Source organism: Streptomyces sp. NPDC002564, from assembly GCF_042889645.1.
Classification (GTDB): domain Bacteria; phylum Actinomycetota; class Actinomycetes; order Streptomycetales; family Streptomycetaceae; genus Streptomyces.
In genome coordinates, this window is the sequence record NZ_JBIARE010000007.1 from 113994 (window position 1) to 163926 (window position 49933).

Sequence of the window (49933 nt, forward strand, 5' to 3'; positions counted from 1 at the left end):
TGGGCGGTGCGGGAGGCGCCCGCGGCCAGGGCGGCGACGGCCCGCCCGCGCAGGCCGGGGTCGACCAGGTCGCGGTGGGCGCGGTGGGTGGCGCCCTCCAGGTGCGCGAGGGTCCGCCCGGGCGGCACCGCGTGCAGCGCGGGCCGGGCGAGGGCGGCGCGCACGTCCCCGTACCGGCTCACCAGCCATGCCCCGAGCAGGTCGTCGCGCACCAGCGGATGTCTCTCCCGGAGCGCCCGGAAGGCGGGGTAGGGGTCCCGGGCGGCGCCGGGCGAGAAGAGGCTGGGGGGTGCGGGGCGGGGCGGCGCCCACCGGGCCGGGCCCGGCGGGGGCGCGACCCGCGCGGGGGGCTCGGGCGCGGGACCCGTCGGCGCCGCCGCCGCGGCGCGCACGGCCTCGGCGGGGGCGCCCGGGGTGGCGGAGCGGCGCTCCGCAGCGCGTTCCGGGACGGCTGTGCCAGCTGTGCCAGTCAGGGGGTACGTCGTCGTGACGGATATCGGACCGTCGGGCGGGACGGGGACGCAGCGCACCGCGGGGCTCCCACCTGTGCGTCGGGCGCGGCGAGCGGCCGCGCGGGTGTGTCCAAGCCGACCACCGCGCGGGCCGCACCGCAGGCCGCGTACGGCCGTTCGAGTGAGGGCGGCCCGGCGTTCGCGTCCTTGACACCTCTCCCCACGCGTGGCGTACTGCGATTGCCTCGGTGGCGGACCGGACGGGGGGCCAACTGGCGGTGCAGCACTATCCCAGTGTTCCTGAATTGGTCTTCTCCGCACGTCAACTGGCCGCCCACCGGCCCGATCTCGGCACTCTTCGCGAGGTGGGCTCCTCGCGCGCGGGGCGGCCGTTGCACCTGCTGTCGGTGGGGCGCTCCCCGCACGCGGTCCTGGTCGTCGCCGGCGCGCACGCCAACGAGCCGGCCGGCGGCTCGACGCTGCTGCACCTCGCCGAGCTGACCCTGCGCGACGCGCGCCTGCGCAGCGACGCCTCCTGGCACTTCCTGCTGTGCGCGGACCCGGACGGCGCGAGCCTGCACCGCACGCCCGCGCCCCGCACGCTCCTGGACTACCACCGCAACTTCTTCCGCCCGGCGGGCCCCGAGCAGCCCGAGTGGTCGCCCTCCGTGCTGCCGCCCGACCGGCTGCCGCCGGAGACGCGCGCGCTGACCGGCGTCATCGACGAGCTGCGGCCCTACCTCCAGGTGTCCCTGCACGGCACGGACCTGGGCGGCAGCTGGGTCCAGCTGACGAAGGACATCCCCGGGCTCGCGGAGCCCTTCGCCAAGTCGGCGGCCGAGCTGCACATCCCGGTGGAGACGGGCGCGTCGGACGCCGCGGGCTGGCCGGTCTCCGGCCCCGGCGTGCACGTGCTGCCGGGCCCCGGCGTCGAGGCGGCCTACCCGAGCCTGCCCGAGGACGCCCGGCTCACCACCTGGCACCACGCCCACCGCTACGGCGGGCGCACCGCGATCGTCGAGGTGCCGATGTGGGCGAGCGACCTGGTCGACGATCCGGCGACGCATCCGGCGCCGGTGCGGGCCATGCGGGCGCTCGCGGGGCGGCTGCGGCACGACGCGCGGCTCGTGGAGGAGATCCTGGGCGAGGCGCTGCCGCGCCTCTCCGGTCCGGAGGGGCCGCTGTTGCGGGCGGCGCGCTGGGCGCTCGCGCTGGTGCCCGGCCTCGCCGACGACTGGCGCAGGCTGCCGCCCGCGGGCACGTCGATGGCGTACATCGGCAGCGTCGACGCGTTCGGCAGGCGGCTGCCGCTGCGGGCCGCCGCGATGCTGCTGCGGGTCCTGGACGAGGCGGGCGACCGGGCGGCGCCGCGCCTGGACCGGCTGGTGACGCAGTGGAGCGAGGCGTTCGCCGAGCGGTTCAGGGCGCGCTGGGTGCCGTTGGAGGACCAGGTGGAGCACCAGTCGCGCACGACGGTCGCGGCCGCGGTGCACGCGCGCGTGCAGGCCGATCTGGACCGCGGCCGCGGCCTCGGGTGAGCGGACCCGGCGCGGCGGTCCGCCGCCTCGGAGGGTCAGTGCACGGCGAGGCGGAACGCCATCCGGCCGAAGCTCACCAGGTCGCCGTCCCGGACGAGTGCGGCGCCGATGACGCGGCGGCCGTTCACGGACGTGCCGTTGGTCGAGCCGAGGTCGCGCAGCACCCACAGGCCGCCCTGGCGCCGCAGCTCGGCGTGCACCCGCGAGACGGTGTCGTGGCTGAGGCGCAGGCCGCTCGCGGGGTCGCGGCCGATCCGCAGCGGGTAGGGGCTGTCCGGCGAGGGCAGCAACAGCTTGGGGAGCCGCTCGGCCTGCCAGGCCCTGCGCAGCTTCATGGTGAATCCGGAGACCGCGCCGACACCGTCGAGCACCCGGCGCGACCAACGGCCCTCGGTCCGCAGGTCGGCGGTGAGAGCGGCCAGTTCGTCGGGTTCCCTGGCGGCGAGCACGAGTTCCATGCGCACCAGGAACGTGTCGTGCGAGAGCCTGCCGACGGCCGCGCCCTCCCTGAGTGCGTCCAGCGCCCGGTCGCGCTCGGCGTCCGTCACCCGCGCGGGGTGGGTGGAGAACTCGAAAGAGGATGTCACCAGGCGATTGTCGGGCACCCTCGCCCCGGGTGTCCAGATCGGGCGGTTCGGCGGCCGATCGTCGGCTTCCCCCTACGCGGCAACGGCTTCTGACGCACCATGGGACGCAGGGATGACGGGCGGTCGGGCGGACGGCGGACGAGGGGGAAGCGTCGGTGAGGTTCGAAGTGTGGGCGCCGGAGGCCGAGCGGGTCGAGCTGGAGTGCGCGGGCTCCGCGCACGCGTTGCGGCGCGACAGGGACCGCGCGGGGTGGTGGACGGCCGAGGCCCCGGCCGAGGACGGGACGCGGTACGGCTTCTCGGTGGACGGCGGCCCGGTCCTGCCCGACCCGCGCTCGCGACGCCAGCCCGAAGGGCCCGACGGGCGCAGCGCCGTCGTCGACCACGAGCGGTACGCGTGGCGCACGCCCTGGGCGGGGCGCGGCGTGCGGGACGCCGTCCTGTACGAGCTGCACGTGGGGACGTACACCCGCGAGGGCACCCTGGACGCGGCGGCCGACCGGCTCGGGCACCTCGCGGAGCTGGGCGTCACCCACGTCGAGCTGATGCCGCTCTGCCCCTTTCCCGGGCAGTGGGGCTGGGGTTACGAGGGGGTGTCGCTGTGGGCGGTGCACGAGCCGTACGGCGGGCCCGAGGCGCTGAAGCGCTTCGTCGACGCGGCGCACGCGCACGGGCTCGGGGTCCTTCTGGACGTCGTGCACAACCATCTCGGCCCGTCCGGCAACCATCTGCCCGCGTTCGGCCCGTACTTCACGGACACCCACCAGACGCCCTGGGGGTCCGCGGTCAACCTGGACGCGCCCGGCTCGGACGAGGTGCGCGCGTACCTGATCGGCAGCGCGCTCGCCTGGCTGCGCGACTACCGCATCGACGGCCTGCGGCTCGACGCGGTGCACGCGCTGCGGGACACGCGCGCGTGCCACTTCCTGGAGGAACTCTCCACGGCCGTCGACGCGCTGGCCGCCGAGCTCGGCAGGCCGCTGTCCCTGATCGCCGAGTCGGACCTCGGCGATCCGCGGCTGGTCACCCCCCGCGCGCACGGCGGCCTGGGGCTGCAGGCGCAGTGGAACGACGACTTCCACCATGCGCTGCACACCGCGCTCACCGGCGAGTCCCAGGGCTATTACGCGGACTTCGCGCGGGCCCCGCTGGCCGCTCTCGCCAAGACGCTGACGCGCGGGTTCTTCCACGACGGGACGTACTCGTCGTTCCGCGGGCGCGCCCACGGCCGGCCGGTGGACCGGGCGCGGACGTCCGCGTACCGCTTCCTGGGGTACGCGCAGACGCACGACCAGATCGGCAACCGCGCGCAGGGCGACCGGCTCGCGGCGTCCCTCTCCCCCGGGCTGCTCGCCTGCGCCGCCGTGCTGACGCTGACCGGCCCGTTCACGCCGATGCTGTTCATGGGCGAGGAGTGGGGCGCCCGCACGCCCTGGCAGTTCTTCACCGACCACACCGACGCCGGGCTCGCGGACGCCGTGCGCCGGGGCAGGCGGCGGGAGTTCGCGGCGCACGGGTGGGCCGAGGAGGACATCCCCGATCCGCAGGACCACGGCACCCGCGAACGGTCCTGCCTGGACTGGTCCGAGCCCGGCGGCGGCCACCACGCGCGGCTGCTCGCCTGGCACCGCGAGCTGATCGCCCTGCGGCGCTCCCGCGGCGACCTCACCGACCCCGACCTGGCGGCGGTGCGGGTCGCCTTCGACGAGGGGGCCCGCTGGTTCGCGTTCCGGCGCGGGGACCTGCGGATCGCCGTGAACTTCGGCAAGGAGGCCGTCTCCGTGGCGCTGGACGGCCGCCACGCGCGCGTGCTCGCCGCGTGGGAGCCGGTCACCGCGCCCGGCGCGGACGGGGTGGTGCGGCTGCCCGCGGAGTCGTGCGTGATCCTGGCGACCGCCTAGGGGATCGCGGAGACAATCCTGGCCACCGCCTAGGAGGGGCATCGCAAGGAGACCCCTGGGCGGTGTCGGCCTGGAGGGGTCGGCGTCATCCCGTCATGGGCCTGCGCGCCGGGGGGGGGAACGCCTTGGTCTCAGCCGACGATCGCCATCTCGCGGGCGGTGGCGTTGAGCCGCCGCCCGCCCTCGTCGGTGACCGTCACGATGTCCTCGATGCGCACGCCGAAGCGTCCCGGCAGATAGATGCCGGGCTCCACGGAGAAGCACATGCCCGGCACGAGCGGCTGCTCCTCGCCCTCGATCATGTAGGGCGGTTCGTGGGTGGTGACGCCGATGCCGTGGCCGGTGCGGTGGATGAACCGCTCGCCGTAGCCGAACTCGGTGATCACCTCGCGGGCCGCGCGGTCGATGTCCTGGCAGGCCGCGCCGGGCCGCACCGCGGCGCAGCCCGCCGCCTGGGCCTCGCGCACCACGTCGTGCACGCGCTGCTCCTCGGCGGTCGGCTCGCCGACGTGGACCGTGCGGGAGGTGTCCGAGCCGTAGCCGTGCAGCAGGCCGCCGAAGTCGAGGACGACCATGTCGCCGTGCTCGATGACGCGCTCGCCCGCCTCGTGGTGGGGGTTGGCGCCGTTGGGACCCGAGCCGACGACGGTGAAGTCCACCTGCTCGTGCCCGAACCGCCGCAGCAGGTCCGCCAGATCACCGGCGACGTCCGTCTCCTTGCGGCCCGCGAAGGGCACCTGCTGGATCTCCTCGTACGCCGCGTCGGCCGCCGCGCCCGCCGCCGCGAGGCGCTCCAGCTCGGCGTGGTCCTTGACGGCGCGGAGCATCGGCAGCGCCCGGGTCAGCGAGACGTAGGAGGTGTCGGGCAGTGCCTGCTGGAAGCCGAGCAGGTGCATCGCCCAGGCGTTGTCGCTCACGCCGAAGCGGCCCGTGGCGTCCAGCAGCGGGGCGGTGACCGCGTAGGGGTCCTTGCCGTCGGTCCAGTCGCGCAGGGTCAGCGCGGGCGCGCCCGCGGCCCGCGCGGCGTCCGGGGCCTCCAGGGTGGGCACGACCAGGACGGGCTCGCGGCCCGCGGCCAGCACGAGGACGGTCAGGCGCTCGGTGATCGCGGTCGGCCGGTAGCCGGTGAGCCACACGAGGTCGGGGCCCGGGGCGACGAGGACGCCCGCCAGGCCCGCGTCCGCGGCCGTGGCGGCGGCGCGCTCCATGCGGGCCTTGTAGTCGTCGGCGGTGAAGGGCGCGGGCGCGCTGCTCATGAGGACCTCCTGGTGTCTACGCCAGCATCCTGCCCGCACCGGTGCCCGCCCGCGAACCCGGCCCCGCCGGGGCGTGCGGCGCGGGTCAGGTCACCACACCGGGCCGGACCGTCAGGAGCTGCCGGCCGCCGCCCTCGTGGCGCACCGTCAGGGTGACCTCCTTGCCGGGGCGTGCGGCGCCGACCGCCGAGGCGAGGCCGGTCGCCGAGGCGACTCGTGTCCCGCCGAACCGGAGGAGGGTGTCGCCGCGGACGAGGCCTGCGGTGTGGCCGGGGCCCGGGATGTGCACGCCGGTCAGCAGGGCGCCCGCGTCCCCGGGGGCGTCCACGGCCTCGACGCCGAGGGTCGCGGTGCGGGTCGGGGGCGGGAGCGGGGCCGGGTGCGCTTCCGTGCCCACACCTCTGCCCGCGCCTGTGCCTGTGCCCGTGCCGGTGGCCGGGTCCGGGGCGATCGGCCGGCTTGGGGCCGGTTGCCCGGGCGCGGAGGGCTGCGGGGCGGGGGCGGCCGTCCCGCCCCGCGGGGCGTCCTGCCGCAGCTCGGCGAGCTTGCTCATGCCGATGACGGTGGCGCTCACCGTGCCGAGGCCGACGCCCGACAACAGCAGGAGCGCGGCGCCCAGCAGTCCGAGCAGCAGGGTCGTCGGGCGTCTGCCGCGGCGCCGCGCGGCGTGCGGGCGGTGGCTCCCGCCCGGCGAAGGCCCTCCGGGCCGCTTCCCGGGGCGCCGTCCCGCACGGGCTCCGCCGAGGAGGGCGAAGAGCTGTCCGACGCGCTGTGCCGTGCGCCGGCCGAGTCCCCCTCGGGGGGCCGGGCCCGTGCTCCGGCCGCCGTGCCGGCCCGGCATCGGCTTGGGACGCAACGTGGTCTGATCCATGGCTCGCCTCCGGCCACAGCTCTACCCGGAGTGACCCCGCGCCGACGCCTCACGAACGGGTGACGTCCAGCTGTGCGGTCAGCGTCGCCGCGGGCCCGCGCAGGGTGCCCGCGTGGAGCAGCTCCGTGCGGTGCACGACGCGGGGCTCCGTCAGCGGTACCGCCACCGCCCCCGGTGCCTGCTCGGCGACCGCGCGCGGCAGCAGCGCCAGGCCGTGGCCCGCGGCGGCCAGCATCATGAGGGTCCGCAGGTCCGTGCCGTCGTAGCGCAGGGCGGGCCGGAAGCCCGACGTGCCGCTCGCCGACCGGAGTTGGGCCAGCGGCAGCCCGGCGCCCGGGGCGTCCAGCCAGCGGGCGTCCACGAGGTCGCCCAGGCGCAGCCCCGTGCGGCGGGCCAGCGGATGCCGCTCGGGCAGCAGGACGGCGACGGGGTCCTCCGCGATGCCGCGGGCGGTCAGCGGCGCGACGTCGGGCAGCGGCAGCGGGTCGCTCGGGGCCGCGAGCCCGTCCACCAGGCCCAGCTCGGCGGTGCCGGTCGCGACGGCCGCGGGGATCTCGTCGCGGGGCAGCACGGTCAGGGTGACGCCCGCCGGGGGCAGCGCGTCGACCGTACGGCGGGTGAGGGCGGTCGGGGTGGCCGCGAGCGTCAGGCCCTGCTCGGGGGCGGCGGCCATGCGGACGACCTCGGCGCGGGCCGCGTCCAGGCGCAGGAGCAGCGGGCCCGCGTGTTCCAGGAGGCGCGTGCCCGCCGGGGTGGGCGCGACGGGGCGGCGGGTGAGCAGGGCGGCGCCGAGGTCCTGCTCCAGGGCGGCGATGTGCTGGGAGACGGCGGACTGGGTGTAGCCGAGCTCGCGGGCGGCCGCGGAGAACGAGGCGAGACGGGCCACCGTCACGAACGTGCGCAGGAGGTGCGGATCCATGTCCATCAGCATCCCGCACGACATCAGGAATGCTGATGGAGGGTGCAGATTTCATCGTTGGACGTGAACCACGGTGCGCGCCCAGGATGATCGACATGACCGAGACGACGCAGCACCCGCCCGCCCCCGAAGCCCGCACCGCCCGGGACCGGGCGGACTCCCCCCGGCGCACGGCAGACTCCCCCGGCGGCACGGCGGACTCCTCCAGCGGCACGGCGGACTCCCCCGCACGCCCGAAGACCCCCGCCACCGTGCCCACCAAGCCCCTCTCCTCCCCGCCCCTCTCCCCGTCCCCCCTCTCCCCCTCCCTTCTCTCCCCCTCGCCCCTTTCCCCCTTGCCTCCTTCCGTCCTGCCTGCTTCCGGCTCGTCCTCTTCCCCCGTGGCCCGCATCGCCCTCGTCGGCGACCGCTCCCCGAACGTCACCTCCCACACCCGCGTCCCGCTCCTCCTGGACGCCCTCGCCACCCAGGACCACCTCGTCCTCGACGCGTACTGGATCCCGACCGAGGACGCCGCGGAGCCGGACGCGGTGCGTGGCTTCGACGCCGTGTGGGTGCTGCCGGGCAGCCCCTACCGCAGCGAGGCGGGCGCGCTCGCCGCGATCCGCACCGCGCGCGAGGACGGCGTGCCCTTCCTCGGCACCTGCGGCGGCTTCCAGCACACGCTCCTGGAGTTCGCCCGGCACGTCTGCGGCCTGACCCATGTCGCGCACGCCGAGAACGACCCCGACGCCGACGACCTGCTCATCGCGCCGCTCGCCTGCTCCCTGGTCGGGCACGAGGGAGCGGTGACCATCGCCCCCGGCTCGCTCGCCGAGTCGGTGGTCGGCGCGCGCAGGTCCATCGAGCGCTACCACTGCTCCTACGGGCCAGCCGCCCACCTCGACACGCTGCGCGCCCACGGGCTCCGCCTCACGGGCGAGGACGAGGAGGGCCAGGCCCGGATCGCCGAATTGCCCGGCCACCCCTTCTTCCTGGCCACCCTCTTCCAGCCCGAACTCGCCGGCGACGGCACGCGGCCGCACCCCATCGTGCGGGCCCTGGCCCGAGCCGCCGTGGAGCACGCGCAGACGTCCGCCCGACCGTCGGCCTGACCCGGCGCCCTACCCGGCGATCCGTCCGTCGTGCCCCCCGTGGCCGCCGTGCCCGGCGCCGTGGTCGAACGCGAGGGCCTCCTTCGGCAGGACGACGAAGGGCCGCATCATGCCCATGTCCTCGTGCTCAAGGAAGTGGCAGTGGTACATGAAGCGGCCGTACGCCCCGTCGAACCGGCCCATGACGCGCAGCAGTTGGCCGCCGGGCACCCGGAAGACGTCCTTCCAGCCGCGCTCGTTCGGCGCCAGGGGTATCGGGCGCGTCGGGTCGGCGGTGATCGGGGCCCGGGTGCCGCCGATCGCGGTGTCGAAGCCCGAGACGTCGTACGCGTCCCGGCCCAGGAGCTGGAAGTCCGCCAGGTGGATGTGCATGGGGTGGGTCACCGGCGGGTTCACCGCGAGGTTCAGGAAGCTCCACTGTTCGTGGCTGCCCTCGGCGATGGTGATGCCCAGGCCGTCGTTGAACGTGCGGGCGGTCCTGCGGTACGTGGTGACCTTGCCGTCCGCGCCGCGCAGCTGGATGATGCCCTCGGCCGGGACCCGGAGGTCACCGGGCTCGTCCACCGCGGCCATCTCCCAGATCTCGGGGTGTCCGCCACCGCCCTTGGTGGCGGGCGGGGTGAGCACGATCAGCCGGTGGCCGTGCTCGACGTCGTGCGTGAGCGGGCGGAACGAACCCGAGAGGACCTCGGGCAGTTCGAAGGTGTCCGGCTCGGCGCACTCGCCCACCCGGAACTCCATGACCTGCGGATAGCGCACGTCGTTCGGCACGTCGGGCACGCCGGGGGCCTGGGCACGCCCCTTGTTGACCAGGCGCAGCCGCTGCCCGGCCAGCCCCCGGAAGTCGAGCAGCAGGTCCATGCGCTCGGCGGGCGCGACGGTGAGGGTCGGCAGGGCACCCTCGAAGTCGACCGGCACGGGGCGGGGCAGGAGGCCGCCGTCGCTGCCGATCTGGTGCAGCACGCCGCGCACGGGGTGGTCGTCCTCGTCCAGCAGGACCAGGTCGTAGATGCGCGCGTTCGACGCGTTGACCAGGCGGAAGCGGTACCAGGCCGCGGCCACTTCGGCGTAGGGCCAGATGCGGCCGTTGACCGTGGTGTACGGGCCGGTGAAGGGCAGGGACACGGGCTTGCCCGTCTCCGCGTTCTCCGGGTCGACGACGGTGGTCTTGTGCAGCAGGCGTCCGTTCAGCCGGTCGTCGCCCTCGTCCGTGTCCAGATTGCGGTCGGCGATGAGCAGCGGGATCTCCCGCTCGCCGCAGGGCAGTTGGAGGGCGTCCTCCTCGTCGTCCCGGACCAGGTAGGTGCCGTAGAGGCCCGCCATCACGTTCCACCGGGTGATGTTCATGGCGTGGTCGTGGTACCACCACTGGACCGCCTGGTGGTCGTTCGGATACTCGGAGAGCTGGGCGTCGCCGTACCCCACGGCGTTGTCCGCCCAGCCGTCGTTGCCGCCGCCGGTCTGCGCGCCGTGCAGGTGCGTCACCGACCAGGCGGGCAGGGCCGCCACGTCCTTGTTCGGCTCGACGCCGGCGCGGCCGGGCTCGGTGCTGGGCGGCGGGTCCTTGCGCGGGTCGCCGAGCGGGACCTCGACGGCCGTGACGGGATACTCGCCGTCCGGGATGCGGTTGGTCCAGGCGATGCGGACCCGCTGCCCGCGCCGCACCTCGATGGTGGGGCCGGGCACCGAGCCGTCGTACCCCCACATCAGGGTCGGCGGCAGCTGCGGGTGCAGCCGCACCCAGGTCGGCCGCAGCGCGATCTCGGTCTCCTCGCGCACGTCCGCGGAGTAGGGCCGCAGGACGGGCGGGACGGTCAACGGGGCGAGGAACGGCGTCAGTTCACCGTCGAAACCCGCCTTATGTGCCGCCCTCGCCGCCGCCGCGGCGCCCGCCGTCCCCGCCTCCCCGGCGGGCCCCGCGGGCTCGGCGCTATCAGTGTCAGTGGTTCCGGAATGGGCCTCAATGATGTCGGTCAAGATCGAACACCCCCGTGTTCATCCCCCGTGGCGCGGCCGGTCGCGGCCGCCTTCACTTCAGAAGACTCCCGGCGTCCCCGCGGAGTTCCACGAATCCAGCATTCCGGATGAAACCCCCCGAACGGGGCCCTCCGGATACCGTCCCCGGCGCCCGGTCCGGCAGGAAACCGTGGGCGCGCCTGGCCAGGTCGTGTGCGCCGTAACGGCGGCAGCCCCGGTGCCAGTTCACGATGCCCGCCATCCAGTTCCGCAGGTCGGCGACGTAGCCGTCCAGCGCCGCGCGCCCCTCCCGCGACAGCGCGAAGTCGTCGTACAGGACGGGGAACTCGTGGGCGGCGACGTGCTCGAACTGCTCCATGCGCTGCGTCGTCAGGTCGTGGACGACACGCAGGGCCGCCGGGTAGTCGCAGCCGAAGAAGTTCTGCACGACCAGGATGCCGTTGTGGATCTCGCCCTCGTACTCGATCTCCTTCTGGTACGAGAAGATGTCGTTGACGAGCATGCCGTAGTCGACGGCCGCGTTCTCCAGGGAGCGGACCGGGCCGCTGCGGTAGATCTCGGGCGGCACCGCGGGGCCGTGCCCCATCCGGCACAGGCTCATCGTGAGGTCGGCGCCGAAGGTGGCCCGGCGCATCTCCAGGTAGTCGACCGGGTCGGGGATGCGGTGGTGCAGCTGGTTGAGGATCTCCCACACCCAGCTCTCCGTCATGACGTCCACGGACTGCCGCAGGGTCCGGCGCTGCTCGGCGGTCATCTCGCGGGAGGTGCGGTTCCACAGGTCGACGAGGCCGCGCTCCATGGCGTTCGCCGGCGCCGGGGGCGCCTCGCCCTCCAGCGGCATGCACGCCGAGAGCCGCTCCGTGCACAGGCGGGCGGCGGCGAGATCGCGGCGCTGTCCGAAGACGAGCGGGTAGTAGTCGTCGCCGTAGGTGCCCCAGGCCAGCCACTGCGCGCTCAGGTCGAGGGACTCCTGCGTGCCGTCCGGGTCGATGCCCGCCGAGCACAGCGGGAGGTCGTACGCGTCGAGCTTGTCCTCGTCCCAGACGCCCTCCGCCAGGATGCCCGTCGCGTGCGCCCAGCCGGCGAGCCGCTGCCGGGCCACGTCCAGGCCCGGGTTGAGCCTGAGTTCGAACGGCATGCGCAGGTCCGGCACCCGGGAGGGGCCGACCTTCTGGAAGGGCACGTGGGTGAAGGCCCGCATGCGCTCCGGCCCCGCCGACGCGAGCAGGGCGCGCACGTCGGCACCCGCGGTGCCGAGGCCGGTGGGCCCGGCGAGCGGTGCGGCGTCGAGCGCGCCCGCGTTCATGTACCGGCTGGAGCGCAGGTGCCACTCGTGGCCGCCGGACTGCCAGTCCTCCAGGCCCCGCGCGTAGGCCGCGATCGCCGCGAGTTCGGGCGGGGCGAGACCTTTCTCCAGCGCGAGGGCGGGCACTTCGGTGGCCGCCGTGTGCTCGAACTGGTGCAGCCGTGAGGTCAGCACGTCGTTGACGAGGTCGGCCGCCTGCTGGGTGCCGCAGCCGAAGAAGGTCTCCAGGACCAGCACCCCGTTGCTGAGCTCGCCCTCCTCCTGGACCTCGCGCTGGTACGAGAACAGGTCGTTCCGCAGGTGGACGGCGTCGGAGAAGGTCTCCATGAGCACCCGGAGCGGTCTGGAACCGGCGACGGACGCGGGCACCTCGGCGGTCGCGTACTCGATCAGGCCCGCGGACCAGGGGGCGCCCCCCACCTTGCGGCGCATCTCGATGTACTCGACGGGGTTGGCGACCCGCCCTTCGTTGATGTTGGACAGCTCCCACATCGACTCGTTGAGCAGGTGCTCGGTCGACTCCGCGAACCGGCGCCGCCAGTCCACGGACATCGCGGGCACCGTCCGGGCCCAGAGGTCGGCGAGACCCGCCTCCACGGGGTTGCGCGGCTCGGGCACCGGGGCGAAGACGTCCATCGGCATGAACAGGGGCAGGCGCTCCAGGTGGGCCTTGCCCGCCGCCCGGTCCTGGGTGCGTTTGTACATGTCCAGGAAGTGGTCGTCGAAGAAGAAGACCCACACGTACCAGTCGGTGATCAGCGACAGCGCGGGGCCGTCGCAGTCGGGGTGGGTGTACGCGCACAACAGGCCGTAGTCGTGCGCGTCGAGGTCGCTCTGCTCCCAGATGCCGGACCCTTCCAGCATGCCCATGTCGCGCGCCCACCGCGCGGAGTGCGCGCGGGCCTCCTCCAGGTGCGGGTTGAGGCGGGCGCGGTACGGCATGTAGAAGTGCGGCAGTTCGAACGGCTGCGTCATGGCCCCGGCACTACCCGGGGCTCCCGGCAGCCATCCACGCGGGGGCCGATGATCGCACCATCGCGTGAATCGGGGCGCGCCGAAGCGTGCCGCGAGCACGCCGGGGGAAGGGGCGCCCGCCCAGGTCGGCCCCCTCGTCGCCGTCCCCGCCCGCGCCCGGGATCGGTCCCACCGAATCATCGGTTTCCCCGCCCGCGCACGGCTCACGCCTCTAGGCTGCCGTCCACGCCCCCGGAAGGAAGCACCTCCATGACCGATGCGCCGCTGCCCGCGGAGCTGCTCCTGGACCGAGAGGTTCCCGACGACCTCTGCCGGGAGCTGGTCGCCGCGTTCGAGGGACTCGGCGCCCCACCGGTCCGGGTCCGCCGCACCATGGACCACCGCGGCCCGGCCGACATCCCGTGGATCGTCCTGGCGTCGCTGCCCCTGCAGGCCTTCCTCAGCGGCCTGGGCGCGGAGGCGGTCAAGGACGCGTACGAGACGTTCAAGGGTGTCGTACGGCGGATCACGCGTCCCGCGTCGCCCGCCCCCGGCACCCTGGGCGAGGCCAGGCAGGCCCGGCCGATGGTGCTGCGCGACGTGGCCACGGGGCTCGACGTGGTGCTGGAGCCCGGCCTCCCGGCCGAGGCGTACGAACAGCTCACCGCACTGGACCTGACCGTGTTCGCGGTGGGGCCGCTGCACTACGACCGCGCCCAGAGTCGCTGGCGTTCGGTCCTTGACGAGGCCGCCGGCTGATTCGCCGGCCGGAGGACGTGGCGGACCCGCCGCCGCGGATCGGGGCTGACTGTGACTGCGCAGACCACGGGAACGGACCTGACCGGCGCCGAACAGGCGTGCGCCGACGGCGAGTCGGCGCTGACACGGGGCGACACGGCGTCCGCCGAGGGCCACTTCGGGCGGGCGCTGGAGCTGGCGGGCCTCCAACCCGTCGGCGACGGCCCCGACTTGCGCGGCGGCCCCGACGGCCCCGACGGCCCGGGCGACGACCCCGGCCACGACGTGCGTGACGGCGCCTTACGAGACGGTGCCGCACGCAACGGCGACGGCCTCGACGTCGACACCCACACCCCCATCAACACCCCCATCAACACCCACACCCACCCCGCCGCGAACGGCACGGCCACCTCGGTCGCCGTGAACGGCCCGGGGGCGCAAGGCGTCGCCCGGCTCGCCGCGCGGGCCTGGACCGGCGCCGGACGGGTACGGCTCGCGCGCGGCGAGCTCGAGGCCGCCGAGGCCGAGTTCGAGCGGGCCCGCGCCCTGCGCCCCGCCGCCGCGGGCCCGTTGCACTGGCTGGGCTGCGCCGCGGCCCACCGCGGCGACCTGGCGGCGGCCGAGCGGCACTTCACCGCCTCCTTGGCCTGTGCCGTCCCGCACGGCCGCAGCCTCGTCCAGCGCGCGTACGTGCGGGCCCGCGCGGGCGATCCGGCCGGGGCGCTGGCGGATCTGCGCGGCGCCGCGCTGGCCGGACCGCTGGACGACGAGGCCCGCTGGGTCGTGGCGGCCCTGTCCGGGCGCTCCGCGCGCGAGGTGGCGCTGCGGCTGCGCAGGGCGGCCGCCACCACGCTGACGGACCCCGGCGAGCGGGCCGGGCAGCGGGAGCCGCGGCAGGAGGGGCCGCGGCACGGGCAGCCGGACGCCGCGCGGTGGGAGCGGGCCGGGGCGCTGATCGACGCCGCGCGCGGGCTCGACGCCCAGGCCTGGACCCGGGTGCCGCTGCACGCCGTGGCGCTGGTGCGGAGCGGGCGGCGCGACGCCGCCGTCGCGCTCCTCGGGGACGCCGTACGGCACGACCCCGCCGACCACCGCGTCACCCACACGCTCGCGCTGGCCCTGCTCAACTCCCCTTCCGACGCGGCAGGTTCGGTGTGGGAGCGGTGTGTCGCCGCCTGGGCGGCGCTGCTGCACGACGCCGGGTTCTGGGAGCACGTCCTGAGCACGGCGTCCCGGCGGTACGCGACCCCGGTCGCGCACTCCCTCGTCCCCGCCCTGCGCTCGGGGCTGCGCGAGGCACTGGAGCGCCGCATGCCGGCCGACGGCGCCGGAGCGCGCGTCGCGCCGGGGCCGCTGCTCCAGCGGGAGGCCGGCGCCGCGAAACTGCTCGCGGCCGTCGGCGGTTTCCCGTCGGCGGGGGGCGGCGGGGTGCCCCTGTTCTGCGGGCCGCTGCGCGTCGCGGAGCTCGGCAGGACGGCGGAGTTCGGTGCCTTCGCCGCCGCACAGGAGGCGACCGCCCTGTACGCCTCGCTCACCTACGCGTTCTCCGAACTCGGTTTCGCCCAGCTTCTGTTGGGTCAGGACAAGGCTGCCGACGCGCTGGCCGCCCTCACCGAGCTGCGCTGCACGGACTGCCGGGCGCGCGGCGGCCCGGGAGCCGCGGCGGTGTGCGAGCCGGGGTGCGCGCGGTTCGACGAGCTGAACCCCGGCTATGCCGGGCTCCCCGACAAGCACCGCAGGCTCTCCCTCGACGCGCGCGGCCTCGCCCTGGAGGCGCGGCTCACCATGGGATGCGCGGCGCTGACCGCGACCCGCCCCGACTTCGACGCCGCCGCCGCGTACTGGCGGCGCGCGCTGGTGCACAGCCGGGAGATCGACCGGTACCGCGAGACGCAGACCGCCATCGTCGACATGGCGCTCGGCGCGGCCCGTGCCGCGCACCGCGAGGGGCGGCTGAGCCTCGCCGTGGACACCCTCGACGCCACCCGCTCGGTGATCGGCGCCAACGAACGCGCGCGCCTCGAAGGACAGTTGGCGCGGGTGCTCGCCGACCGCGGGATCTCCGTGGCCAACGACGGGGAGGAGCTGCTCGACCAGCCCGCCGCCGACCTGCGCCGTTCCGTCTCCTTCAACCCGCACCTGCTGCGGGCCCAGGTCAGCCTCGGCATCGTGCTGCGCGGCCTGGCGCTGGCCCGCTGGAGCTCGGGCAGCCTGGCGGGCGCGCGGGCCACCCTGCGCGAGGCCATCGACCAGCTCACCGCGGCCCTCGAACACTTCCCCGACGACCCCGACCTCGTGGAGCTGCGGGAGTCCGCGGTGGCCGACCTGAACCACGTCATGTGGCAGCCCGACGAGAGTGAGCAGTGACGCCCGTGCTCGCCTACGAGGAACTGCGCATCCGGGTCCGCCGTGTCGGCGCGGGCCGCTATCTGGTGACCGCCAACGGCCCGGCGTGCGCGGCCGAGATCATCGCCGTGGCCGGGGAGCCCGCCGCGTTCCGGGAGCAGTGGGACCGCCTCATCAAGGCGGAGCTCGGCTTCGCGCCGATGGGCGACCAGCACACCGTGACGCAGCTGCGGACGCTCGGGCGCGGCGTGTTCCGGCTGCTGTTCGGCGACGCGGGCCCGGCCGACGAGGGCGGCGGCGAGGAGGCCGGGGAGGCGGTCGGCGACCGGGTCGGGGCGTGCGTCGACGCCGCGCTGGACCGGGCCCAGCGGATGCGTCCGGCGCGCGGGCTCCGGCTCCGCTTCGATCTGCCGCCCGAGCTGCGCGACCTCCCCCTGGAGTCGCTGTGCGCGCCGCCCGGCAGCCCCCAGCAGTCGCTCGCCCTCAACCACGGCTACTCCCTGGTGCGTTCGCTGGCGGGCGGCCCCCTGGGGCAGCGGCTGCCCGAACCGACGGCCGAGCCCAGCCTGATCCGGCTCCTGGTGGCCTGCGCCTCGCCCCGCGGCCTGGAGCCGCTGCAGGCCGCGGAGGAAGTGGCCGCGCTCCGCCACGAGCTGCCCGAAGTGGCCGTCCAGACCACCGTCCTGGAACGGGCCACCCGCGCGGGCCTGGAAGCGGCGCTCGCCCACCACAGCGAGCTGCCCACCGCCGTCCTGCTGATCGCGCACGGCACGTACGACCAGGAGATCGGCAAGGGCGTGGTGGCCCTGGAGACGGCGAGCGGCGACGAGGACCGGGTGCCCGCGGACGTGCTCGGCGGGATGCTCCTGAAGGCGCAGCGGCTGCGCCTCGTCACCCTCAACCTCTGCTCGGGCGCCGACAGTTCGCACCTCGAACCCTTCTCCGGGCTCGCGCAGGCCCTGATCGGCGGCGGGGTGCCCGCCGTGGTGGCGATGCGCGGGCGGGTCAGCGACGTGACGGCCGGTGCGTTCAGCCCCGAGCTCCTCAAGGGCGTCGCGGCCAACAAGACCGTCGACGAGGCGATGGCCGCGGCGCGGCTGCGCATCTCCCACCAGCCGCGGCACACGGCCGTGGAGTGGGCGACCCCCGCGCTGTTCCTGCACGAGGGCTGCCGGCAGGGGTGGCTGTTCAAGGCGCGCGAGGTGCGCGACGACGACCTCGACGGCGGGGCGGTGACCGATCCGCTGCGCGAGGGCGCGGACGCCATGCGGACCCTGCAGAGCCCCACCGGACACGTCGGTTCGACGGTCCTGATCAGCGCGGCGCGCTACCAGCGCGACCTCGGGCACTGGTCGCAGGTGCAGCGCATCCTGCGGACCCCGACCCAGAACTACGCCGACGAGCAGCGCCGCATGCGCGCCGAGGCCGCCTTCGAACTGGCCTGGCCCGAGCTGGAGAAGCTGTGCGCGCTGCTCGCCGCGGAGCGGGACGCGCGGGGCGCCGAGGCGCAGCTCGACGTGGTGCGGCAGCTGCTGCCCGGGCGGGTGCCGGTGCCGCTGGAGACGGAGGTCGCCTCGCTGCAGAGGCTCGCCCTGCTGATCGGCCAGGCGCGGGACGCGGAGGCTGCGGCGGACTGGCTCACGGCCATCGGCCGCTACGAGGAGGTGCTCGCGGTCCGGCCCGACGGACCGCGGGACGTGGCCGAGCGGCTGGCCGCGGCGCGCGACGAGCTGCACGTGGCACGGACCTGCGAGGCCGCCGAGCGGGCCCGCAGGGAGGGCGACTGGACCTCGGCGACCCGCGCGTACACCACCGTCCTCGCGCTGCGCCCGGGCCACACGACGGCCGCGGCGTGGTCCTCCTACGTGGCGGGGCGGGCCGCCGAGGCGGACCAGGACTGGCTCGCCGCGGAGACCGCGTACGCCGCGTGCCCCGGCCTCGACGACGCGGCGGGGCGCGCCGCCTACGCGCGCGGGCGGGCGGCGGCGGACGCCGGGAACTGGGCCGCGGCCAGGGACGCCTTCGCGCAGGGCGGCGCCGACTGCGCGGACTGCCGGTCCTGGAGCGCGTACTGCGTGGGCCGGGCCGCCGACGCCGAGGGCGCCTGGGACACGGCGGTGCGGGGCTACGCGGCGGCGGACGGCTTCCGGGACAGCGCGGTCCGTCTGCTGTACGCGCGGGGCCGGGACGCGGCGGACGGCGGGCGGTTCGCCGAGGCGCTGACGGACCTGGCGGCGGCGGACGCGCGGGGCTGGGACACCGAGCCGTTCCTCGGCGACCTGCGCCGCCGCGTGTACGAGGCGGCGCTGACGGCCACGGAGTCCGGCGACTGGCCCGCCGCGCTCACCCATCTCGCGCCGGTCCCGGACGACTTCCGTGCCGCGCTCGCCCTCACGTACTACGCACAGGGCCAGTTGGCGGCGACGGCGGGCGACTGGAGCGGGGCGGCGGACGCGTTCGCCGCCTGCGCGGGCGCGGCCGACGGGGGCGGGGCGGAAGGGGCGGCGCAGGGGCGGCGCCCGGACACGCCCGCCGACGCGCGGGACCTCGGCGCGTACGCGCGCGGGCGGGTGTGCCAGGCACAGGGCCGGTGGGACGACGCGCTCACGCTCTTCGGCGGTCTGCCGTCCGAACTGTCCGACGTGCCCGACCGGGTGCTGTACTCGCGCGGCCGGGCCGCCGACGACCGGGGCGAGTGGAACGGCGTCATCGACGGGTTCGGCCGGCTCCCCGACGGCTACGCGGACGGCGAGGTGGGCGTCCGCCGGCTGTACGCGCGCGCACGGGTCGCCGCGGACCTGCGCGGCGACTGGGCGGCGGTCCTGAGCCTGCTCACCGGTGTGCCGGGCGAGGCCCGCGAGGGCGCGGTGGCGGCCCTGCGCCGCAAGGCCGAGGGCCGCAGGGCGGAGGAGAACGACGACTGGGCCGCGGCCTGCGCGATCCACGGCGGAGCATTCCCCTCCGGTGCCCCGCCCCGGCCCGCCGCGGAAGCCGACGCCGACGCCGACGCCGGCAACGGCACCGGCACCGGCGCCGAAGGCGCCCCCTCCCCGGACGGCTCCCCCGCGGACACCTCCGACCACGAAGCCGCCCACCTCTACCACTACGCCCTGGCCCGCACCCACGAGCAGGGCGAGCTGTGGGAGGAGGCGCTCGGCGTCTACCTGCTGATGGACGACACCTGGGCCGACGTCGGCGTGCGGATGCGCTACGTGCGGGCGCGGATCGCCGAGGCGACCGCCGACGGCACCGCGGCCTGGACCTGCGTCGTCGAGGCGTACGTGGAGCTGGAACGGGACGGCGTGCCGGGCGTGGACGCCGCCGAGCGGGGGCGGTACGCGCGCGTGCGGGCCGCCGAGGCGGAGGGCGACTGGGGCGCCGCGGCCGTCGAGGCCGACGCCCTGGGCACGCACCGCGACGCGCCCGCCGTCGCCGCCTACGCCCGGGGTCGCCTCGCCGACGCCCACCAGGAGTGGCAGCGGGCCGCCGACGCCTTCCGGCAGTGCCCGGGGCACCGGGACGCCGACGCCCATCTGGCGTACGCGGAGGGCAGGTTGCTGGAGGTCGCGGGGCGGTGGAGCGCCGCCGTGGCCGCGTACGAGCGGGCGGGCGGCGCGCTCGACCGGGCCGACGTGCGCTGCCGCAGGCTGCGGCGGCTGGTCGGGCTGCTGCCCTGGGCGGACGGGCTGACCAGCGCTCCGCTGGTCGCCGACCCCTTCGCCGTCCGCGACCAGGCCTTCCCCTACCTCGCCCTCAGGGACGCCGGAGTGGACCCCGGCGCGTCCATGGACGTGGTCAAGAACGCCTCGTACACGCTGCTGGAGCGCGGCACCATGTCGTGGCACGAGCGGGTCGCGCTGGAGCGGCTGCGGCTGCCCGGCCGGCGGCTGCAACTGGACGCGCTGCTCTACCGCTGGCACTCCCCCGCCACCCTGCGCACCGCCCTCGCCGGGCTCTCGCCGGACGACGGCCCCGGTCTCCTCGACGCGCTGTGCGAGCGCTCCCCGCAGGACGCGCCGCTGCTGCTCCTGCTCGCCCGGGACCGGGAGGCGGCCGTCGCCGAGTGGGAGCGGCGGCTGCGGGCCGCGCCCGGGGACATGGCCGTGCTGCACGGTCTGGCCGCGGCCCGGCTCTGGCAGGCGCAGGAGCTGGAGCAGAGCGGGGCGTGGGAGCACGCCGTGCAGGCCTGGGAGTCGGCGCTCGCGTACTGGGCGACGCTGCTCAGCGACGACGAGTACTGGGACGGCTGGCGGGCCGAGCGCGCCGCCGCCTACGAACGCGACCTGACCCACGACGACATGGCGTCGCTGCGCTGGGAGCTCAGTCAGCACCTCTTCGGGCAGCTGTCCGCCTACGAGCAGCGGCACACCGAGCAGGACCGGCCCGAGCAGGCCGCCGCCTACCAGGCGCTGGCGGCGCTCCTGGAGTCCGAGCTCGGCGGCGCGCGGGTCCTCAAGGACGTGGGCGGCCTGCCGTCCGTGCCGGGCGCGGGCGCCACCCTGGCGTGCGGGCCGCGCTATCTGCGGCTGCTGCGGCTGCAGGAGCCGCTCGCCGAGCTCGCCGCCGGGCTCGACGCGGCCGCCCAGCAGGGCAAGGACCCCGGCGAGTACGCGGTGCGCGAGCTGCGCTGGGCCTTCTCGGAGCTGGCGCAGGGGTTCGCCCTCTCGGAGGTGCGCAAGTTCGAGACGGCGCTGCGGGCACTGCCGGTCTTTCGCACCCTGACCACGCTGCCGGACGACTGCGCGGGTCCGGCGACGGAGTCCGGGCACGCCGGGCAGTGCCCGCACTGCCAGGACTTCCTGGCGCGCAACCCCGCCTACGTCCGGCTCCCGCGGCGGCACGCCCGGCTGCTCCAGGACGGCGTCGAACTCGCCGTGCACATCCGGCTCGCGCTGGCCAGGACGGCGCTGACGCGCGGCGACGGCGGGCTCGACGAGGCGCTCGACCAGTGGGGCGAGCTGGTGAAGGTCTCCCGGAACGCCGGGATGCAGGCGCGCTCCAAGAAGGCGGTGATCCGCACCGTGCTCGGCCGGGTCGAGGCGCTGACCGACGAGGAGGGCGTGCAGCTCGGCGACTGCCTGGACGAGGCCGTCACGCTGGTCGAGTCGGCGCTCGCCGTGCTGCACCCGCTGGACCGCGATCTGCTCGGCCAGCTGCACGCGAAGCTCTCGGCGCTGCTCTCGATGCGCGGTGTGTGGCGCGGCTACACCCGCACCAAGCACGGCATGGGCTCCGACATGCGGGGCGCGGAGGCCGACCTGCGCCGGGCGCTCGCCCTGAACCCGGAGTCGAGCCACGCCCGCGACAACCTCGCGCGGGCGCTGGTCTTCACGCTCGACGAGCGGACGTTCGAGGTGCCCGCGCGCCTGAAGCTGCTGCACGAGGCGCTGGGCCTGCTCGACGTGGGCCTGGGACAGGCCCTGACGCACCGGTACCGCGAGACGCTCGGCGAGGCCCTGGACGAGATGGAGAAGCTGCTCACGCGGAGCCTCGGCGTCGCGGGCATGGGCGACCTGATCCGCAGCGACGGCCAGGAGACCCCGCCCGACGACGACGATCTGCCCACCTGGGCCGCCGAGTTGACCGACCGCGCGGAGCGGGCGCTGCGCACCGGCGACATCCTGTGGGCGCTGCACCACCTGATCCGCGCCACCCGCGCCGAGCCCACCGACAGCCGGATCAGACAGGCCCTGCTGGGCGCGGTGCACCGCTGGCTCGCCGAGCTCAATCCCGGGACCAAGGCGCTGCAGAAGGAACAAGGAGGCAGCCTCGCGTGATCAAGGACCCTGACGCCGACGGGGACGGACCGCTCCCCTACGACGTGCTCGCCCCGGCGGGCGTGACGCCCTGGACGTCCCACGAGGACATGCGGGAGGTCTCCTTCGAGCTCCTGGCCCGGCACCTGATGACACCGGTCACCCAGCAGGCGTGGGACGAGCTGCGCGGGGTGCGCCGCAGGCTGCTCGTCGACCTGCTCCTGTACGACGTGGACCTGGCCGCGGAACTGCCCCTGGCCGTCGCGGACATCGACCGCGAGCTGGCCGCCGGGTCCGCCCCGCGGGCGCCGTCGGCGCAGCGGGAGGCGCGCGAGGCGCCGGGCGCGCTCCCGGACGCCACCGTGCGCCTCCTGGACGACCTGATCCGGTTCGATGTCTGACCCGACGGCCCGGCTCGCCTACGAGCACGCCCGCGCGCTGACCGCACGTGACGCCGCCCACCGGGCCCTGACCGAGCGGCTCCTGCTGCGCTGCGCCGACGCCCTGGACGCCTTCGACCGGCTCCTCGCCGAGGGGGCGGCGCCCGACACGGAGACGTACCGCAGGAGCCTCGCGCTGATCGCGGGGCAGCTGGAGCGGGACCTGGCCGAGGAGGGACTGGAGCGCGTCGGGCGGGTCGGCGAGCGGGCCGAACCGGCCACGCACCACATCGCCGACGTGCGCGCCGCGCCGCCCGGCACGGACGGCGACGCGGTCCTTGAGATTCTGCAGCGCGGGTATCGATACCGGGGGCAAGTGCTGCGCGCCGCCCGGGTGGTCGTCGCCGTCGAGGGCGGCACGGAGCAAGGGACGGAGCGGGAATGAAGGCCATCGGCATCGACCTCGGCACCACCAACAGCGCGGTCGCCGCCCACGATCCGCATCGCGCGGGCATCGCGGTGCTGACCAACAGCAAGGGCGAGCGGCTGACGCCGTCCGTCGTCGGCGTCGTCCACCGCGACGGCAAGGACCAGACACTGGTCGGCGAGGACGCGCTGAACTGGGCCATCCGGCAGCCCAAGGAGACCGTCGTCTCCGTGAAGCGCCTGATGGGACGGGACTTCGCCGACACCTCGGTGGTCAAGGCCCGCGAGCGGATGAGCTACGACATCGTCGAGGGGCCGGACGAGGACCCGCGGGCGTACGTGCTGCTCGGCGGGCGCGGGCGCACCCCGGCGGAGATCTCCAGCGTGATCCTGGACAAGCTGGTCAGGGACGCCTCGCGGGTCCTCGGCGAGCCGGTGACGCACGCCGTGATCACCGTGCCCGCCTACTTCAGGGACGCGCAGCGCGCCGCCACCCGCGAGGCCGCGGAGAAGGCCGGCCTGGTGGTGAAGAAGATCGTCGACGAGCCGACGGCCGCCGCGGTCGCCTTCGGCCTGCACAAGCCGGGCGGCGGGCGCAGCCGGGTGCTCGTCTACGACCTGGGCGGCGGCACCTTCGACATCTCCGTCCTGAACACGGTCAAGGACCAGGAGGGCAGGAGCCAGTTCCAGGTGCTGCGGGCGGCCGGGGACATCTGGCTGGGCGGCGACGACTTCGACCTGGCGATCGTGGAGCGGATCATCGCGTGGATGCGCGAGGAGCACCACGTGGACCCGTCCGGCGACAAGGCGTTCCTGTTCCAGGCCAAGAAGGCCGCCGAGCGCGCCAAGCGGGAGCTGAACGACCTCCAGGAGACGTACATCGTCATCCCGGCGGCGTACCGCAGCGAGAACGGCGTCCTGGACGTCGAGATGAAGCTGACGCGCGGCGAGTTCCAGTCGATGATCGCGCCGCTGGTGACCCGCACGATGGACCTGGTGCAGGAGTCGCTCGGCCGCTACGAGCTCTCCACCGACGACATCACCGACGTGCTCCTTGTGGGCGGCGGCACGCTCACCCGGCCGGTGTACGAGGCCGTCGAGGCGTTCTTCGGCGCGGACAAGGTCCGCAGGAACATCAACCCCATGGAGTGCGTGGCGTTCGGCGCGGGCGTGCTCGCCGAGACGCTGCGCGGCGTGGAGTGCTCGGACCCGGAGTGCGCCAAGGTCAACGAGTACGGGGCGGACGCCTGCACGGCCTGCGGCCGCAGCCTGGCCGACGGGCGCTCCAAGGGCGACACGGGGCTGTACGAGTCGACACCGATGGCGATGGGCATCGCCGCGATCAAGGGCAGCCAGCGCGACGTGTTCGTCGAGATCATCGAGGCGGGCTCGCCCTATCCGCTCTCCGAGCCGCGCCAGCGGACGTTCCACGCGACCGACAGCCGCCGCATCCGGGTGCCGGTGTACGAGGGCGACAGCAAGGTGGCGAGCGAGAACCACGAGCAGGGCGTGGTCGAGTTCGAGCTGCCGCAGGAGATCGAGATCAACCGCCAGGTGGACGTCTCCTTCAACTACTCGGCGGACCGCATCATCACGGTGAAGATCTCCGTGCGCGGCACCGACATGACGCTGGAGGCCACGCCCAACCGGGAGAAGCCGCGCACCCCGCCGCCGGAGCCCGTCGAGGTGCTGGACAGCGCGGTACTGCGCGAGCAGCTGGGCTTCGCCGAGCGGGAGGCCGAGCACTTCCTGAAGCGGTACGGGCCCTACATCGAGCCGGTGCAGGCGATGAAGGTGCGCCGGGACATCGAGCAGGCGCAGCGGGCCGTCGCGATGGGCGACAGCGGCGAGTACAAGCGGCTGACCGAGCTGCTGCTCGACGACATGTACCGGCAGTGCGGTCTGGCGAGCCAGTTCCGGCAGGCCGAGCTCGCCTCGGAGGGCGCGCCGCAGGACACGGTCCGCCAGATCAACGACGCGGTGGAGCACGTCAAGCAGGCCCACCGGCAGGGCAACCGCGTCCAGACCGCGCAGCAGGCCCGCAACCTCGTGAACCTGGTGGCGGTCGCCCAGTCCGAACGCGCCGTGCCGCAGCTCCCCGACAAGCCGGACTACGAGGGCATCCTGCGGTTCGCCGAAGAGACGGCGGGCGGATGACGCAGGGGCGGCCGGCGGGCCGGACCGGTGGGGCGGCGGCCCCCGTCAGCCTCGGCATCGACTTCGGCGCCACGGGCATCCGCGCGCTCTACGCGCTGCCGGACCAGGCGGGCCGGCGCCTTGACGCGGAGTGGGGCGACGGGCCGTGGCTGCTGTGCGAGCCGTCCGAGGTGGGCGAGCTGCCGGTGACCTTCCCCAGCCTCAAGAGCCGTCTTGGCAGCGGCCGTCCGGTGCACATCGGGGGCAAGCCGTTCGACGCGGACCGGATCGTGGTGCGGCTCCTGCGGTCGGTGCGCGAGCGGGTGGAGGCGGCGGCGCCGGGGCGGGTGACGCAGACCGTGATCAGCGTGCCCGCGCGCTTCGGCTCGGCGCAGCGGGCGGCGCTGCGGGACGCGGCGCGCGAGGCGGGCCTGGAGCCCACCCGGCTCGTCAGCGACTCGATGGCCGCGGTCATCGGCCACATGACGGACCGGGACAGCGGCACCTGCCTGGTGTACGGCATGGGGTACGAGGGGTTCGAGCTCGGGCTGATCCGCAGCGTGCGCGGCCACTTCCGGTCGCTGGGCTACGAGGGCGGGGCGACGTCGGGCGGCCGGGCGTTCGACGCGGAGGCGCTGTCGTCGGCGGTCCGGCTGCTGCGCAGGCACCGGGGCGCGGGCTCGGTCACCGGGGTCGACGCGGCCGTGTGGCAGGGCCTGCGGGCGCGGAGCCAGGAGGCGCGGGAGGCGCTCGGCGCGCCGGACGGGCCGCAGGCCGCGGTGCTCGACCTGGAGCTGGGCGACGGCCCCGCGCTGTGGGTGCGCTTCGCGCGGCCCGACCTCGACGCGTATCTGGAGCGGCACGTGGGGCGGACCCTGGACCGGGCGCGGGCGCTGCTCGACCAGTCGGGGATGACTCCGGCGGACGTGGACACCGTGCTGCTCGTGGGCGGCAACACCCGGATGGAGCAGGTGCGTTCGCGGGTGGCGGGGCTCGGCGGGCAGAGCGTGCAGGCGCCGCCTGAGCTGCTGGCGCGGGGCGCCCTGAAGCACGCGGTGCGGCTGGCGGGCGGCGCGGCGTCCGCGGGCCCCGCCGCCCTGGAGGAGGGCCCGCTGGAACCGTCCGGCGCCGCCCAGGACACCCTCTCCGACGCGCCGCCGCTCACCGCGACGCTGGTCGGCGCAGAAGGGCGGGACGTACGGGACGTGCGGGACGTGCGGGACGTGCGGGACCTGCGGGAGACCGACGCCGCGCCGGACCCCCGTACGGCGGGTGACCCACGTGCCGTACGCGATACGGGTGACGCGCGCGACCGGCACGCCGTGCCCGGTCCGGGCGCCGCGCCGGTCCCGGCCGCCGGGCGTGGCCGGGAGGCCGTGGGCGATGTGCGGGGGCCGCGTGACGTGGCCCAGGCGCGGCTGCTCGTACGGCAGGGCAGGGAGGCGGAGGCCGCCGCGCTGCTGCGCGAGATCATCGCCGACGCGCAGGAGCTGCTCGACGGCCTGGACCGCCGCCCCGCGCCGCCGCCCGCCGCCGCCGCGCGGTCCGACCCGGCGGCGACCGCGCCGGAGCCGGCCGAGACCGCGACGACGCCCGTCCTCGACTACGCCTCCCGCCGCCAACTGGCGCGCGCGCAGGCCCTCTTGTCGCTGGGCCGGTACGACCACGCCGTGCAGGCCGCGCACATCGCCTGGCAGGACGCGGCGACCAGGCCGACCGGCGCGGACATGCTGGACGCGATGATCGACGTGCACTGCGCCGCCGCGATGGCCGACATGGCGCCCGAGCACTTCGCGGACGCGGAGCGGTGGCTCAACTGCGCGTACAACCACGATCCGACGAACGTCCGGGTGCGCGGGCTGCTCGCCGAGCGCACGTACCGGCACGCGGTGGAGCTGGACCGGCGCGGGGAGCGGGATGAGGCGATTGAGGCCCTGGGGAAGTGCCTGACGTGGGACCCTGAACACGTCGACGCGCAGGCGCTGTCACGGCGGTTGAACCGTGACGGCAGGAACCGGCGCGGCCGGGGGGACGTCCTCGGACAGAGGCCTCTCGATCCGCCCCCGTGAAGCACCCCGCAAGCCAGGGAGGAAACGCTTGACGCCCGCACAACTGCTCGACAAAGCCTTGATCGTCAAGGAGTTGCGGCGGCTGGCACTCCTGCCCGCGCTCGGGCCGCGCTCCGCCGAACTGACGGTCCTCCACCAGGACGTGGCCGCCAACAACCAGCTGGACCGGTGGGCGGAGATCGACCTCGTCCAGGCCTACGTCCGCCCCGAGAGCGTCCGGCCCGTGGCGGGCCGGACCTCGGGACGGCGCGACCGGCTCCTGGAGGCCGCGCTCGGGGTGCTCGTCTTCGTGCCGCTGCTGATCACCTGGTTCGGCCTGCGGGAGGCCGTGCGCGCGTACGGGAAGCTCGCCGAGGAGGATCCCGACCAGGCCACCCGCCCCTTCCTGCAGCTGTGGCAGTCCGGCTTCGGGGGCCATCTGTCCTCGGCGGCCCGCTTCGAGAACGTGGCCCTGATGGCGGTCCTCCTGATCGCTCTGCTCGTCGCCCTCTCGGTGTGGCACGCGCGCGTGCGGGTGCGCACCGAGCGCCACGAGGACACCCAGGAGGCGGAGCAGGACAAGCTCCTGGCGGAGCTGGCCTCGGTGCTCACCCGCACCCAGATGCTGCTCGCGGCCCACCGCAGCGCGTCACCGCAGCAGTTCACCGCGGAGCTCACCAAGGCCGCCCAGAAGATGCAGCTCCTCACCCACAAGGCGGAGCAGAGCCACAAGGCGCTCACGGGCGCCACGACCTCGGTCGGCCAGGCCACCGACGCGCTCAAGCAGGCCGCGTACTCCCTGTCCAAGGAGGTGCCCAAGCTGGGCGACGCGGCGGACCGCATCGACGCCACCCTGCGCAACGGCACGGCGGAGACCGCCAAGGCGGGCCACGCCAACGCGCTCGCGGCCCGCGGGATCGCCGACCACGTCAAGTCGGCGGGCGACACCGTCGAGGCCTCCCTGAAGGCACTGGTCGCGGCCCAGCAGTCGCTCGTCACGAAGTCCGAGTCGGTGGCGAAGGCGACCGAACTCGCCTCGCAGGCACTGGTGTCGAGCACCGGCCGCACCGGCGAGGCGGTGGACGGCATGCGCGAGGCCACCGAGCGCTGGGACGCGGCGGCGGCCCACTGGCAGGACGCGGCGGCCCGTCTGGACGCCCGCATGGACACGCTGGCGGGCGCGCTGCCCGCCCTGTCGGCGGCCTCGGCGCCGCTCGCCCCGGCGCCGGACCCGAACGGCGGCACGAGCGCCGCGTACGGCGCGGGATACGGGGCGAGCACCCCGTACGGGGCAGGCGGCGGTCCGTACGGCAGTGGCCCGTACGGCACCGGGGCCTACGGCACCGCAGGCGCGGGCGGGGCCTACGGGAGCAGTGCGGCCTACGGGACCGGCGCGTACGGGGCGACGGGCGGGACCGGCGGGGCCCACGGGGCGGGCGACACGTCCCGGGCGAGCGGGGGGACGCAGGCCGCCACCGGCGGCGCGGTGAACGGCGGCGCCCGGCCGGACGACCCGGATGCCGTGAACGGCCGCCCGGCCGGGGAGAGTTCGGTGCCCGGGCCCGGCCGGTCCGTCGACGCGTCGCTGGACGCCCCGCTGGACGCGCCGACGACCCGCATGCCGCCGCCCGCCCCACGGGACGGGGGCGGCAGATGAGCCGAGCCCGATCGCTGCGGCGGCGCGGCGGGCGGCTCGGGGTGGTCGTGCTCGCGGGCTGGCTCTTCGCCGACCTGCTGCTCGTGCTCGCCCTGGTGTCGATGGCCGACCGCCCCGACCCCCAGGCCAACGACCGGCCCGAGCCCACCCCGTCCAGGACGAAGCCGAGCCCCACCCCGACGGGCCCCCGCTCGGTGAACCGGCACCCCGAGGAGTTCGAGGTGGCGGGCACGGACAAGGGCGACCTCGTCGAGGAGATCGCGAAGGACACCCGCAAGTGGTCGGGGCGCGAGGCCGCGCTCGTGCTCACCTTCGGCGGCGGCTCGAACGGCACGGTCTACGCCCACCGCGTCAACGGCCTGCTCGGCAAGGCCCGTCCGCGGATGTTCACCAAGAAGACGGCCACGGACGACTACCACAGCCTGGGCAGTCCCGTGGAGACCGCGGTGGTGCGCGTCTACTTCTACACGGCGCCGGGCGGCTGAGCCGTGGCGGTCCTGCGTCCGGGCGAGCACCCGAAGGCGAGCGGCGGCCGGCCGCCGCTGCCCACCCTGCCGCACTGCCCCGGCCTGCGCGGCTACGTCCCGCTGCACGAGGCCGTCCGGCAGCTGTCCTTCCGGCACGCGGCGGACGTCCTGCGCGCCCCGGCCCCCGCGCCCGCCCACGACTCCGTCTTCGGCACCCTGCCCAGAGCCGTCACCGACGACGGCTTCCGGGTGCTCGACGGCCTCTGGTTCCCCGGCCGAGGCGGCATCTGGCAGCGCGTCGACCTCGCGTTCGTGCGGCAGGCGCGGGGCCGCTGGCTGTCCTCGTCGGACCCGCGCGCCGACACCGCCGCGGCCCTGGTCGACACCCTGGAGACATTGATCAGGGACGACGCGATGGGGCTGCGGCAGCTCGTCCTGTGGGAGCTGTGCTGCCTGCTCAGGGACGGCGGCGAGCGGCCCGGCGAGGCCGAGGCCGCCGCCCTCGGCGTGCACCGCGGCGAGGCGGGACTGCTCGCCGCCGCGGTCTCCGCCGGCTTCCCCGCCACCGGCCCGGCCCGGCACGCCGCCGAGACCCTCAACGACGTCTGGCCCGGCGTGCGGCTGCGCGAGGCGGAGCGGGTCGTGGCACGGCTCCCGCGCGCCTCCGCGTACGCCGACGGCCCCGCCGACCACCGGCTCGCCGCGCTCGTCGACGCCGTCCGGGCGCGCTCCGCCGAGGTGGCCCGGCTGGCCGGCGAGGGCGCGGCGGCAGAGGCCACCGGCGCGCTGCGCACCGCCGCCGTCGCCTGGCTCGGCGCGCTGCGGCTCGCCAGGGACGACGCGGACGCCCAGACGGGCCTGCTGCGGGTGACCGCGCTCCTCGCGGACGACCCGTTCGTCCCGACCGACGCGCGGGTGACCGCCGTGACCGACGACCGGGACGTGCGCCTGTCCTGGTGCGCTCCCCCGGGCGGCGGCCGGGACGTGACGTACCGCGTGCTGCGCTTCCCCGACGGCGCCCCGCACCTGGCGGTCGAGACGGCGGCGGGCGAGCGCGGACCCGCGTCCGTCGACACGGCCGCGCCCGTGGGCCGTGCGCTGCGCTACGCCGTCGTGCCGCTGCGCCGGGACCGTATCGCCGGGGTGCCGCGGGTGACCGCCCCGGTGCTGCTCACCCCGGTGGTGACGGAGTTGACGGCCGCCGTCGTGCCCGGCGGGGTGCGGCTCGACTGGCGGCCCGACCCGGCGGCGGCCGAGGTGCGGGTGACCCGGTCCGGGGCCGCCGCCGACGCCACGGGCTGGGGAGGATCGTCCCTGGTGCGGGTGCCGTGCGCACACGACCGGGTCGTCGACGTGCCGCTCGCCCCGGGCGCGTACAGCTACGAGGTGCGGTGCGGCTACCGGGACCCGGACGGCGACCTGGTGTGGTCCCGCGGGGTCACCGTCACCGCGCACGCCGAGCGGTGGCCCTCCCCGGTGGAGGAGCTCACCGTGCGGCGGCACACGGACGGGGAGCGGGTGACCATCGTGTGGCGGCCGCCCGCGCTCGGCGACGGGCTACTGCTGCCGTGGACGGCGGGCCCGGTCGAGCCGGGCACGGACGTCTCCGCCCTGGTGGGGGACGCGGACCGGATCCCGGCGACGGTGAACGGCACCGAGTCGTCGGCCGAGCTGACCCCGCGGCCCGAGCAGCGGCTGCGGCTCACGGCGGTGAGCGTGCTCGGCGACCGGGCGGTGTCCGGCCCCAGCGTGGTCGTCGAACGCCCGGCCGCCATAGGGCCGTTGGAGGCGGCGAGGACCGGCGCGGACCGCGCCGTGCTGCGCTTCGCCTGGCCGGAGCCCGCGGTCCTGGTGCGGCTGGCGTGGACCGACGGGCAGCGGGGCGGGGAGCAGCGGGTGGCGCGCAGCACGCACCGCGCGGGACCGGTGGAGCTCGCGGTCTCCGCGGAGGAGTGCGTGATCACCGCGACGCCGCTGCCGCGGCCCGACGCGGTGGCCATCGACACGGCGCCGGCCCGCGCCGTGCTGCCCGCGGCGCCCCCGCCGCCGCCCCCCGCGCCGCCCGTGCCGACCCGCTGGGGCACGTGGTGGCGGCGCTGGCGGCGCTGGCGGTCCTGAACCGGCGCCCGGGCCCGCGGGCCCGGGCCGCCCGGCTCACTCCTTGACCACGGCCTCCGTGCCGCCCCCGAACTCGATCAGCAGCCCGGAGCGGAGCGCGATGGTCTTGCCGGGGTCCACGTCGCGCACGGTCCCGTCGTCCTTGCGGGCCGTCCACACCGATCCGGTGCGGTTGGTGAGGCCGAACCGGCCGCGCTGCTGCGGGTGTTCGGTCACCTCGCCGACCACGGCCGTGAAGTCGTGCCGGTCGGGGTCGTCCCGCAGGTGGTGGGCGTAGACGCGGGCGCTCGGGGCGAGGCGGATGCCGCGCCGGGTGCGGAGCGTGCCGGTACCGGTGATGAGTTCGAGGCGGGGCGGCAGGGTCAGGAGGGTGCGGCACTTCCAGCAGTTGGGGGGCGCGCCGTCGGGCTGGGTCAGGTTCTGCTTGCCGCAGGCGCCGCACTGGGTGATGGCGTCGAGGACCTGGCTGAGCGCGTCGCGCCACTGCGTCTCGCGGACCCGCAGCGAGGGGGTGCGCAGTCCGTCGGTGAACGTCCGCACGAACAGGTCGCGCAGGATCTGCGGCAGCGCGCCCCAAGTCGCCTCGACGGTCGGCTGCTCGCCGGGCACCGGGCGGTTGCGGGTGTCGGACGGGTCGTAGACGAAGACCGGGTCGGTGCCGTACAGCCGGCGCTTGGCGGCCTCGTCCATGCAGCGGATGTGGAAGGCGAGGGCGCCGTTGAACGGGTGGTCGTTCATCAGGAGCAGGAAGAGCAGCACGGCCAGGGAGTGCAGGTCGCTCTGGGTGCCGGGCTCCTTGCCCCGGTCGCCGCGCACCAGCTCGGGCGCCATGAAGTCCATGGTGCCCGCGACGGCGGCCTCGGCGCCCTCGACGACCGCGTTGTCGTTGTCGCAGACCAGGACGTCGCCGGTGCGCGGGTCGAAGAAGATGTTGCCCCAGTTGATGTCCCGGTAGGCGATGCCCCGGGAGTGCAGGGCGCGGTACGCCTCGACGGTGTGCAGCGCGACGGTCACCAGGGTGCGCATCGTCGCGGACGCCACCGAGGGGTCGCGGCGGAAGAGCGCGGGCAGGTCGCAGAAGCGCGCGGGCCGTACGTCCATCAGGTAGCCGAAGCCGGGCTGTTTGCCCTCGGGGTCCATCACGATGGAGCGCGGCCACAGGAAGCGGGGGTCGTCCCAGCCCTTGGCGATCAGCCCCTCGAGGATCTCCCGCTGGCGGGCGTCCGCGAGCTGGGGGTAGTACCACTTGACCGCGCGGTCCCCGGTGGGTGTCTGGACGCGGTAGACCTCGCCCTGGCCGCCGGAGCCGAAGAGTTCGGCGACCTTGAGCTTCTCCCCCGACTCGGCCACCAGGGTCGTTCCGGCGGCGAGCATGCCGTTCACCATGCTGTTCCTCTCTGCCCTCAAAGTTCGTCGCTGCTCGGTGGACGCACCGCTATGGCGCCCACGAGGGTGGTGTCGTCCCCGGAGAACTTGGCGGCCCGCCCCAGCCAGTCCGGGAGCTGCGCCTGTACGACGGCCACGCCCTGGTCGGTGGCGCGGTCGCCGAGGCCGGTCGCGAAGTCCAGGAAGCCCTGGTGGTCGGCGAAGCTCTTGGAGAGCCCGTCGGTGGACAGCAGCACGCACGGCGGCGCCCCCGCGGTGAAGGGCTGCCAGTGGGCGCGCATCTTGCGCCAGGGTTCCGGTTCGCAGAGCGAGTCGGTCTCGTCGCCCATGTCGGGTCCCGTGGAGAGCGGGGTGTGCGGGGTGCCGGCCGCGTCGACGAGCACGATGTCGCCGTCGCCCAACTGCCAGCAGAACAAGGTGTGTTCGGTCAGCACCGCGCCGATGAGGGTGCTGCCGTACGCGGCGAGGTCCGGGGCGCGCGGGGCCTCGCGGGGTCCGGTGCGGGCCGGGACCGGCAGGGGCCGGGCGCCGTGCGCCGGGGAGCTGGCCTCGTGCATCAGGGCGCGCTCGTGCCAGCGGTGGCCCACCTGCTGCGGCAGCCTGCGCGCCTCCTCGCGGAGCGCGGGCCAGCCCGCCACGTCGTCGCCCACCCGTGCGGCCTCGTGCGCGAAGGCCGTGGCGTACGCCGCGAACTCCTCGACCGCCCAGTCCGCCCCGAGGTCGCTGCGGAAGTGCGCGGCGCTGCCGTGCCCGTCGGCGACGGCGAGGACGATCGCGCGTCCGTCGGCCACGGACAGGGCCGCGCTGCGGTCCTGGCTGTACCGCTTGGCCACTCCTTTGACCGCGCCGCTGAGCAGTTCCCAGGGCGCTGCCGCCGCGGGACCCGGTCTGGTCGTCGTCTCAGGACCGGTCACCAGATGTCGTCTTCGCCCTTGGTCATCGACGGCACGTCGATCGGCGTCGCGGGCTTGGCGCCGTCGTCGACCTTGGGGGTGGAGGCGTCCTTGACGACCGCGGTGGACATCCAGCGGATGGCGGCGGCGAGCTGGCGGGGGTTCTTCGCCTGCAGGGGCTCCAGTTCGGGGTTGCCGAGGAACTCCTTGAGCATGCTCTTGTCCGCGTCGTCGCCGATGGCGACCGCGACGCGCACGGCGCGCTTGCCCCACGGCGTGCCGTCGATGGCGCGCAGCCCGGCCCGCCAGTCGTCGGTGGGCTGGCCGTCGGAGGCGAGGGCGAGCACGGGCGGCAGGGCGCGCTGCGGCATCGGCGGGGTCTGCAGTGCGCCCGCCGCCAGCTTGAACGCGGCACCCATGTCGGTGCCGCCGTAGATGTGCACGTCCTCCCAGGAGAACTGGTCGACCGGAGTGGGGTCGCTGACGTGCCAGCTCGCCCCGCTGGCGAAGGTGATGGCGCGCACCAGCAGGGAGGCGGCGGGATTGGACTGGGCGGCCTGCTGCATTTCGGGGATGGCCTCGCGGATGGCGAAGTTCAGCTCGCCGATCTTGCCGTTGACGCCCATGGACCCCGAGCAGTCGAGCATCCAGATGAAGTGCACGGGGCGGCTCGCCATGCTGCCGCCGGGGAAGTTGTCGACGACGGTCTCGCTGGTGTCGCTCACGCTGGTCCTTTCGTGGGGAGGGTCGGCGGGGCACAGATGCCGTGCGCCCGTCCCGGTGGTCTGCGGTGCCGGACGGAGGTCAGTGGATCCCCCGCTCGGCCACCCGGTGTCGCCATGCGGTCCATTCCTGCACGTCCTGGCCCTCCCGCTGGAGGACGGTGGCCACCTGGCCGAGGTGGTGGTGGTCGAGGTTCGCGAGGACGGGCGCGAGGGCGTGGTCGAGGAGTTCTTCGGCGACGTCGCGCCAGTGCGTGCTGACGCCGTGCCGCTTGCGCGGCCGCCAGATGTGGTAGTAGGCGGCCAACTCGGCGGGTTTCCCCGGTAGTTCGCGGAGCATCCGGTCGCACTGGCCGGGGTCGAGCGCCTGCGCGCGGTAGGTGCCGAGCAGGTCGGGTCCGGCGGCGAAGAGGATCTGCACGCCGTGCGACTCGCACAGGTCGAGCGGGTTGGCCCCGGCGAGGGCGCGGCCCACCCGCTCGTCGACGCCCCGGCGCAGGACCGCCCCGAGCGGGGAGACCTTGCGGCGCAGCCCCCTGAGGCGGTCGATGGAGGAGCGGCTCACGGCGATCCGGCCGTCGGCCAGGTCCTGGGCGATCACGAGGAGTTCGGCGGTGTCGCGATCCTGGGCGCCCAGCTTGCCGTCCTCGCGCATCGCGCGGGCGAACTCGACCAGTTCGAGGTCGCAGTGGTCCGGCTCCTTGAGCCAGCCCGTGACGCGGCGGCCGAGGTCCGCCTCGATGATGAGGCGGGGGGTGCAGGTGCGGGCCACCCAGGGCTGGTCGGCGCGGGCGGGCGGGTCGTTGCGCCATACGATGCGCCACAGCAGCCTCAGCGTCTTGACGTCCTCGACCCGCCGGCCGGCGAGGAGTTCGGTGAGCCGCCGGAAGAGCTCGGCGCCCCGCAGGTGGTCCGGGGGGCCGCTCCAGTGGGCGGCGGCCGCGGCGAGGCGCACGGTGAGCGGCGCCTCGTCGATGTGGGCGCGCAGCCAGTCGCCCTGCGGGGAGACGGCGAGGGCCCGCAGCCGGTCGAGCTTGCGCTCGGTGAAGTCGACGATGAGCAGCCGCAGCACGCGGCGGGTGAAGCCGAGGTGGTCGAGCCCGGTGAGGACCTTGACGGCCCGCGCGCACTCGCGCTGCCGCTCGGGGCGGAGCAGGGCCTCCGCGAGACGGTCCATGGCCTCGGCGAGCCCGGGGCCGCCGTCGGCTCCCACGGCGAGCGCGAGGCGCAGCGGTTCGGTCCAGGTGTCCATGGGGTCGCGGAGCCGGGCGAGCAGCGCGTCGTCGGCGCGGCCGCCGTACTCCTCGCGCAGTTCCCGCCAGGCCTCCTGGCCGAGCGGGAGGCCCTCGAACGCGGCGAGGTCGGGCAGCGTGCCGCGGCCGCGGCTCGCGTCGAGCCGGTGCTTGACCAGGGCGAGGGCCAGCGGCCGGGCGGCGAGGGCGTGGTCGCCGTCGAGGCCGCGGCACAGGCGGTCCAGCTCGTCGCGGGTGCGGGCGTCGGCCTCGCCCCTGCGCACGGTGGCGGCGAAGGCGTCGAAGACGGCGCGCAGGGACTCCCCGCCGAGGCCCGCGAGTTCGGCGCCGGACAGCGTGCCGGATCCGGTGTCGGCGGAGTCGCCGGAGATCAGCGGGAGGAGCGCGAAGGGGCCCTCGGGACGGGCCGCGGCGCCGGGCGCGGGGCGCGGCGGGTTCCCGGCGAGCCAGCGCTCCGCGGTCAGCCGGGCCCAGGCGTCGGGCTCGGCGGGCGGGCTCTCGGGGCCGCCCGTGCCGTCGTGCACGCGGTACAGGTATTCGAGGGTGGCGTCGTCGGAGCGGTCGAACTCCGCGTCCGGGCCGATGCCGACGATCTGCTGGGCGGCGCGGCGCGGGTCGGTGCTCCAGGTGGTGAAGGTCAGGGCGGGCACGTACGCCTCGGGCAGCGAGGCGCAGGCGAGCGCGACCCAGCGGGCGACGGTCTCGGAGTCCTCCTCGACCAGGACGATCTGGCGTCCGGCGGGGTCCTCGAAGAGCCGTCGTACGTCGGCGAGGAAGGGCGCGACGCGGTCGGCGCGCGCCCGCGCGAACTCGACGAGCACCTCACGGTCGACGTGCGCGTCGGGCACCGGCAGTTCGGACTCGACGAAGCCCGCCTGGAGGGCCTCCCCGGCGTCCGGCTCCCAGTCGGCGGAGCGCCAGGTGTCGATCGGCCACACGGGTCCGGGGCCGGGGGTGTCGGCGCTCAGGTGCAGTGCCTCCACGCGCCGTCCGGGCAGGGCGGCGCACAGCAGTCTGCCGCCGTCCGGGAGCAGGCTGTAGCTCAGCTCGGTCCCCGCGCCCAGGGCGCGTGCGACGACGGCACCGAACGCGCGGGTGTCGTCGCGGTGTTGTTCGCCGGGCGCGTCCGTGTCCGGGAGGATCGCACGGAGGGGTCCGGTGTCCGGCTCCTGGCCGAGCCGGTAGCTGAGGCGTCGGATGGCCATGCCACATTCTGACCAACCGCGGCGCCCGGCCGCAGGCCGTCCGCCAAGTTCACCCCCGCCCCGGGGTACCTCCCGCGTCCCTGGTCGCACGCGGAGCGCCGGTCGCGCGCCCTTGCGCCGCCCCCCGGTTGGGGACACGGTGGTCACCGTCCCGCACAGCGGGGCCGCACACCCAGCGGTGCCGCCCCGGTCCGGCCGGCGATCGGAGTCGACGATGACCCCCTTCCTGCTCCCCCACACCCTGCTCGGCGAAGGCCCCCACAAGGTCATCGCGGTCCACGGCTGGTTCGCGGACCGGACGGCGTTCGCGCCGTTGCTCGCGGACCTCGACGTCGGCGCGTTCCAGTACGCGCTGGTGGATCTGCGCGGGTACGGCGCGGCGCGGGACGCCGTCGGCGCGTACACCACCAGTGAGGGCGCGGCCGACGTGCTCGACCTGGCCGACCGGCTGGGCTGGGAGCGGTTCTCGCTGGTCGGGCACTCCATGGGCGCCGCCGTCGCCCAGCGCGTCCTGGCGGCGGCTCCGCACCGGGTGCGGCGCCTCGCGGGCGTCTCGCCGGTGCCCGCGTCCGGGCTGCCGCTGCCGCCCGAGCAGTGGGAGCTGTTCGCCTCGGCCGCGCACACCCCGGAGAACCGGCGCGCGATCATCGACTTCACCACCGGCGGCGTACGCCCCCGGGCCTGGCTGGACCGGATGGTGCGCCGCTCCCTGGCGGTCAGCGACGACAAGGCGTTCCGCGCGTGGCTGGACTCGTGGTCGGGCGAGGACTTCCACACCGAGATCGACGGCTCGCCGGTGGCCGCCCTCGCCGTCACCGGGGCGCTGGACCCCGCCCTGTCGGCGGACGTCATGCGCGGCACGTGGCTGCGCTGGTTCCCGCAGGGCGAGCTCGCCGAGCTGCCGGGGGCCGGGCACTACGCGATGGACGAGGCGCCCCTCGAACTGATCCGCACGGTCGAGGACTTCCTGCGCGCGGACAGCGTGGGCATCACCGACGACACCCACAACACCCACGCCACCCACAACACCCACGCCGCCGACGCCACGGACCGGACCGGCGGTCCCGGGGGCGGCGAGCCCCGGGGCGGCTCCCGGAGCGGCGCCGCGTGAGCCTGCGCGACACGCCCCCGCACACGCCGCCGGTGACTGCGGTGCCCGTCCCCGACGTGTTCGACCCGCGCCGGTACGCGCAGGGCGTGCCGTACGACCGCTACCGCGTGCTGCGCGACCACCATCCGGTGGCCTGGCAGGAGGAGCCCGCCGTGCTCGGCTGGCCCGCGGGTCCCGGCTTCTGGGCGGTGACCCGGCACGCGGACGTGGTGCGTGTCCTCAAGGACGCGGCGACGTACTCCTCGTACCTGGGCGCCACGCAGATCCGCGACCCCGCGCCGGACGACCTGCCGTTCATCCGGCGGATGATGCTCAACCAGGACCCGGCCCGCCCCGGCGGCGCCGGTCCCGCCGACCACGGGAGGCTGCGCAGGCTGGTCAGCCGCGCGTTCACGCCGCGCCGGATCGAGCGGTTCGAGGCGCGGGTGCGCGAGCGCGCCCGGACGCTGCTCGCGGACGCCGTGGCGGGGGCCCGCGCGGGCGACGGCACCTTCGACCTGGTGACCGCCGTCACCGACGACTACGCGCTGCTCAACCTCGCCGACCTGCTGGGCGTTCCGCCCGCCGACCGCGGTCTGCTGCTGCACTGGACCCGGCGCGTCATCGGCTATCAGGACCCGGACGAGGCGGCGCCGCGGGTGCCGGGCCCGGACGGCGCGCCGCTGGATCCGCGCTCGCCCGCGATGCTGGGCGACATGTTCGCGTACGCCGGGTCGCTGGCCGCGCACAAGCGGACGCACCCGGCCGACGACGTCCTGACGACCCTCGCCACCGACCCCGAACTCACCGGCCCGGAGCTGGAGATGTTCTTCTTCCTGCTCACCGTCGCGGGCAACGACACCGTGCGCAGCGCGGCGCCGGGCGGACTGCTCCAGCTCGCGCACGGCCCCGGCGAGTACGCACGGCTGCGCGCCGGGACGGTCACCGCCGCGGACGCGGTCGACGAACTGCTGCGCAGCCACCCGCCGGTGCTCAGCTTCCGGCGGACGGCCGCCCGCGACACCGAGCTGGCGGGCACCCGTATCGCGGCCGGGGACAAGGTCGTCGTCTTCCACGCCTCCGCCCACCACGACGAGCGCGTCTTCACCGACCCGCACCGCCTGGACCTGAGCCGCTCCCCCAACCCGCACGTGGCGTTCGGGGACGGCCCGCACGTCTGCCTGGGCGCCCACTTCGCGCGGCTCCAACTCCAGGTGTTCTACGAGGAGTCGGTGCGGGCCCTGCCCGCGCTGCGGCTCGCGGCGCCGCCCCGGCGGCTGGTGTCGCACTTCATCAACGGGCTCAAGTCGCTGCGCCTGGAGGCGCCCGGCTGACCCGCGCCCCGGGGCCGTGCGGGGGGCAGGCCGTCCCGCCGGGCCGTCAGCCGTCCTGCTCGGGCGGCTCGACGCCGAGGCGTTCGCGCAGGTCGCGCGCGGCCCGCAGACAGGCCTGGGCGCGCTCGGCGTGGCCGGCGAGGGCCAGGGCGCGGCCGAGGCCGAGCAGCGCGTCGGCCTGCAGCCGTTCGCTGCCGAGCCGCCGGGCGGCGGCCAGCGCGCCCTCCAGGTGGGCGGCGGCCCGGCCGGGGCGCCCGAGCGCCTGCTCGGCCTCGGCGATGCCCTGTTCCACGAGCAGTTCCAGATATCCGGAGCCGGTCCTGCGGCAGCCCGTCAGCGCCTCGGTGAAGCTGTCCACGGCTTCGGCGTGGCGGCCCAGCCGGGCCAGTGTGCGGGCGTGGCTGCCCTGCAGGTAGACGCGGACGACGGTCCAGCCCAGCGGCCTGGCCCGGGCCAGCGCCGCGGTGAGGCGGTCCAGCGCCTCGGCGGGCCGTCCCAGCGCCCGCAGCACCGACGCGGTGTTGGCCGAGGTCTCCAGTTCGCCCCAGAGGTTGCCGCGCCGGATGTGCACGGCGGCGCTGTCCAGGAAGAGGGCGAGCCCGGCCTCGTCCCGTTCGCTCACCAGACCCGCGACGTTGAGGAGCTGGCCCAGGAGCACCTCGTCGCCGGTGGCCCGGCTGAGCTCCAGGGCGCGGTTCACCTCGGCGAGGCCCCCCTTCCCCTCGCCGACCTGCCAGAGGCCGCCGCCCAGCATGTACCGGGCGCGGATCTCGGCGGCCGTCTCCCCGCGGTCGGCGGCGGCCTCGGCGAGCGCGGCGGCGGGACCGTTCAGGCGGGGCCACAGGAAGTCGGCCTCGCCGAACGGGTCGAGGGCGAGCAGCAGGTCCGCGGCGGGCGCGAGCGGTACGCCGGGGCGGGCCGCGGCCTCGCGCAGCACCGCGATCAGGGTGTCGAGCTCGCGGCGCACCCACTCCTGGCCCGCGTTGGCCCCGGCGAAGCGGATGCCGGGGGCGCGGGTGCGGGCCAGCTCGTCGGGGACCGTGCTGCCGGGCCTGGCGAGCCGGTGGGCGTCGCGGACCGCGGCGAGTGCGTGGTCGACGAGCCGCCCGAGGGCCCGGTCGGCCTCGCCGTCGTCGCCCCCCGCCTCCTCCGCACGGGCCCGCGCGAACAGCCGCAGCAGGTCGTGGTAGCGGTAGCCGCCCTCGGGCACGGCTTCCAACAGACCCGCGTCGACCAGCTCTTCGAGCAGCGACTCGGTCTCCCGGTCGGACCGGTCGAGCACGGCGGCCGCCGTCGGCAGCGCGAACACCGGCCCCTCGACGAGCGCGGTGAGCCGGAAGGCGCGGGCCAGGGGCGGCGACAACTGGTCGTAGCTGAGCCGGAAGCTCGCCTCGACCGCCATGCCGCCGGCCTTCAGCTCGGCCATCCTGCGCCGGGTGTCGGCGAGCCGGTCCGCGAGGGAGGCGATCGACCAGGACGGGCGGCGGCCGAGCCGGGCGCCCACGATGCGGACCGCGAGGGGCAGCAGGCCGCAGGCGGCGACCAGCTCGGCGGCGGCCTCCGGCTCCGCCGCGACCCGGTCGGCGCCCACGGTCCCGGCGAGCAGGGCGAGGGCCTCGTCCTCGGTGAAGACGTCGAGTTCGAACGCCTCGGCCGCCGGCAGGGGGAGCCGGGCCCTGCTGGTCACCAGGACCGCGCAGCCGGGCATGCCGGGCAGCAGCGGGGCCACCTGGCGAGCACTCGCGGCGTTGTCGAGGACGGCGAGGACGCGGCGCCCGGCGAGCACGGAGCGGTAGAGGGCGGCCCGTTCGTCCGGCCCGTCCGGCACGGCGGCGATGCCGAGGGCGCGCAGGAACCGGGCGAGCACCTCGGCGGGTTCGACCGGCACGGCCGAGGCGCCGCCGAGGTCGACGTACAGCTGGCCGTCGGGGTAGCGGTCCCTGATCCGGTGCGCGACGTGCAGGGCGAGCGCGGTCTTGCCGACCCCGCCGAGCCCGGCCACCGCGGAGACGACGACCTGCGGCGCCGCGGTGTCCAGGGCCGCGACGAGCCGGTCGGCGGCGTCGGCGCGGCCGGTGAAGTCGGCGGGCGGCGCGGGGAGTTGGGCGGGGGTGGGCACGTGGTAGGCGGCCGGGTCCTGCTCGGTGGCCGCGCCGGGTCCGGCGGCCGGACCGGATCCGGCGACCGGGCCCGGGCGCAGCGGGCCGTAGGCGGCGGCGCCCAGGGCCGGGTCGGCGTTCAGCACGCGCCGGTGCAGCTCGCGCAGTTCGGGGCCGGGCTCGACGCCGAGCTCCTCGTCGAGCAGGCGGCGCGCGTCGGCGTACGCGGCCAGCGCCTCGCCCTGCCGGCCACCGCGGTACAGGGCGAGCATCAGTTGGGCGCGCAGGCCCTCGCGCAGCGGGTGTTCGGCGACGAGCAGGGTCAGTTCGGGGATGCTCTCGGCCTGCGCGCCCAGCTCCAGGTCGAGGCGGACGCGGGTCTCCAGGGCGGTCAGACGGCTCTCGGTGAGGGCGGCGCGCAGCATGTCGGCGTGCGGGCCCGGCACTCCGGCGAGCGGCTCGCCGCGCCAGAGGTCGAGGGCCCGGCCGAACAGGCGGCGCGCGCCGTGCGGGTCACCGGCCAGGACCGCCCGCTCGGCCTGTGCGACGTAGCCCTGGAAGAGGTCGAGGTCGCAGGCTCCGTCGGCGACCCGCAGCCGGTAGCCGCCGGACACGGAGAGCAGGACGCCCGCGGGCGCGCGGGAGGGGCGGCCCGGTTCGAGCCGCCGGCGCAGCTGCCCGATCTGGGTGCGCAGGGTGGGCAGGGCGCGCTCGGGCGCAGGGGCGCCCCAGACGCCGTCGACGAGCTCGCCTGCGGTGACGGCCCGGCCGCCGCGGGCGAGCAGCATGGCCAGGATCGCGCGCTGCTGGGGTGCCAGGCCGACGGCCCGCCCGTCGGCCGCGTACACCTTGACCGGCCCCAGCAGTGCGTACCGAAGGTCGTCCTCCCGCATGGCCCCCACGCTCTCCCGTGTCCCTGCCGTACCGGTGCCCCGTGCCGTGTCGTGGATCCGTAGGACAGCCTACGACCGGCGCCCGGACACCCCGCCGCCCGCTCGTTCGAGCGGACCTCCCACCACATCACGATCGGATCTCACTCCCCGGCCCGCGGCCTCCACCCCCTTGCCACACCCCCGTGTAATCGTTTCCAATCCTCCGTGTAATCGATTCCACAAGGAGGTGGACCGACGATGAGCCCGAGTCCGGCGAGCATCAAGGACGTCGCGGCCGAGGCCGGCGTGTCCGTTGCCACCGTGTCGCGCGTCCTGAACAGTCACCCCTCCGTCAGCCCCGCCTCCCGCACCCGCGTCCTCGCCGCCGTCGAGGCGCTCGGCTACCGGCCCAACGCGGTCGCGCGGTCCCTGCGCACCGACCAGACGCGCACCCTGGGCCTGGTCATCAGCGACGTGCTGAACCCGTACTTCACGGAGCTGGCCCGCTCCGTGGAGGAGGCCGCCCGCGCGCTCGGCTACAGCGTGATCATCGGCAACGCCGACGAGCGCCCCGAGCTGCAGGACCACCACGTGCGGACCCTGCTCGACCGGCGGATCGACGGCCTGCTCGTCTCCCCCACCGACGGCGGCTCGCCGCTGATGCTCGACGCCGTGCGGGCCGGCACCCCGGTGGTCTTCGTGGACCGGTGGATCCCCGGCGTCGACGTCCCCGTCGTCCGCTCCGACGGGCGCCGGGCCGTGCGCGACCTGGTGGCCCACCTGCACGGGCTCGGCCACCGCAGGCTCGCGATCATCGCGGGCCCGGCCGCCACGACCACCGGCAGCGAACGCGTCGAGGCCTTCCGGGACGCGCTGCGCGAGCACGGCATCGCGCTGCCCGGGGCCTACATCGGGCAGGGCGACTTCCAGGCCGACAGCGGGCGGCGGGCCACCGAGCGCTTCCTCGCGCTGCCCGAGCCGCCCGAGGTCGTCTTCGCCGCCGACAACCTGATGGCGCTCGGCGCGCTCGACGCGATCCGCGCGCACGGCCTGCGCGTCCCGCACGACATCGGGCTCGCGGCCTTCGACGACATCCCCTGGTTCGTGCACACCGACCCGCCGGTCACCGCGATCGCCCAGCCGACCGCCGACCTCGGCCGGGCCGCCGTGCAGGCGCTGATCGACCGGATCGAGGGCCGGAGCCCGCGGTCCGTGACCCTGCCCGCCCGCCTCGTCGCCCGGCGTTCCTGCGGCGAGGACGCCTCGCCGCTCGCGCCAGGCGACGACACCTCCGTACGAAGGAGCAACCCGTGAGCAACCAGGACGAGTTGCTGCGCATCGAGTCGGTCCGCAAGACGTTCCCCGGCGTCGTCGCCCTCGACTCCGTCGACTTCGACCTGCGCCGCGGCGAGGTGCACGTGCTGCTCGGCGAGAACGGCGCGGGCAAGAGCACCCTCATCAAGATGCTCTCCGGCGCCTACCGCCCCGACAGCGGACGGATCTTCGCCGAGGGCCGCGAGGTCCGCATCAACGGCGCGCAGGACGCCGAGCGGCTCGGCATCGCCACCATCTACCAGGAGTTCAACCTCGTCCCCGACCTGACCGTCGCCGAGAACATCTTCCTGGGCCGCCAGCCGCGCCGCTTCGGCCTGGTCGACCGCAGGAAGATGGAGGCCGACGCGGAGGAGCTGCTGCGACGGGTCGGCGTCCGGGTGTCGCCGCGCGCCAAGGTGCGCGAACTGGGCATCGCCCGGCTGCAGATGGTCGAGATCGCCAAGGCGCTCAGCCTGGACGCGCGCGTGCTGATCATGGACGAGCCCACCGCCGTGCTGACCTCCGAGGAGGTCGACAGGCTCTTCGGGATCGTGCGCGCCCTGCGCGCGGACGGCGTCGGCATCGTCTTCATCACCCACCACCTGGAGGAGATCGCGGCCCTCGGCGACCGCGTCACCGTCCTGCGCGACGGCCGCAGCATCGACCAGGTGCCCGCAGCGACGCCCGAGGACGAGCTCGTCCGCCTGATGGTGGGGCGCAGCATCGAGCAGCAGTACCCGCGCGAACGCCCGGACATCGGGCCGCCGTTGCTCCGCGTCGAGGGCCTCACCCGCGACGGCGTCTTCCACGACGTCGGCTTCGAGGTGCGGGCCGGCGAGGTCGTCGGCCTCGCGGGCCTGGTCGGCGCGGGCCGCACCGAGGTGGCGCGGGCCGTCTTCGGCGCCGATCCGTACGACCGGGGCACCGTGGACGTGCACGGCGAGCGGCTGCCCCGGCACGACGTGAACGCGGCGATGGGCGCGGGCATCGGCCTGGTCCCCGAGGACCGCAAGGGGCAGGGGCTCCTCCTGGACGCCTCCGTGCGGGAGAACCTCGGCCTGGTGACGCTGCGTTCGGCGACCCGGGCCGGGCTCGTGGACCTCAAGGGGCAGCAGCGGGCGGCCGCGCGGATCGCCGAGCAGCTGGGGGTGCGGATGGCCGGGCTCGGCCAGCACGTGCGCACCCTGTCCGGCGGCAACCAGCAGAAGGTCGTCATCGGCAAGTGGCTGCTCGCCGACATCAAGGTCCTCATCCTCGACGAGCCGACGCGCGGCATCGACGTGGGCGCCAAGGTCGAGATCTACCAGCTGATCAACGAGCTGACGGCCTCCGGGCACGCGGTCCTGATGATCTCCAGCGACCTGCCCGAGGTGCTCGGCATGAGCGACCGGGTCCTCGTCATGGCGCAGGGCCGGATCGCGGGCGAACTCACGGCCGACGAGGCCACCCAGGACGCGGTGATGGCGCTCGCCGTCACCACCGCGCCCGCACAGCGACCCGATCCGGCGGCACCGCGCGCGGACGCGGGGCAGCCGGAACCGGCCGTACGGCAACCGGCCGTACGGCAAGCACAGGACGACCCGGCCCTGGACGGCCCGGCGCAGCACGACTCGGCGCAGGACGACCCGGCGCAGGACGACACAGCGGAGGGCAGCACCCGTGGCCACTGAATCCCTGAAGCGCGACGCGGGTGGCGCACCGACGCTGCGCCGCGTCCTGCTCGACAACGGCGCGCTGAGCGCCCTGATCGTGCTGGTGGTGGCGATGTCGCTGCTCTCCGGCGACTTCCTCACCACGCAGAACCTGCTCAATGTGGGCGTGCAGGCGGCGGTGACCGCGATCCTCGCGTTCGGCGTCACCTTCGTGATCGTCTCGGCGGGCATCGACCTGTCGGTCGGCTCGGTCGCCGCGCTGTCGGCCACCGTCCTCGCCTGGACGGCGACGTCCCAGGGCCTGCCGGTCTGGCTGGCGCTGGTGCTGGCCGTCGCGACCGGCATGGCCTGCGGGTTCGTCAACGGCCTGCTCGTCTCGTACGGGAAGCTCCCGCCGTTCATCGCGACGCTCGCCATGCTGTCGGTGGCCCGCGGTCTCTCCCTGGTGATATCGCAGGGCAGCCCGATCGCCTTCCCCGACTCGGTCTCGCACCTGGGTGACACCATCGGCGGCTGGCTGCCGGTCCCGGTGCTCGTGATGGTCGCGATGGGCCTGGTCACAGCGCTCGTCCTCGGGCGCACGTTCATCGGCCGCTCCATGTACGCGATCGGCGGCAACGAAGAGGCCGCGCGCCTCTCCGGCCTGCGCGTGAAGCGCCAGAAGCTCGTCATCTACGCGCTCTCCGGGCTGTTCGCGGCCGTCGCGGGCGTCGTGCTCGCCTCCCGCCTCGTCTCCGCGCAGCCGCAGGCCGCCCAGGGCTACGAGCTGGACGCGATCGCCGCCGTCGTCATCGGCGGCGCGAGCCTGGCGGGCGGCGTCGGCAAGGCGTCCGGCACGCTGGTCGGCGCGCTGATCCTCGCGGTGCTGCGCAACGGCCTCAACCTGCTGTCCGTGTCCGCCTTCTGGCAGCAGGTCGTCATCGGTGTCGTCATCGCCCTCGCGGTCCTCCTGGACACGCTGCGGCGGCGGGCCGGCGCCACGCCGGGCGCCTCGTCGGGGGCCTCGGGAGCGGGCGGGCGCAAGGGGCCGCAGGCGCTCAAGTACCTGCTCGCCGCCGTCGTCACGGCAGCCGTGATCGGCGCGGTCTCCCTGGTCAACTCCGGCTCGTCCGGCACGTCCACGAAGATCGGCATGTCCCTCTCGACCCTCAACAACCCCTTCTTCGTGCAGATGAAGGAGGGCGCGCAGGCCGAGGCGAAGAAGGCGGGCGTCGACCTGACGGTCACCGACGCCCAGAACGACGCGTCCCAGCAGACCAACCAGCTGCAGAACTTCACCGGCGAGGGCGTGAAGTCGATCATCGTGAACCCGGTGGACTCCGACGCGGCGGGCCCCGCCGTGCGCGGCGCCAACAAGCAGGACATCCCGGTGGTCGCCGCGGACCGCGGCGTGAACAAGGCGAGGACGGCCACGCTGGTCGCCTCCGACAACGTGGCGGGCGGCAAGCTGGCCGCGAAGACCCTCGCCGAGAAGCTGGGCGGCAAGGGCAAGGTCGTCGTCCTCCAGGGCACGCCCGGCACCTCCGCGAGCCGCGAGCGCGGACAGGGCTTCGCCGAGGGCATCAAGGCCTACCCCGGCATCGACGTCGTCGCCCGGCAGCCCGCGGACTTCGACCGCACCAAGGGCCTGGACGTCATGACCAACCTCCTGCAGTCCAACAAGGGCGTGAGCGGCGTCTTCGCCGAGAACGACGAGATGGCGCTCGGCGCGGTCAAGGCGCTCGGCGACAAGGCCGGCAGGTCCGTCCCCGTGGTCGGCTTCGACGGCACCCCCGACGGCCTCAAGGCGGTCGCGGCGGGCACACTGTACGCATCCGTGGCGCAGCAGCCCGACCAGCTCGGCAGGATCGCCGTGCGCAACGCGGTGCGGGCGGCCGACGGCAAGAAGGTCGAGGAGACGGTGAAGGTCCCGGTGAAGGTCGTCACGTCGAAGAACGTGAAGGATTTCTCCTGACCCCGTGGACTCGCGACCCCACGGACTCGCGACCCCGTGGACTCGCAACCCCACGGACTCGTCACCCCACGGACTCGTGACCCCCAGGTCGCCTGGCCGGCCGGTCTTGCGGTCTCCTGGTCCACCGATCCGCCGACGCGGGGCCCGCCCGGCCGCCGCGCCGCGTCAGCACCGTACGAAAGCAGGGAACAGCACATGAACGACGACTACGAGCTGCTGGTCGTGGGCTCCGCCAACGCCGACCTGGTGGTGGGCGTGGAGCGCCGTCCGGCGGCCGGCGAGACGGTCCTGGGCTCCGACCTCGCCACCCACCCCGGCGGCAAGGGCGGCAACCAGGCGGTGGCCGCCGCCCGGCTCGGCGCCCGTACCGCGCTGCTCGCCCGGGTCGGCGACGACGCCCACGGCGAGCTGCTGCTCGACGCGCAGCGCGCGGCGGGCGTGGACACCGTCGGGGTGCTGGTGGGCGGCGCGCCGACCGGCGTCGCGCTGATCACCGTCGACCCGTCGGGCGACAACAGCATCGTGGTGTCGCCCGGCGCTAACGCCCGGCTGACCCCGGCGGACATCCGCGCGGCGGGCAGCCTGCTCGCGGCGGCGCGGGTGGTCTCCAGCCAGCTGGAGATCCCCCTGGAGACGGTCGCCGAGGTCGTCCGCGGGCTGCGGCCCGGGTCCCGTTTCGTGCTGAACCCCTCGCCGCCGGCCCCGCTGCCCGACGAGGTCCTCGCGGCCTGCGACCCGCTGGTGGTCAACGAGCACGAGGCCCGGGTGATCCTCGGCGGGGACGCGGGCGACACGCCCGAGGAGTGGGCGCGCGGGCTGCTCGCGCTCGGCCCCCGCTCGGTGGTGATCACGCTGGGCGCGGAGGGCGCGCTCACCGCGGACGGCTCGTCCGACGGCGTCGTGCGGGTCCCGAGCCCGCGGGTCGAGGCGGTGGACACGACGGGCGCGGGCGACGCCTTCACCGCGGCGCTCGGCTGGCGCCTGGGCCTCGGCGAGGACCTGGCGGCGGCGGCGGCCTACGCGGTGCGGGTCGGCTCGGCCGCGGTCACCCGCAAGGGCGCGCAGGACTCCTACCCCACCGGGGCGGAGCTGGCCTCGCGCGCGCCCGAGGTCCCCTCCCGGTGAAGCGGTCCGGGATCCTGAACCGCCATCTCGCGGGCGCGCTGGCCGAGTTGGGGCACGGGGACACCGTGCTCGTGTGCGACGCGGGCATGCCGATCCCGTCGGGACCGCGCGTGGTGGACCTGGCCTTCCGGGCCGGGGTGCCCTCCTTCGCGGAGGTCCTCGACGGGCTCCTCGCCGAGCTGGTGGTGGAGGGCGGGACGGCGGCGCAGGAGGTGCGGGAGGCGAATCCGGCGGCGGCGCGGCTGCTGCGGGAGCGCCTTCCCGCGCTCGACCTCGTCCCGCACGAGGACGTCAAGGCCCGCTCGGCCGGGGCCCGCCTGGTCGTCCGCACGGGCGAGGCACGGCCGTACGCCAATGTGCTGCTGAGGTGCGGCGTCTTCTTCTGAACGGGCCGGGGCCGGGGCGAGGTCGGGGCGGAGCGCGGGGCGCACGGGCGGGCGTTCGGCCGGCCCGTCCACGGGACGGCGCGGAGCCCCACGCGACACTCCCGCACCCGCCATGTCCGAAATACGAACGTGGCTGACCGCATTGTGACCGGATTCCGCTCTTGACGCCGGATCGGCCCGCGTTCAACATCAGGCAACGCACAGCTCCAAAGGCGCCCCGCGGCTCCCGCGTCGCAGGGCGCCTCGCACGTTCCGTCCCTCTCGCCGTTCGGAATACGGAGCCCCACATGAAGCTCTCCAGACCCGCCCGACCCGGCATGCCCCGGGCCCTCGGACGCACCACCGCAGGACTCGCCGTCCTCGCCGCGGCCGGACTGCTCGCCACCGCCGCGCCCACGGCGCTCGCCTCCCCCGTCGCGGCCCCCTCGACCACGCTCGCGGCGCCCGACATACCCGTGGCCAACGTCAAGGCGCACCTGACCCAGCTCCAGTCCATCGCCACGGCCAACGGCGGCAACCGCGCCCACGGGCGGCCGGGCTACAAGGCCTCGCTGGACTACGTGAAGAGCAAGCTGGACGCGGCCGGATTCACCACCAGCATCCAGCAGTTCACCTCGAGCGGCGCCACCGGCTACAACCTGGTCGCCGACTGGCCCGGCGGCGACCCGAACAAGGTCCTGATGGCCGGCGCCCACCTCGACAGCGTCTCCGCGGGCCCGGGCATCAACGACAACGGCTCGGGCTCGGCCGGCATCCTGGAGACCGCGCTCGCCGTCTCCCGCGCGCAGTTGAAGCCGGCCAAGCACCTGCGGTTCGCCTGGTGGGGCGCCGAGGAGCTGGGCATGGTCGGCTCGCGGTACTACGTCAACAACCTGCCGACGGCGGAGCGTTCGAAGGTCAGCGGCTATCTGAACTTCGACATGATCGGCTCACCGAACGCGGGCTACTTCGTCTACGACGACGACCCCACGATCGAGAAGACGTTCAAGGACTACTACGCGGGCCTGAACGTCCCCACCGAGATCGAGACCGAGGGCGACGGCCGCTCCGACCACGCCCCGTTCAAGAGCGCGGGCATCCCGGTCGGCGGCCTGTTCTCCGGCGCCGAGCGCGCCAAGTCCAGCGCGCAGGCCCAGAAGTGGGGCGGCACGTCGGGGCAGGCCTTCGACCGCTGCTACCACTCGTCGTGCGACTCGACGTCGAACATCAACGACACCGCGCTCGACCGCAACAGCGACGCCATCGCGCACGCGATCTGGACGCTCGGCACGGACACCCCCGTCCCGCCCGGCGACGCGTACGAGAACACCACGGACGTCAGCATCCCGGACAACGGCGCGGCGGTGACCTCGACCATCGACGTCTCCGGCCGTACGGGCAACGCACCGGCCGCCCTCAAGGTGGACGTCGACATCCGGCACACCTGGCGCGGTGACGTGGTCGTCGACCTGCTCGCGCCGGACGGCACGGCGTACCGCCTGAAGAACTCCAGCAGCAGCGACTCGGCGGACAACGTGATCGCGACGTACACGGTCAACGCGTCGAGCGAGGCCGCCAACGGCGCCTGGAAGCTGCGGGTGCAGGACGTGGCCGCGCAGGACACCGGGTACATCAACAGCTGGAAGCTGACCTTCTAGCGCGCACACGGCGGCGGGGGGGGCCCCCCGGGGGGCCCCCCCCCCCCGCCCCGGCGTCGGAGCCCACCGCCGCGGGCCCCCGCC

Annotated in this window: 32 protein-coding genes and 1 pseudogene (1 of these 33 running past the window's edge); 21 read left to right on the top strand and 12 right to left on the bottom strand. The window is 75.4% G+C overall.

Features of this window, described 5'->3' with window-relative positions:
* Positions 1-212 carry the 5' portion of a cytochrome P450 gene (locus ACFYXE_RS24755; protein ID WP_389315748.1) on the bottom strand. The gene continues 805 nt to the left of window position 1, outside the view, so only the first 212 of its 1017 coding nucleotides appear in the window; its start codon is at positions 210-212; its stop codon lies beyond the left edge, outside the window.
* Positions 213-700: 488 nt separating this feature from the next.
* On the opposite strand from ACFYXE_RS24755, the gene ACFYXE_RS24760 reads away from it, so the two are divergent.
* Entirely contained in the window at positions 701-1990 is a 1290-nt protein-coding gene (locus ACFYXE_RS24760) for a M14 family zinc carboxypeptidase (protein WP_361176248.1), read from the top strand.
* A gap of 35 nt (positions 1991-2025) precedes the next feature.
* Here ACFYXE_RS24760 and ACFYXE_RS24765 read toward each other — a convergent pair whose 3' ends face one another.
* Positions 2026-2577 carry a DUF1707 and FHA domain-containing protein gene (locus ACFYXE_RS24765; protein WP_361176246.1) on the bottom strand — a complete coding sequence of 184 codons (552 nt, stop codon included), beginning with the start codon at positions 2575-2577 and terminating at the stop codon, positions 2026-2028.
* 155 nt (positions 2578-2732) lie between these two features.
* Here ACFYXE_RS24765 and treZ point away from each other — a divergent pair, with 155 nt between their 5' ends.
* Positions 2733-4478 carry a malto-oligosyltrehalose trehalohydrolase gene (gene treZ, locus ACFYXE_RS24770; RefSeq protein WP_389315750.1) on the top strand — a complete coding sequence of 582 codons (1746 nt, stop codon included), beginning with the start codon at positions 2733-2735 and terminating at the stop codon, positions 4476-4478.
* Between the two features lie 131 nt (positions 4479-4609).
* Here the strand turns inward: treZ and ACFYXE_RS24775 are convergent, their stop codons facing one another.
* The 3 genes from ACFYXE_RS24775 to ACFYXE_RS24785 form a co-directional block, all read right to left on the bottom strand.
* Complete coding sequence (locus tag ACFYXE_RS24775) at positions 4610-5734, bottom strand: M24 family metallopeptidase (protein WP_389315753.1); 1125 nt, start codon at positions 5732-5734, stop codon at positions 4610-4612.
* Between the two features lie 85 nt (positions 5735-5819).
* A complete protein-coding gene (locus ACFYXE_RS24780) occupies positions 5820-6605 on the bottom strand; it encodes a PDZ domain-containing protein (RefSeq protein ID WP_389315755.1) in 786 nt (261 codons plus the stop codon).
* A gap of 49 nt (positions 6606-6654) precedes the next feature.
* Positions 6655-7524: a LysR family transcriptional regulator gene (locus ACFYXE_RS24785; protein WP_389315757.1), complete on the bottom strand. Its 870-nt coding sequence runs from the start codon at positions 7522-7524 to the stop codon at positions 6655-6657.
* 350 nt (positions 7525-7874) lie between these two features.
* Between ACFYXE_RS24785 and ACFYXE_RS24790 the strand changes: the two genes are divergently transcribed.
* A complete protein-coding gene (locus ACFYXE_RS24790; RefSeq protein WP_389316264.1) occupies positions 7875-8618 on the top strand; it encodes a hypothetical protein in 744 nt (247 codons plus the stop codon).
* A 9-nt stretch (positions 8619-8627) separates the two neighbouring features.
* Here the strand turns inward: ACFYXE_RS24790 and phsA are convergent, their stop codons facing one another.
* The gene (gene phsA / locus ACFYXE_RS24795) at positions 8628-10457 is read right to left on the bottom strand and encodes an O-aminophenol oxidase PhsA (RefSeq protein ID WP_389316266.1); all 1830 of its coding nucleotides are present in this window, start codon (positions 10455-10457) and stop codon (positions 8628-8630) included.
* A 190-nt stretch (positions 10458-10647) separates the two neighbouring features.
* Entirely contained in the window at positions 10648-12876 is a 2229-nt protein-coding gene (gene cyc2 / locus ACFYXE_RS24800) for a germacradienol/geosmin synthase Cyc2 (RefSeq protein WP_389315759.1), read from the bottom strand.
* 249 nt (positions 12877-13125) lie between these two features.
* On the opposite strand from cyc2, the gene ACFYXE_RS24805 reads away from it, so the two are divergent.
* The 10 genes from ACFYXE_RS24805 to ACFYXE_RS24850 are packed head-to-tail and all read left to right on the top strand — an operon-like array spanning position 13126 to position 30927.
* The gene (locus ACFYXE_RS24805) at positions 13126-13614 is read left to right on the top strand and encodes a hypothetical protein (protein ID WP_361176235.1); all 489 of its coding nucleotides are present in this window, start codon (positions 13126-13128) and stop codon (positions 13612-13614) included.
* A 51-nt stretch (positions 13615-13665) separates the two neighbouring features.
* A complete protein-coding gene (locus ACFYXE_RS24810; protein WP_389315762.1) occupies positions 13666-15960 on the top strand; it encodes a hypothetical protein in 2295 nt (764 codons plus the stop codon).
* The gene (locus ACFYXE_RS24815; RefSeq protein WP_389315763.1) at positions 15957-21716 is read left to right on the top strand and encodes a CHAT domain-containing protein; all 5760 of its coding nucleotides are present in this window, start codon (positions 15957-15959) and stop codon (positions 21714-21716) included. Before ACFYXE_RS24810 ends, ACFYXE_RS24815 begins: the two co-directional genes overlap by 4 nt.
* The gene (locus ACFYXE_RS24820; RefSeq protein ID WP_389315765.1) at positions 21713-22096 is read left to right on the top strand and encodes a hypothetical protein; all 384 of its coding nucleotides are present in this window, start codon (positions 21713-21715) and stop codon (positions 22094-22096) included. Before ACFYXE_RS24815 ends, ACFYXE_RS24820 begins: the two co-directional genes overlap by 4 nt.
* Positions 22089-22520, top strand: coding sequence for a nucleotide exchange factor GrpE (locus ACFYXE_RS24825; protein ID WP_389315767.1), 432 nt, complete (start codon positions 22089-22091; stop codon positions 22518-22520). The genes ACFYXE_RS24820 and ACFYXE_RS24825 overlap by 8 nt, the downstream gene beginning before the upstream one ends.
* Positions 22517-24658, top strand: coding sequence for an Hsp70 family protein (locus tag ACFYXE_RS24830; protein ID WP_361176225.1), 2142 nt, complete (start codon positions 22517-22519; stop codon positions 24656-24658). Before ACFYXE_RS24825 ends, ACFYXE_RS24830 begins: the two co-directional genes overlap by 4 nt.
* The gene (locus tag ACFYXE_RS24835; protein WP_389315769.1) at positions 24655-26706 is read left to right on the top strand and encodes an Hsp70 family protein; all 2052 of its coding nucleotides are present in this window, start codon (positions 24655-24657) and stop codon (positions 26704-26706) included. The genes ACFYXE_RS24830 and ACFYXE_RS24835 overlap by 4 nt, the downstream gene beginning before the upstream one ends.
* Positions 26707-26734: 28 nt before the next feature.
* Positions 26735-28342, top strand: a complete 1608-nt coding sequence (locus ACFYXE_RS24840) for a hypothetical protein (protein WP_389315771.1) — start codon at positions 26735-26737, stop codon at positions 28340-28342.
* A complete protein-coding gene (locus ACFYXE_RS24845) occupies positions 28339-28827 on the top strand; it encodes a hypothetical protein (protein ID WP_389315773.1) in 489 nt (162 codons plus the stop codon). The genes ACFYXE_RS24840 and ACFYXE_RS24845 overlap by 4 nt, the downstream gene beginning before the upstream one ends.
* A gap of 3 nt (positions 28828-28830) precedes the next feature.
* Positions 28831-30927 (top strand): hypothetical protein, encoded by a 2097-nt coding sequence (locus ACFYXE_RS24850; RefSeq protein ID WP_389315775.1) that lies wholly within the window; start codon positions 28831-28833, stop codon positions 30925-30927.
* A gap of 36 nt (positions 30928-30963) precedes the next feature.
* Here the strand turns inward: ACFYXE_RS24850 and ACFYXE_RS24855 are convergent, their stop codons facing one another.
* The 4 genes from ACFYXE_RS24855 to ACFYXE_RS24870 form a co-directional block, all read right to left on the bottom strand.
* Positions 30964-32313, bottom strand: coding sequence for a serine/threonine-protein kinase (locus ACFYXE_RS24855; RefSeq protein ID WP_361181014.1), 1350 nt, complete (start codon positions 32311-32313; stop codon positions 30964-30966).
* 17 nt (positions 32314-32330) lie between these two features.
* The gene (locus ACFYXE_RS24860) at positions 32331-33227 is read right to left on the bottom strand and encodes a protein phosphatase 2C domain-containing protein (RefSeq protein WP_389315777.1); all 897 of its coding nucleotides are present in this window, start codon (positions 33225-33227) and stop codon (positions 32331-32333) included.
* Positions 33224-33883 (bottom strand): tellurium resistance protein, encoded by a 660-nt coding sequence (locus tag ACFYXE_RS24865; protein WP_361181015.1) that lies wholly within the window; start codon positions 33881-33883, stop codon positions 33224-33226. Before ACFYXE_RS24865 ends, ACFYXE_RS24860 begins: the two co-directional genes overlap by 4 nt.
* Before the next feature lie 127 nt (positions 33884-34010).
* The gene (locus ACFYXE_RS24870) at positions 34011-36386 is read right to left on the bottom strand and encodes a GTPase-associated protein 1-related protein (RefSeq protein WP_389315779.1); all 2376 of its coding nucleotides are present in this window, start codon (positions 36384-36386) and stop codon (positions 34011-34013) included.
* Between the two features lie 214 nt (positions 36387-36600).
* On the opposite strand from ACFYXE_RS24870, the gene ACFYXE_RS24875 reads away from it, so the two are divergent.
* The gene (locus ACFYXE_RS24875) at positions 36601-37497 is read left to right on the top strand and encodes an alpha/beta fold hydrolase (RefSeq protein WP_389315781.1); all 897 of its coding nucleotides are present in this window, start codon (positions 36601-36603) and stop codon (positions 37495-37497) included.
* Positions 37494-38810, top strand: coding sequence for a cytochrome P450 (locus ACFYXE_RS24880; RefSeq protein WP_389315783.1), 1317 nt, complete (start codon positions 37494-37496; stop codon positions 38808-38810). Before ACFYXE_RS24875 ends, ACFYXE_RS24880 begins: the two co-directional genes overlap by 4 nt.
* A gap of 46 nt (positions 38811-38856) precedes the next feature.
* Here the strand turns inward: ACFYXE_RS24880 and ACFYXE_RS24885 are convergent, their stop codons facing one another.
* Positions 38857-41802, bottom strand: coding sequence for a BTAD domain-containing putative transcriptional regulator (locus ACFYXE_RS24885; RefSeq protein ID WP_389315785.1), 2946 nt, complete (start codon positions 41800-41802; stop codon positions 38857-38859).
* Between the two features lie 237 nt (positions 41803-42039).
* Here ACFYXE_RS24885 and ACFYXE_RS24890 point away from each other — a divergent pair, with 237 nt between their 5' ends.
* The 6 genes and pseudogenes from ACFYXE_RS24890 (at position 42040) to ACFYXE_RS24915 (ending at position 49849) form a co-directional block, all read left to right on the top strand.
* Positions 42040-43095 (top strand): LacI family DNA-binding transcriptional regulator, encoded by a 1056-nt coding sequence (locus tag ACFYXE_RS24890; RefSeq protein ID WP_389315786.1) that lies wholly within the window; start codon positions 42040-42042, stop codon positions 43093-43095.
* A pseudogene (locus ACFYXE_RS24895) lies at positions 43092-44621 on the top strand (sugar ABC transporter ATP-binding protein); the annotation flags it as partial. The gene ACFYXE_RS24890 and the pseudogene ACFYXE_RS24895, both read left to right, overlap by 4 nt.
* A 133-nt stretch (positions 44622-44754) precedes the next feature.
* A complete protein-coding gene (locus ACFYXE_RS24900; RefSeq protein WP_389315788.1) occupies positions 44755-46701 on the top strand; it encodes a substrate-binding domain-containing protein in 1947 nt (648 codons plus the stop codon).
* A gap of 195 nt (positions 46702-46896) precedes the next feature.
* Complete coding sequence (locus ACFYXE_RS24905; RefSeq protein ID WP_389315790.1) at positions 46897-47826, top strand: ribokinase; 930 nt, start codon at positions 46897-46899, stop codon at positions 47824-47826.
* The gene (gene rbsD / locus ACFYXE_RS24910; protein ID WP_389315792.1) at positions 47823-48212 is read left to right on the top strand and encodes a D-ribose pyranase; all 390 of its coding nucleotides are present in this window, start codon (positions 47823-47825) and stop codon (positions 48210-48212) included. Before ACFYXE_RS24905 ends, rbsD begins: the two co-directional genes overlap by 4 nt.
* A 317-nt stretch (positions 48213-48529) precedes the next feature.
* Positions 48530-49849, top strand: coding sequence for a M28 family metallopeptidase (locus ACFYXE_RS24915; RefSeq protein WP_389316269.1), 1320 nt, complete (start codon positions 48530-48532; stop codon positions 49847-49849).
* Positions 49850-49933: the final 84 nt, after the last annotated feature.

Bases quoted from the DNA above. Each gene is read 5' to 3' on its own strand.
- ACFYXE_RS24870 (WP_389315779.1), bottom strand. From the start codon at position 36,386: ATGGCCATCCGACGCCTCAGCTACCGGCTCGGCCAGGAGCCGGACACC.
- ACFYXE_RS24875 (WP_389315781.1), top strand. From the start codon at position 36,601: ATGACCCCCTTCCTGCTCCCCCACACCCTGCTCGGCGAAGGCCCCCAC.
- ACFYXE_RS24915 (WP_389316269.1), top strand. From the start codon at position 48,530: ATGCCCCGGGCCCTCGGACGCACCACCGCAGGACTCGCCGTCCTCGCC.
- ACFYXE_RS24785 (WP_389315757.1), bottom strand. From the start codon at position 7,524: ATGGATCCGCACCTCCTGCGCACGTTCGTGACGGTGGCCCGTCTCGCC.
- ACFYXE_RS24885 (WP_389315785.1), bottom strand. From the start codon at position 41,802: ATGCGGGAGGACGACCTTCGGTACGCACTGCTGGGGCCGGTCAAGGTG.
- ACFYXE_RS24865 (WP_361181015.1), bottom strand. From the start codon at position 33,883: ATGGCGAGCCGCCCCGTGCACTTCATCTGGATGCTCGACTGCTCGGGG.
- ACFYXE_RS24835 (WP_389315769.1), top strand. From the start codon at position 24,655: ATGACGCAGGGGCGGCCGGCGGGCCGGACCGGTGGGGCGGCGGCCCCC.
- ACFYXE_RS24830 (WP_361176225.1), top strand. From the start codon at position 22,517: ATGAAGGCCATCGGCATCGACCTCGGCACCACCAACAGCGCGGTCGCC.
- ACFYXE_RS24855 (WP_361181014.1), bottom strand. From the start codon at position 32,313: ATGGTGAACGGCATGCTCGCCGCCGGAACGACCCTGGTGGCCGAGTCG.
- ACFYXE_RS24890 (WP_389315786.1), top strand. From the start codon at position 42,040: ATGAGCCCGAGTCCGGCGAGCATCAAGGACGTCGCGGCCGAGGCCGGC.
- ACFYXE_RS24905 (WP_389315790.1), top strand. From the start codon at position 46,897: ATGAACGACGACTACGAGCTGCTGGTCGTGGGCTCCGCCAACGCCGAC.
- ACFYXE_RS24780 (WP_389315755.1), bottom strand. From the start codon at position 6,605: ATGGATCAGACCACGTTGCGTCCCAAGCCGATGCCGGGCCGGCACGGC.
- ACFYXE_RS24845 (WP_389315773.1), top strand. From the start codon at position 28,339: ATGAGCCGAGCCCGATCGCTGCGGCGGCGCGGCGGGCGGCTCGGGGTG.
- ACFYXE_RS24825 (WP_389315767.1), top strand. From the start codon at position 22,089: ATGTCTGACCCGACGGCCCGGCTCGCCTACGAGCACGCCCGCGCGCTG.
- cyc2 (WP_389315759.1), bottom strand. From the start codon at position 12,876: ATGACGCAGCCGTTCGAACTGCCGCACTTCTACATGCCGTACCGCGCC.
- ACFYXE_RS24775 (WP_389315753.1), bottom strand. From the start codon at position 5,734: ATGAGCAGCGCGCCCGCGCCCTTCACCGCCGACGACTACAAGGCCCGC.
- ACFYXE_RS24805 (WP_361176235.1), top strand. From the start codon at position 13,126: ATGACCGATGCGCCGCTGCCCGCGGAGCTGCTCCTGGACCGAGAGGTT.